The 56463-nt window shown below is 64.7% G+C and carries 55 protein-coding genes (1 of these 55 only partly in view); 25 read left to right on the forward strand and 30 right to left on the reverse strand.

The window, feature by feature from the left end:
• The 5 genes from Q9K01_RS00005 to Q9K01_RS00025 form a co-directional block, all read right to left on the reverse strand.
• A partial coding sequence (locus Q9K01_RS00005; RefSeq protein ID WP_305928168.1) for an IS110 family RNA-guided transposase occupies positions 1-788 on the reverse strand: 788 nt, incomplete at its 3' end.
• Positions 789-983: 195 nt separating this feature from the next.
• Positions 984-1742 carry a glycosyltransferase family 2 protein gene (locus Q9K01_RS00010; RefSeq protein ID WP_305928169.1) on the reverse strand — a complete coding sequence of 253 codons (759 nt, stop codon included), beginning with the start codon at positions 1740-1742 and terminating at the stop codon, positions 984-986.
• Between the two features lie 87 nt (positions 1743-1829).
• Entirely contained in the window at positions 1830-2753 is a 924-nt protein-coding gene (locus Q9K01_RS00015) for an NAD-dependent epimerase/dehydratase family protein (RefSeq protein WP_305928170.1), read from the reverse strand.
• 5 nt (positions 2754-2758) lie between these two features.
• Positions 2759-3739 (reverse strand): ATP-grasp domain-containing protein, encoded by a 981-nt coding sequence (locus Q9K01_RS00020; protein ID WP_305928171.1) that lies wholly within the window; start codon positions 3737-3739, stop codon positions 2759-2761.
• Positions 3732-4445, reverse strand: a complete 714-nt coding sequence (locus tag Q9K01_RS00025) for a metallophosphoesterase family protein (RefSeq protein ID WP_305928172.1) — start codon at positions 4443-4445, stop codon at positions 3732-3734. The genes Q9K01_RS00020 and Q9K01_RS00025 overlap by 8 nt, the downstream gene beginning before the upstream one ends.
• A gap of 167 nt (positions 4446-4612) precedes the next feature.
• Here Q9K01_RS00025 and Q9K01_RS00030 point away from each other — a divergent pair, with 167 nt between their 5' ends.
• From Q9K01_RS00030 to Q9K01_RS00055, 6 genes are all read left to right on the forward strand, one after another.
• Positions 4613-4771 (forward strand): hypothetical protein, encoded by a 159-nt coding sequence (locus Q9K01_RS00030; protein WP_305928173.1) that lies wholly within the window; start codon positions 4613-4615, stop codon positions 4769-4771.
• A 632-nt stretch (positions 4772-5403) separates the two neighbouring features.
• Positions 5404-6405 carry a UDP-glucuronic acid decarboxylase family protein gene (locus Q9K01_RS00035; RefSeq protein WP_305928174.1) on the forward strand — a complete coding sequence of 334 codons (1002 nt, stop codon included), beginning with the start codon at positions 5404-5406 and terminating at the stop codon, positions 6403-6405.
• 112 nt (positions 6406-6517) lie between these two features.
• Positions 6518-7840 carry a UDP-glucose dehydrogenase family protein gene (locus Q9K01_RS00040; RefSeq protein ID WP_305928175.1) on the forward strand — a complete coding sequence of 441 codons (1323 nt, stop codon included), beginning with the start codon at positions 6518-6520 and terminating at the stop codon, positions 7838-7840.
• 187 nt (positions 7841-8027) lie between these two features.
• Entirely contained in the window at positions 8028-9059 is a 1032-nt protein-coding gene (locus Q9K01_RS00045; RefSeq protein ID WP_305928176.1) for a mannose-1-phosphate guanylyltransferase, read from the forward strand.
• The gene (locus Q9K01_RS00050; RefSeq protein ID WP_305928177.1) at positions 9056-9859 is read left to right on the forward strand and encodes a class I mannose-6-phosphate isomerase; all 804 of its coding nucleotides are present in this window, start codon (positions 9056-9058) and stop codon (positions 9857-9859) included. Before Q9K01_RS00045 ends, Q9K01_RS00050 begins: the two co-directional genes overlap by 4 nt.
• A gap of 1093 nt (positions 9860-10952) precedes the next feature.
• Positions 10953-11951, forward strand: a complete 999-nt coding sequence (locus Q9K01_RS00055; RefSeq protein WP_305929133.1) for an NAD-dependent epimerase/dehydratase family protein — start codon at positions 10953-10955, stop codon at positions 11949-11951.
• Between the two features lie 27 nt (positions 11952-11978).
• Here the strand turns inward: Q9K01_RS00055 and wecC are convergent, their stop codons facing one another.
• The 10 genes from wecC to Q9K01_RS00105 all read right to left on the reverse strand — a co-directional run bounded on the left by wecC (position 11979) and on the right by Q9K01_RS00105 (position 20648).
• Positions 11979-13244 carry a UDP-N-acetyl-D-mannosamine dehydrogenase gene (wecC, locus tag Q9K01_RS00060; protein WP_305928178.1) on the reverse strand — a complete coding sequence of 422 codons (1266 nt, stop codon included), beginning with the start codon at positions 13242-13244 and terminating at the stop codon, positions 11979-11981.
• 53 nt (positions 13245-13297) lie between these two features.
• Positions 13298-14449: a non-hydrolyzing UDP-N-acetylglucosamine 2-epimerase gene (wecB, locus tag Q9K01_RS00065; protein ID WP_305928179.1), complete on the reverse strand. Its 1152-nt coding sequence runs from the start codon at positions 14447-14449 to the stop codon at positions 13298-13300.
• Between the two features lie 60 nt (positions 14450-14509).
• Complete coding sequence (locus tag Q9K01_RS00070; RefSeq protein ID WP_305928180.1) at positions 14510-15184, reverse strand: hypothetical protein; 675 nt, start codon at positions 15182-15184, stop codon at positions 14510-14512.
• Between the two features lie 94 nt (positions 15185-15278).
• The gene (locus Q9K01_RS00075) at positions 15279-15800 is read right to left on the reverse strand and encodes a demethoxyubiquinone hydroxylase family protein (RefSeq protein ID WP_305928181.1); all 522 of its coding nucleotides are present in this window, start codon (positions 15798-15800) and stop codon (positions 15279-15281) included.
• Positions 15787-16272 (reverse strand): disulfide bond formation protein B, encoded by a 486-nt coding sequence (locus tag Q9K01_RS00080; protein WP_305928182.1) that lies wholly within the window; start codon positions 16270-16272, stop codon positions 15787-15789. The genes Q9K01_RS00075 and Q9K01_RS00080 overlap by 14 nt, the downstream gene beginning before the upstream one ends.
• Positions 16273-16290: 18 nt before the next feature.
• A complete protein-coding gene (locus tag Q9K01_RS00085) occupies positions 16291-17628 on the reverse strand; it encodes a S41 family peptidase (protein WP_305928183.1) in 1338 nt (445 codons plus the stop codon).
• Between the two features lie 122 nt (positions 17629-17750).
• A complete protein-coding gene (locus Q9K01_RS00090; RefSeq protein ID WP_305928184.1) occupies positions 17751-18992 on the reverse strand; it encodes a murein hydrolase activator EnvC family protein in 1242 nt (413 codons plus the stop codon).
• Positions 18993-19013: 21 nt separating this feature from the next.
• Positions 19014-19433, reverse strand: a complete 420-nt coding sequence (locus Q9K01_RS00095) for a 23S rRNA (pseudouridine(1915)-N(3))-methyltransferase RlmH (protein ID WP_305928185.1) — start codon at positions 19431-19433, stop codon at positions 19014-19016.
• Between the two features lie 27 nt (positions 19434-19460).
• Positions 19461-19886 carry a ribosome silencing factor gene (gene rsfS, locus Q9K01_RS00100; RefSeq protein ID WP_422785264.1) on the reverse strand — a complete coding sequence of 142 codons (426 nt, stop codon included), beginning with the start codon at positions 19884-19886 and terminating at the stop codon, positions 19461-19463.
• A gap of 57 nt (positions 19887-19943) precedes the next feature.
• Positions 19944-20648, reverse strand: coding sequence for a nicotinate-nucleotide adenylyltransferase (locus tag Q9K01_RS00105; RefSeq protein WP_305929135.1), 705 nt, complete (start codon positions 20646-20648; stop codon positions 19944-19946).
• A gap of 349 nt (positions 20649-20997) precedes the next feature.
• On the opposite strand from Q9K01_RS00105, the gene Q9K01_RS00110 reads away from it, so the two are divergent.
• On the forward strand, positions 20998-22146 hold the full coding sequence (locus tag Q9K01_RS00110) for a M23 family metallopeptidase (protein ID WP_340324239.1): 1149 nt from the start codon (positions 20998-21000) through the stop codon (positions 22144-22146).
• A 13-nt stretch (positions 22147-22159) separates the two neighbouring features.
• Positions 22160-22579 carry a bactofilin family protein gene (locus Q9K01_RS00115; protein ID WP_305928186.1) on the forward strand — a complete coding sequence of 140 codons (420 nt, stop codon included), beginning with the start codon at positions 22160-22162 and terminating at the stop codon, positions 22577-22579.
• A gap of 43 nt (positions 22580-22622) precedes the next feature.
• Here Q9K01_RS00115 and Q9K01_RS00120 read toward each other — a convergent pair whose 3' ends face one another.
• The 5 genes from Q9K01_RS00120 to Q9K01_RS00140 form a co-directional block, all read right to left on the reverse strand.
• Positions 22623-24320 carry an AMP-binding protein gene (locus tag Q9K01_RS00120; RefSeq protein WP_305928187.1) on the reverse strand — a complete coding sequence of 566 codons (1698 nt, stop codon included), beginning with the start codon at positions 24318-24320 and terminating at the stop codon, positions 22623-22625.
• 110 nt (positions 24321-24430) lie between these two features.
• On the reverse strand, positions 24431-25150 hold the full coding sequence (locus Q9K01_RS00125; RefSeq protein ID WP_305928188.1) for a DUF1013 domain-containing protein: 720 nt from the start codon (positions 25148-25150) through the stop codon (positions 24431-24433).
• Between the two features lie 98 nt (positions 25151-25248).
• Positions 25249-26232, reverse strand: a complete 984-nt coding sequence (locus Q9K01_RS00130; RefSeq protein WP_305929137.1) for a glycosyltransferase family 4 protein — start codon at positions 26230-26232, stop codon at positions 25249-25251.
• Positions 26233-26366: 134 nt separating this feature from the next.
• Positions 26367-27263 (reverse strand): UDP-2,3-diacylglucosamine diphosphatase, encoded by an 897-nt coding sequence (locus Q9K01_RS00135; RefSeq protein WP_305928189.1) that lies wholly within the window; start codon positions 27261-27263, stop codon positions 26367-26369.
• Between the two features lie 151 nt (positions 27264-27414).
• Positions 27415-28422, reverse strand: a complete 1008-nt coding sequence (locus Q9K01_RS00140) for an NAD(P)H-quinone oxidoreductase (protein WP_305928190.1) — start codon at positions 28420-28422, stop codon at positions 27415-27417.
• 109 nt (positions 28423-28531) lie between these two features.
• Between Q9K01_RS00140 and Q9K01_RS00145 the strand changes: the two genes are divergently transcribed.
• From Q9K01_RS00145 to Q9K01_RS00175, 7 genes are all read left to right on the forward strand, one after another.
• Entirely contained in the window at positions 28532-28732 is a 201-nt protein-coding gene (locus Q9K01_RS00145; protein ID WP_305929138.1) for a DUF1192 family protein, read from the forward strand.
• A gap of 167 nt (positions 28733-28899) precedes the next feature.
• A complete protein-coding gene (clpA, locus tag Q9K01_RS00150) occupies positions 28900-31278 on the forward strand; it encodes an ATP-dependent Clp protease ATP-binding subunit ClpA (RefSeq protein ID WP_305928191.1) in 2379 nt (792 codons plus the stop codon).
• A gap of 118 nt (positions 31279-31396) precedes the next feature.
• A complete protein-coding gene (locus Q9K01_RS00155; RefSeq protein WP_305928192.1) occupies positions 31397-32314 on the forward strand; it encodes an ABC transporter ATP-binding protein in 918 nt (305 codons plus the stop codon).
• Positions 32311-33807: an ABC transporter permease gene (locus Q9K01_RS00160; protein ID WP_305928193.1), complete on the forward strand. Its 1497-nt coding sequence runs from the start codon at positions 32311-32313 to the stop codon at positions 33805-33807. Before Q9K01_RS00155 ends, Q9K01_RS00160 begins: the two co-directional genes overlap by 4 nt.
• A gap of 56 nt (positions 33808-33863) precedes the next feature.
• On the forward strand, positions 33864-34868 hold the full coding sequence (locus Q9K01_RS00165) for a ligase-associated DNA damage response exonuclease (RefSeq protein WP_305928194.1): 1005 nt from the start codon (positions 33864-33866) through the stop codon (positions 34866-34868).
• 15 nt (positions 34869-34883) lie between these two features.
• On the forward strand, positions 34884-36503 hold the full coding sequence (locus Q9K01_RS00170) for a cisplatin damage response ATP-dependent DNA ligase (RefSeq protein WP_305928195.1): 1620 nt from the start codon (positions 34884-34886) through the stop codon (positions 36501-36503).
• Positions 36504-36533: 30 nt separating this feature from the next.
• Positions 36534-37187, forward strand: coding sequence for a YoaK family protein (locus tag Q9K01_RS00175; RefSeq protein WP_305928196.1), 654 nt, complete (start codon positions 36534-36536; stop codon positions 37185-37187).
• A 25-nt stretch (positions 37188-37212) separates the two neighbouring features.
• On the opposite strand, the gene Q9K01_RS00180 is transcribed toward Q9K01_RS00175, so the two are convergent.
• From Q9K01_RS00180 to Q9K01_RS00195, 4 genes are all read right to left on the reverse strand, one after another.
• Positions 37213-37782, reverse strand: a complete 570-nt coding sequence (locus tag Q9K01_RS00180; protein WP_305928197.1) for a gamma carbonic anhydrase family protein — start codon at positions 37780-37782, stop codon at positions 37213-37215.
• A gap of 138 nt (positions 37783-37920) precedes the next feature.
• Entirely contained in the window at positions 37921-38502 is a 582-nt protein-coding gene (locus Q9K01_RS00185) for a GNAT family N-acetyltransferase (RefSeq protein WP_305928198.1), read from the reverse strand.
• Positions 38495-39490 carry a porphobilinogen synthase gene (gene hemB / locus Q9K01_RS00190; RefSeq protein WP_305928199.1) on the reverse strand — a complete coding sequence of 332 codons (996 nt, stop codon included), beginning with the start codon at positions 39488-39490 and terminating at the stop codon, positions 38495-38497. Before hemB ends, Q9K01_RS00185 begins: the two co-directional genes overlap by 8 nt.
• Positions 39491-39589: 99 nt before the next feature.
• Entirely contained in the window at positions 39590-41209 is a 1620-nt protein-coding gene (locus tag Q9K01_RS00195) for a M23 family metallopeptidase (RefSeq protein WP_305928200.1), read from the reverse strand.
• 208 nt (positions 41210-41417) lie between these two features.
• Between Q9K01_RS00195 and Q9K01_RS00200 the strand changes: the two genes are divergently transcribed.
• From Q9K01_RS00200 to Q9K01_RS00230, 7 genes are all read left to right on the forward strand, one after another.
• Positions 41418-43946, forward strand: coding sequence for a helicase-related protein (locus Q9K01_RS00200; protein WP_422785265.1), 2529 nt, complete (start codon positions 41418-41420; stop codon positions 43944-43946).
• Positions 43946-44257 (forward strand): RNA-binding S4 domain-containing protein, encoded by a 312-nt coding sequence (locus tag Q9K01_RS00205; RefSeq protein ID WP_305928201.1) that lies wholly within the window; start codon positions 43946-43948, stop codon positions 44255-44257. The genes Q9K01_RS00200 and Q9K01_RS00205 overlap by 1 nt, the downstream gene beginning before the upstream one ends.
• Positions 44254-44592, forward strand: coding sequence for a ferredoxin FdxA (gene fdxA / locus Q9K01_RS00210; RefSeq protein WP_305928202.1), 339 nt, complete (start codon positions 44254-44256; stop codon positions 44590-44592). Before Q9K01_RS00205 ends, fdxA begins: the two co-directional genes overlap by 4 nt.
• Before the next feature lie 14 nt (positions 44593-44606).
• Positions 44607-45401: a YihY/virulence factor BrkB family protein gene (locus Q9K01_RS00215; RefSeq protein WP_305928203.1), complete on the forward strand. Its 795-nt coding sequence runs from the start codon at positions 44607-44609 to the stop codon at positions 45399-45401.
• 244 nt (positions 45402-45645) lie between these two features.
• Positions 45646-46182, forward strand: a complete 537-nt coding sequence (locus tag Q9K01_RS00220) for a CarD family transcriptional regulator (RefSeq protein WP_305928204.1) — start codon at positions 45646-45648, stop codon at positions 46180-46182.
• A gap of 181 nt (positions 46183-46363) precedes the next feature.
• Positions 46364-47167: a head GIN domain-containing protein gene (locus Q9K01_RS00225; RefSeq protein WP_305928205.1), complete on the forward strand. Its 804-nt coding sequence runs from the start codon at positions 46364-46366 to the stop codon at positions 47165-47167.
• A gap of 62 nt (positions 47168-47229) precedes the next feature.
• Positions 47230-47562 (forward strand): hypothetical protein, encoded by a 333-nt coding sequence (locus Q9K01_RS00230; RefSeq protein ID WP_305928206.1) that lies wholly within the window; start codon positions 47230-47232, stop codon positions 47560-47562.
• A gap of 13 nt (positions 47563-47575) precedes the next feature.
• Here the strand turns inward: Q9K01_RS00230 and Q9K01_RS00235 are convergent, their stop codons facing one another.
• A complete protein-coding gene (locus tag Q9K01_RS00235; protein ID WP_305928207.1) occupies positions 47576-48508 on the reverse strand; it encodes an L-threonylcarbamoyladenylate synthase in 933 nt (310 codons plus the stop codon).
• Between the two features lie 51 nt (positions 48509-48559).
• Between Q9K01_RS00235 and Q9K01_RS00240 the strand changes: the two genes are divergently transcribed.
• The gene (locus tag Q9K01_RS00240) at positions 48560-50299 is read left to right on the forward strand and encodes an acyl-CoA dehydrogenase family protein (protein WP_305928208.1); all 1740 of its coding nucleotides are present in this window, start codon (positions 48560-48562) and stop codon (positions 50297-50299) included.
• A 3-nt stretch (positions 50300-50302) separates the two neighbouring features.
• On the opposite strand, the gene Q9K01_RS00245 is transcribed toward Q9K01_RS00240, so the two are convergent.
• The gene (locus tag Q9K01_RS00245; RefSeq protein WP_305928209.1) at positions 50303-51784 is read right to left on the reverse strand and encodes a PQQ-dependent sugar dehydrogenase; all 1482 of its coding nucleotides are present in this window, start codon (positions 51782-51784) and stop codon (positions 50303-50305) included.
• Positions 51785-51849: 65 nt separating this feature from the next.
• Here Q9K01_RS00245 and Q9K01_RS00250 point away from each other — a divergent pair, with 65 nt between their 5' ends.
• Both Q9K01_RS00250 and Q9K01_RS00255 read left to right on the forward strand, forming a co-directional pair.
• On the forward strand, positions 51850-52335 hold the full coding sequence (locus Q9K01_RS00250) for a GAF domain-containing protein (RefSeq protein ID WP_305928210.1): 486 nt from the start codon (positions 51850-51852) through the stop codon (positions 52333-52335).
• 113 nt (positions 52336-52448) lie between these two features.
• Positions 52449-53345 (forward strand): glycine zipper 2TM domain-containing protein, encoded by an 897-nt coding sequence (locus tag Q9K01_RS00255; RefSeq protein WP_305928211.1) that lies wholly within the window; start codon positions 52449-52451, stop codon positions 53343-53345.
• A gap of 90 nt (positions 53346-53435) precedes the next feature.
• Here the strand turns inward: Q9K01_RS00255 and Q9K01_RS00260 are convergent, their stop codons facing one another.
• The 4 genes in view from Q9K01_RS00260 to mnmG are tightly spaced (each overlapping or abutting the next) and all read right to left on the reverse strand, a layout consistent with a single transcriptional unit that may run on beyond the window.
• Positions 53436-54410: a ParB/RepB/Spo0J family partition protein gene (locus Q9K01_RS00260; RefSeq protein ID WP_305928212.1), complete on the reverse strand. Its 975-nt coding sequence runs from the start codon at positions 54408-54410 to the stop codon at positions 53436-53438.
• Positions 54407-55198: a ParA family protein gene (locus tag Q9K01_RS00265; protein ID WP_305928213.1), complete on the reverse strand. Its 792-nt coding sequence runs from the start codon at positions 55196-55198 to the stop codon at positions 54407-54409. Before Q9K01_RS00265 ends, Q9K01_RS00260 begins: the two co-directional genes overlap by 4 nt.
• Entirely contained in the window at positions 55195-55827 is a 633-nt protein-coding gene (gene rsmG, locus Q9K01_RS00270) for a 16S rRNA (guanine(527)-N(7))-methyltransferase RsmG (protein ID WP_305928214.1), read from the reverse strand. Before rsmG ends, Q9K01_RS00265 begins: the two co-directional genes overlap by 4 nt.
• On the reverse strand, positions 55824-56463 hold the final stretch of the coding sequence (mnmG, locus tag Q9K01_RS00275) for a tRNA uridine-5-carboxymethylaminomethyl(34) synthesis enzyme MnmG (protein ID WP_305928215.1). 1217 nt of this gene lie beyond the right edge of the window; only the last 640 of its 1857 coding nucleotides appear in the window; its start codon lies off the right edge, out of view; the stop codon is at positions 55824-55826. Before mnmG ends, rsmG begins: the two co-directional genes overlap by 4 nt.

Consider the following 56463-nt stretch of genomic DNA (forward strand, 5'->3'; position numbering starts at 1 on the left):
CGCTCCTTACCACCGGAGCTGTGCGGTCGTGGTGTGAGCCCAAGCCACGCTGCAAACTGTCGTCCCGATCGGAACAAAGACGCATCTGGCACAGCAGCTGCAATGGCTGATGCGGTAATCGGGCCAATGCCTGGGATCGTCGCGAGACGGCGGCTCGTCTCGTCATTGCGGTGCCATTCGAGGATCTGTGTCTCCAGCCGATCGATCTCGCTGGAAAGCGCTCTCAGCTGTGCGGCGATGCCGTGAAGCGCTGATCTGGCATGAACCGGCAGTCTGCTTTGCTCGTCGTGGAGCGCCTTCAACGATGCGGTAACCCCTCCGGCGCCCACGGGAGTGACGATCCCGTATTCAGCAAGGTGCCCTCGCAGTGCGTTGATCAACATCGTTCGTTGCCGGACCAGAAGATCTCGGCTTTTATGGAGCATCAACACCGCTTGCTGCTCGACCGTCTTCACAGCAACGAAGCGCATCGTTGGTCGGGTCACCGCCTCGCAGATCGCCTCGGCATCCGCCGCATCGGTCTTCCCGCGCTTCACGTATGGTTTGACGTAAGCTGGTGGCATCAAACGCACCTCATGGCCCAGAGCCATAAGCTCGCGCCCCCAGTGATGCGCCGATGCGCAGGCTTCCATGCCGACCAGGCACGCCGGCAAATCGGTGAAAAAGCCGATCACCTCAGCCCGCCGCAGCTTGCGCCGGACAAGCACTTCACCGCCACTCCCAATTGCATGTATCTGAAATACGTTCTTCGCCAGATCCAATCCGACGGTGACAACCTCTTTCTCCATGGAACGACTCCTAGACGTGGACCTACAACGACTGCACCTTGCCATACTTGGGCTGGTGCGAGAGCCGTCCACGACATCACGTCACAAGCCGACCCATATCGGTCGCGTGTGTATCGCTGGTAGCCTTCCCAAGCGGCCCCGGGATGCGACAGTACGCGACCCGCCAGGAGAGCATGTGCGGCCAAACCAGAGCGGTTAGAAGCGCCGGTACTTGAGCCACGCGCGCACAGCATACTGTGCAAAGTACCAAGCAGATAGCGCAGGATTCAGTCCTTCGACTTGGCGAAAGGCCTTCCAGACCTCACTCGCGCTCTTCTTTTTATCGCGACTGACTGAGGCGCTCATGACCCGATAACGCATCAGATCTTTGTCGAGCCCGACTGCGACGCCGCCATCTTTAAGGAGTTCGAGCCAACACGCGAAATCATCGTAATAGGTCTTCTTCATGCGGAATGACCCGGAGATTTCACTGTCGACGATCACCGTAGACGTGGCGATTGCGGTGTTGCCGAGCAGCTTCCGATAACCCATTTTTGGAGGAACGGAGATATAAGCGCCCGTTTTTGATCCGTCAGCGCTAATTCGGCGGAACCCGGTGAAGCTGATCACCGCTTCTGGATGCGCACCGTGGAACGCCAGCTGACTTTCAAGTTTGTCTGGCAGCCACACGTCGTCACTGTCGAGAAAGGCAAGCCACCGCCCTTTCGCAACGGACAAGGCTTGATTGCGCGCTTCTGCCGGGCCACCGTTATGGGGAGCTCCTATGAGTATTATACGATCGTCTTTGCGAGCAAGCTCGCGTACAACATCACGAGTTTGGTCTGGACCGCAGTCTTCGCAGATGAGCATTTCCCAATTGGAATACGTTTGCGCTTGAACTGACTGAATCGTTTCGGTGATAACTCTTTCGGCGCGATAGGCGGGCGTGATGATCGAGACAAGTCGGTCGCTCATTGGTATCTTCCATCAGGATGGGTCGCACGATGATGCGGGTGCTGACCCTATGCAGCGTTAGCGTTCCTGGGGGCGTTTGTCGCTTGCCTAACGCTGCGTCTCGCCGCGCAAAGAATTGACCAAATCGGCTATTCCTACAGCAACTGGCCGCGGATGAATCCCCAGCGATCGCAGAGATGTCACGTCAAGACCTGGGAAACCGACATCAGGCTTTTCGGGCGCCGGCTCTAAGTCGACATCTCGCTCCCAATCGGCTCCGGTTTCTTCAACCAAAAGTCTAACAGCCTGAAGAATGGTAGTGCGTGTACCGCTGCCGACGTTGATAGCACCCTTCCAATCTTTGTCCCAAACCTGAAATGCAGCCTCGACCACGTCGTCGACATGCACGAAGTCCGCGACGAAGCTGCCTCCGTGCTGAACAGAAATCTTTTTCCCTTCCAACAGGGCGAGAGCCATTCTCGTAAAAGGGCCTTGCCGTTGACCGGGTCCATACACAGAGCTTGGTTTAAGAGTTACGATCCGCATCTTAGAGCTCTTGGCCCAGCTATTAGCGAACACTTCTTGAACAATTTTAGAAGAAAGATAATAGGGTGCCCGTGTGGGCATCATTTGGTGTGACTCGGTGGCGGCCTCTAGTTGCGGCGAATACGCGTTTCCTGCTCCCGACTGGATAAAATTTTTGACCCCGGCGGCTTCGGCTGCCCGCAACAGATACATCGTCCCGAGAGCATTGGCCTGCCAGCAGCTCTGCGCCTCGCTCAAATCCCCCTGATCCTTGGGGATATAGCTTGCGAAATGCGCGACTGCATTACACCCATCCAATAGCTCGGGCCCAAGGGAGGACGGATCAAGAAGGTCGAAAAATCGAGTTTCAAACCCTGAGGTTGAATCATCTGGCACTCGGCTTAGAATTCTTATGTCATAACCGCTCTCGAGGGCGCGCCTCTTAAAGGCGCCTCCAATGAAACCGTCAGCACCCGATATCGCGAGAAGACCTTTTTTGCGAATCATTCAATTTACTCCGAAATTTCGCGAGATGGTACCAAAGTCTCGCTCCAGTGCCGAAGTATCGTTCGTTGCGCTACGGAAGGCTGATGGATATCTTCTTCAAAGAGTAAATGGCGAACACACATTTCAACCTCATTAAATCCTACCATGGCTCGCAGTGGAGTCGCGCCTGAAAAGCGCGCATTGATTTCAAAGACTTTTGGTTTTCCATCGGCGTCTATTCTGAACTGAAAGTTCGCGGGGCCAAAGGGACCTAGTGCTTCACCCCAAGTACGTATAGCCCGGTTCAGGTTAGGATACTCTCCGCTAAAAGCCCGATAGGTATTGCCGTCGCGCAAGTCTCGGCGCATGACTATAGACGCAAGCGCCTTTCCTCCAAAAGCGACTACGCTTGAAGTATATTCATCCTCGCTTGAACCGATCGCCTTCTGCACGACCAAACCCGCCCTCCCCTTCAGAGCTTTATCAAGACTTAAGCGGTCTAATACGGTCGAGACACCAAACGAGCGAGCGCCAACGCGTGGCTTTACGATTAACGGAAATCCAACCGATTGAATAAGTTCTTCAAGGTCATCTGAATTTTCTGGTATTGCCGATTCCGGGGCATCGAATCCTGCGTCCCGGAAAAAGAGGAACGTCTTGTACTTATCGTCTGCGATATGCACCACTTCGGGATCGCTGACGAGGATAGTGGTTCCGCATTCCTGTTCAAGGCGCGCCCTGTTTTCTGCGAGCGGAAGAAGCTCTACGTCGGTGCCCACGAGAACCAAGTCAGGTTTACAGCGATGAAGCACCTCAGAGAACCGGTCGAGGTACTCAGGCGCGTCTGCCTTTGGGACCAGATGATATTCGTCTGTCCAGTACAACCCTGCCGAAAGAGGCGACGGATCAACGCTGATCAAGTAAGGATTCAATCCTGATCTTTGCAGAGCACGAATGATTCCTTGCCCGAGAAGGGCGCCGGCCCCAGTAACTAGAATCTTAGTCATGGAAGAATCCACAAATTCGGGATTTTGTTTCGTCGGAAAGATTCGTTTTCAAGATAGCCTCCACGTACCATGACCAGTCTCGACAAATTTCTCGCTCGTCCAATGATATCTGATCTTCTTGCATTGTCAGGGATGTCCAAGCTCCGCGGCGTGAATTTTCATCCCTTGGTTGACCGATGGCGCCGATAGTAGCGGCACTCCTGCCGTCGAGTTCGTGTCGCCGGCACCGATGGGTGTGCCCAAAAATTCCGTGTCGAAGGCCGCGCTCAGCTAGCACCGATAGGGCTGTGCGAAAATCCGCCGGTTCGCGCAAATATGTCCAGTTTCCTCGGCCGAATGGATTGGCGTGGGAAAATAGGACCTCACCCTCGATCCATTCGTCGCGCCAAGGCAGAGACGATTTCATATCGAGATCCTCAATGCGTGCCAGCGTCCACTCTGCCGATTCCCGTATCCAGTCAGGCAAGCTAACCATTGAAGCAGCCTCGTTTTGCTGCAGATCAATGTAAAGTTGGTCGTGGTTGCCGCATAACAATATAGCCCCATCCTTAGCGCAGGCATCAGCCGCAAGATCGAGCACTTCGCGCGGCTCGGGTCCGTAGGTCAGAAGGTCACCAAGGATAATGATCTGGTCGCATCCCGCCGTTCTCGCTGCTTGCAACGCCTGCCTAAAAGGTTTCGCCGCGGAGTGGATGTCGCCCATCACTGCTATTTTCATTGTCTCACACCGTGAAAGTGTCGCCTGCCTCATAACGGGTGGGCCGCGAGGCGTAGAAGAGAAGCGGTCCGTCTTCTCGGCTCCAGCGAAGCCATACCAACATAGGTGATCGCCAGCTGACACAAGGTCCGGGCCGCACCGCCCTTGCAACGTTCATGCTGCGTCGCAGCCCTCGTACTTTCGACATGTCTCGTCAATGGGAAGCCATCTCCCTTGATGTCGTTTTTGTGCGCGGCGTAGTTGTCGAACATCGCATGAAAGCCTCTTGCGGATGGTTCGACACCGACTTTCGCGGCCAAACCAATGAGGCCTAGTTCAAGCATCAAGGGGGTCGGCCGCACCCGTTGCAAGAAACCCAAAGACAAGCCAATGGCGGAGCGGACTGCCGAGGCGAAAGCCCGCCAATTCCTAGATCCGCACCCGCGTCGATTTTGTCCTCGTGCTGGAGCAAGGACAAGTTCGGGCAGCTCATCCAAACCGCCGACTTGTAGAGCGCCGACACCAAGAGCACGCAATCCAAACTGGCCGCCAATAGGAACCACCTTGTCTTCCCCAAAAGCTAGACGGAGTCAGGATAGGTAAGCCCAAAAAAGCAGGAAACCCGCTGAGAAGCGGTGCAAAAAGGGGCCAGTCAGTTTTCAAACGCCGGCGTGGCAACCGATAACCCTTGATCAGCCAGAACCCCTCAAGCGATTGGGTTGATGGAGGCGCTCAAGTCTCCTTTCTGGTGTCGACACCGTCAGAACCTGCGGATAGAGGGCCCCGATACCAAAGGGTCGTTTGCAAAACCGGTTCCTAGGGCGAGCCACCAAAGAACCGAAACGGGCTAAAAATATCCAAAGATATCGCTTGTGCCGCAAATGTTTTTTCTGAGCAAAAATTAGGCAACCGGCATCCACAGTGAATCTCGCTAGAGCACGACTTTTAATCGCAGGGAGAATTTTGAGTGAGGTCATATAGCACTAGGAAGCGCGTACTGGTCACTGGCGGCGCTGGGTTCCTTGGATCGCACCTCATCGACCGGCTCATCGAACGCGGTGACGAGGTGCTATGCGTCGACAATTTGTTTACTGGCGACAAGAGCAATATTGACCATCTTGCCAGCAATCCGCGGTTTGAATTCATGCGGCATGACATCACTTTCCCGCTCTTTGTTGAGGTGGACGAAATTTACAACCTCGCCTGTCCGGCAAGCCCTATCCATTACCAATTTGACCCCGTTCAAACGACCAAAACCAGCGTGATTGGCGCGATCAATATGCTTGGTCTTGCCAAGCGTTTGAAGGTGAGGATTTTCCAAGCGTCTACCTCAGAAGTTTACGGGGATCCTTCGGTTCATCCGCAGCCAGAGACCTACTGGGGCAATGTCAATCCGATCGGACCGCGCGCTTGTTACGATGAAGGCAAGCGTTGCGCCGAGACGCTGTTTTTCGACTATCACCGGCAGCATGGCCTCGACATCAAAGTGGTGCGGATTTTCAACACTTACGGTCCGCGCATGCATCCAGGCGACGGACGAGTGGTCTCCAATTTCGTCATTCAGGCGCTCAAAGGGGAGCCCATAACGCTATATGGTGACGGATCTCAGACGCGCTCTTTTTGCTACGTCGATGATCTGGTCGAAGGTTTTTTGCGTATGATGGATACGGGCGAAGAGCTTCCCGGCCCTGTCAACTTGGGCAATCCGAACGAATTTACGATGCGCGGGCTGGCCAATGCCATCATCGAACTCACTGGTTCCAAATCGCCTATTGAGGAACGGCCGCTTCCGCAAGACGATCCCAAACAGCGCCAACCCGACATTGCCATAGCGCGCGAGAAGCTGGGGTGGGAACCGCGGGTGCAATTGCGTGAAGGCTTGAAGCACACAATTGCCTATTTCGATGAATTTCTGAGTGAACTTCCTGACCGCAAAGTGGCGTCATTCCCACCCGAAATCCGCAACTGACCTCTCTGCCTGTCCATTCAGTGCTGCCTCAAGAAAGTCCGATAGTATTAGCTTGGCCAGGCAGTGCGGGCACACATAACTCACTCACAAACGAAAGCAGGAGTTCGCGTAAATGAAAATCGCGATGGTAGGATCGGGCTATGTCGGCCTGGTCTCGGGGGCGTGTTTTGCCGATTTTGGCCATGAGGTGATTTGCATCGACAAGGATCAGGCGAAGATCGATAGCCTCAATGAAGGCGTAATGCCGATCTACGAGCCCGGCCTGGCTGCCCTGATGCAGAGCAATGTCGAAGCAGGCCGCCTATCCTTCACCGCCAGTCTTGCCGATGGTATCGCGGGCGCTCACGCCATTTTTATCGCCGTCGGTACACCCAGCCGCCGCGGCGATGGTCATGCCGATCTGTCCTTTGTCTACGCTGTTGCCGAGGAAATTGGAGCTAATCTTGCCAACGACACGGTCGTTGTCACCAAGTCCACGGTTCCGGTTGGCACGGGCGATGCCGTAGAGCGAATTATCTCCGATAGCGGCGCATCAAGCGAACGTGGCCACCGTGTCGCCGTCGTCTCCAACCCAGAATTTTTACGCGAAGGCGCGGCGATTGGCGATTTCAAGCGGCCGGACCGTATCGTTATCGGAACGGAAGACGAGTTCGGGCGCGACGTTATGCACGAAGTTTATCGCCCACTGTTCCTCAACCAATCGCCCATTCTATTCACCAGCCGCCGCAGTGCGGAACTGATCAAATATGCCGCTAACGCGTTTCTGGCGACCAAGATCACCTTCATCAATGAAATGGCCGACCTGTGCGAAAAGGTCGGCGCAGATGTGCAGGATGTGTCGCGCGGCATCGGCAGCGATGGCCGCATTGGCCCCAAATTCCTTCATGCTGGTCCGGGCTATGGCGGCTCGTGCTTTCCTAAGGACACCCTGGCATTGCTGAAAACGGCGGAAGATGCTGGCAGCCCCTCTCGTATCGTCGAGGCAGTGGTGAAGGTGAACGAAACCCGCAAGCGCAGTATGGGTCGCAAGGTTGTTGATGCGCTAGGCGGGACCGAAGCGGCGCGCGGCAAAAAGGTCGCCTTGCTTGGCCTCACCTTCAAACCCAACACCGACGACATGCGCGATTCGCCGGCCATCGCGGTGGCACAGACCTTGAGCGATGCCGGAGTAAGAGTGGTCGCATACGACCCCGAAGGTATGAAATTGGCCCGTCCGTTGATGCTTGAGGTTGAGATGGCTTATGATCCCTATGCCGCGATAGATGGCGCCGATGCCGTTGTCTTGGTCACTGAGTGGGATGCTTTTCGCGCACTGGATCTTAGCCGAATCAAAGGCTTGGCTCGCACGCCGGTGATCGTCGATTTGCGGAATATCTACTCGCCGCAGACCGTGCGTGAAGCTGGCTTTACCTATATCAGCGTCGGACGGGCTTAACCCCCTTGGATTATCGAAGCCGCGGTCTTGCTTGCCGAACAGGGCTAGCTGGTGTTCGCGCGGGAGGATGGGCGAATGACGGCAAGAATGTATGTCGCAAATTTGACTGCATGTGGCTTATCAACTGGAGCCCGGGTTCTATACTGATGGCTCCCATAATTTCGCTAAATCTGCATGAGAGTTGCCTGTGCCCCAGATTGTCCCTGTAATCTTATGTGGCGGAAGCGGAACGCGGCTTTGGCCGCGAAGCCGCGCAAGTAAGCCCAAGCCTTTTCTGCCACTAATCGGCGAGGGCTCTCTTTTCGAAGCGACCCTAGATCGGTGCTCTGGTGGAGATTTCTCCAGCGCAACCATTGTCACAGGCGCCGCGCATTTGGGTCACGTCCGCGCCCAGGGCGAGGGACGAAATCTATCGATTATAGTCGAACCAGCGGCTAGGAACACTGCGCCCGCTATCGCACTCGCGGCTGCCCGTCTGCCACATGATCAGATCATGCTGATTTGCCCCAGCGATCACCACATCGCCGATACAAAAGCCTTTGCCGCTGCTGCTACTACCGCAGCGAAACTCGCACGAGAAGGTTGGCTGGTCGCTTTCGGTATCGAGGCGACCCGAGCCGAAACCGGCTTTGGCTATATTCGTCGAGGTGAACCGCTCGCCGGCGACGCCCGTCGCATCGCGCAATTCGTCGAAAAACCCGACCGTGCCCGGGCTGAGAAATATCTAGCTGATGGTGGCTACTTTTGGAATGGCGGCATCTTCTGCTTTACCGCCGGACGCTATCTCAAAGAGTTGAGCCGCACCCGACCCGCTATGGCACAAGCGGTCCAGATTGCCGTGGCGCATGGCCATGTGGATGAAGAGTGCTTCCATCCCGATGGCAACGCATTCGCCGCGATTGTTGGAGATTCGATTGATTACGCGGTGATGGAAGAGGCGGAGGATGCCGCTGTTGTGCCTGTTTCCATGGGCTGGTCCGACATCGGCAACTGGCCCTCGCTACAAGAAGCGCGTGGCGGAGGGCTTGACGGCAATGTCACGCGTGGTCCCGCCGAGTTGGTGAACTGCCGCGATGTTATGACCGATAGCGATGGACCTCGCGTTTCTGTGGTCGGAATGGAGGATGTGATTGTAGTGGTGGATGGCGACGAAGTGCTCGTCACCTCCCATGCCGGTGCGCAGAAGGTCGGTCAGCTTGCAGGAGCAAAGAACCAGTGATCCTTGAAACAAGAAAGGTTGCCAAACCTTGGGGGGTCGATGCTCTTCCCGTACCTTTTGAAGGGCAAGGCGGTGGCGAGCGGATCGGTGAAATCTGGTTTGAACCGCTGCCAGCCGCTGACCAATTGCTGGTTAAATACATCTTCACGAGCCAAGCGCTTTCGGTGCAGGTCCATCCATCCGATGCACAGACTCTCGCCGATGGCCTTGATCGCCAAGGCAAGGAGGAGTGCTGGTTAATCCTTGAGGCTGAGCCAGGCGCAAAGCTCGGCATTGGATTTACCCAAGAGATTAGTGCGGACGCGATGCGCGATGCGGCAAAAGATGGTTCGATTGAGCACCTCTTGGCTTGGCATTCGGTAGCAGCGGGCGATTTCGTCTATATTCCGGCGAACACCGTGCACGCGATCGGCGCGGGGGTTTCGCTGATCGAGGTGCAGCAAAATTCCGATATTACCTACCGCCTTTATGATTACGGGCGTCCGCGTGAATTGCATTTGGACAAAGCAGTAGCGATTGCCGCCGGGAAACTGCACGACCGACACCTGCGCCGCCGTGTGCCTGAGAATGGACATGAGGTATTGGTCGACGGGCCGCTGTTCCGGCTCGACAGGCTTGATGGTAAGATTGGAGACAATGTTTACGCACGCTACGCTGGCCCGCTCCTTGTCATCCCTCAGGTTGGTTTGGCTCATGTAGCCGGTGAGATGGTGGCAGCAGGGCAATGCGCGTTGGCGGACAGCCTGGGCCTAGTCGCAATAGAGGACGGCTCTAAGGTGCTGATCGCGCAATCGGCCTGAGCGCCCGACTTTCCTGCTACGCGCTCAATTCGCACTCGATCAGCCGGTCCGGAACTTAAAAACCTGACCAGCTACTCGCTTGAAATCGAAAGATTTGACGATGAGCAGCTGCGCAATATCGGCGGGATGGCTGCATGCTGTCGCACTCCGGGTGCGCCGACACGCTCGCCCCCGGGGAAGCAATGGCCGACAGCTTCCTCCAGAGCATTCCGGCCGAGCAGATCAAGGCGCTCAACTGACCGAGCGGTTTGGTATCTCACCGGGCTGATCCATACTTGGCAGCGCAAATTGGACGCCCGCAACAAGCCCTCGCTTTGGCGCCCGGCTGTGATTCCTTGCCTTGAGAGAGGAGTGAACCAGACGCACCCATCGATGCGCCGACGGGAGGCGGCAATGACGCGGCTGTTTCGGGTTGCGCGGCCGCGATGCTCATTTCTTCGCAAGCGATTCGAACCGGGTTTGGATCACTGCGCGCGAAGGTGCCGATACGATCGGCTGCCACCGTCAACTTTGCTCTTTAGACAGCCAGAAGACCGGTTCCGCCCGAGAGTCCGAAGACTGACTGAGCGTTCGGACCTTTTTGCGGCATCGGTACTAACAAGCCGGAAGACTTCGGCGGGCGCAAGGGGCGTCGCGCATTTTTTTCCAGTTCAGCCAATGAGGCCTGGACAGCAGGCGAGACGAGACCCTGCTCTTCACCTGTTAGTGTCCGTTATGCCCCTGTTTCGACCGAGCTTCAAAAGCGGGTGGTGCGCCTCATTTCGTAGGCCGGACTGACCTGCACGTTCTGTCTAAGTAACGGTAAATAGGACTTTTATGGAGCACCTCGCGCGATAACACCATATAACGCGCTCAAGTAGCTAAGCGGTAGCGCAAACAACGACTTGTTTATGGGATGCTTGGCGCATCAGCGCTCGGTTCTCCTCGCTCACGCCTTACCATGGCGGCGGAACCTGGAGGACCAACCGATGGTGCCGGTCGATTGCATCGATGGAAAGCTACCACCAAACCATCACTTGCCGCTCGACCTCAAGCCCGCTTGTCGGCATTTAGACTACCGAGCTCGACCAATCAGCTGAGGCGGAGATTAGCAATACGGGTTCTTGTCACCGGAGCGGCCGGATTTATCGGCAACGCGGTCTCGATGGCGCTGATGGCGCGCGGCGACGCGGTGCTCGGGGTCGATAATTTCAGCGACTATTATTCCCTTGCGCTCAAGCGGGCGCGGCTCGAGCGGGCGCGCACCGCGGGGGAAGGAGCCTTTGCGTTTCGCGCCGTGGATTTCGCCGACCCTGTGGCGCTGGCGCAAGCGCTGGAGGGCGAGGAATTTGCCCGGATCGTCCATCTGGGTGCGCAGCCCGGTGTGCGCTATTCGCTCGAGAATCCCCACGCCTACGCTCATTCCAACATCACCGGGCATCTCGCGCTGCTCGAAGTGGCGCGTCACCGCCAGATCGAGCACATGGTCTATGCCAGCTCTTCCTCGGTCTATGGCGGCAATGCGAAGCTGCCTTTCTCGGTCGAGGATCGCGTGGATCATCCCGTCTCGCTCTACGCCGCGACCAAGCGCGCCGACGAGCTGATGAGCGAGACCTATGCGCATCTCTACCGTATCCCGCTGACCGGACTGCGCTTCTTCACGGTATACGGACCCTGGGGCCGCCCCGACATGGCACCCTGGCTGTTCACCAGCGCGATTCTCGAGGGGCGACCGATCAAGGTCTTCAACCATGGCGCGATGTATCGCGACTTCACCTATATCGACGATATCTTCGCGGGCGTGCTGGCCTGTCTGGATTCGCCGCCTGCGGATGACGGCGCAGCCAAGGCGGGGGGCAGCACCAAGCCGCACGCGCTCTACAATATCGGCAACAATCGCTCGGAGCATCTGCTCAGGGTAATCGCGCTGATCGAGGAGGCGTGCGGGCGCAAGGCGGAGCGCGTGCTGCTGCCGATGCAGCCGGGCGATGTCGAAAAGACCTATGCCGATATCGAAGCGATCCGGAACGATCATGGCTACGAGCCGACCACCTCGATCGAGCAAGGCGTGCCGCAATTCGTGCGCTGGTATCGCGATTATCACGGCGTCTGAACGCCGCGCTGCAATTCAGGACGCAGCTCAGGCGACGTCGGGCCAGATGCCCCTTGTGTCATAGATCAGAGCACCCTGGCGTTCCTCGGGCGGGACGACCTTGAAGATGTCGTGATCGACCAGCACGACGATGATGCCGCAATCCTCGAGAGCGGTGTCGAGATCGACAAGCAGCGCTCCGGTGCCGTCGAATTCGGGCGGCAGGTCGCCGGCATAGGGCTCGACCACATGCACCCGCTCGCCGAACTCGCGCGCCAGCCCGGCGGCAATGAAGCGCGCGGGGCTTTCGCGGAAATCGTCGATATTCGCCTTGAAGGCGAGCCCGAGGCAGGCGACCCGCTGATCGGGATGCGCCGCAATCAGCGCTTTCGCACGGGCGAGCACATGCGCCATCTTGGCGTCGTTGGTCTGGCGGGCCCGGCGGATGAGGTTGGCGTCTTCGGGTGCTCCATGGACGATAAACCAGGGGTCGACCGCGATGCAATGCCCGCCGACGCCCGGTCCCGGGGTGAGGATGTTGACCCGCGGATGGCGATTGGCGAGGCGGATCACCTCCCAAACATCGAGCCCTTGCCGGTCGGCGATCATCGACAACTCGTTGGCGAAGGCGATATTGACGTCGCGGAAGGCATTTTCGACCAGCTTGGTCATCTCCGCGGAACGGACGTCGGTGGTGACGCATGCGCCCTTCACGAAACGCTTGTAGAAGGCCAGCGCCTTGCGCGCGCAGCGCGGGGTGATCCCACCGATCGAGCGGTCGTTGTGAGTCAGTTCCTCGAGAATCCGGCCCGGCAGCACGCGCTCCGGGCAATAGGCGATCGAGACGTCGGGGGTACCCTCGCACAGGCCGGGCAGCGCCAGATCGGAGCGGTCCTTGGCGATCAGATCACGCAGCGCCTCGGTGGTGCCGACCGGACAGGTCGATTCCAGGATCACGGTGTCGCCCTTCTTGAGGACCCCTGCGATGTCGGCTGCGGCAGCCATGACGAAGCTGGTGTCGGGGGTATGATTGCCATCCTGGGCGAACGGTGTCGGTACGGCGATGACGAAGACATCGGCGGGCGCGATCCGCGTCGAGGCTTTGAGCAGACCGCGCTGCACCGCCGCCTGGACGAGCCCGTCGAGATCGACTTCCTCGATATGAATCTCGCCCCGGTTGATCGTGTCGATGACGCTTTCCGAGACGTCCAGGCCATGGACCGGACAGCCCGAGCGGGCGATGATCGCCGCGGTGGGGAGGCCGATATAACCGAGACCGATGACGCAGACGCCGGGCTTGATGTCACCGCGCATGAATTGGATACCCCTGAAGTGTTTCAGCGAGCCCTAGCGCCTGTCGGTAAATTTTACAGTAACGCGCGCTCGACCGGCACGGATTGCTCCGCGAGCAGATCGCAGATACGCAAAGCCGAGTGCCCATCGCCGAAGGGATTGTGCGCGCGGGCCATGGCCGCATAGGCGTGAGGATCGTCGAGCAGACGCTCGGTCTCGGCAACGATGGTATCGGCGTTGGTCCCGACCAGCTTCGCGGTCCCCGCGGCGACGCCCTCGGGCCGTTCGGTGGTTTCGCGCATCACCAGCACCGGCTTGCCCAGCGCAGGCGCCTCTTCCTGCACTCCGCCGCTGTCGGTCAACATCAGCGTGGAGATGTCGAGCAGGCGGGCGAAATGGGGATAGTCGAGCGGTTCGATCAGCGCGACGTTGTCGAGCCCGGTGAGCGCGGTCTCCATCACCGCCCGGACATTGGGGTTGAGATGGACCGGGAAGATCACCGCGACATCCTCGCGCCGCGCGATCCGCCGCACGGCTTCGGCGATCCCGCGCATGCCGTCGCCGAAATTCTCGCGGCGGTGGCTGGTCATGCCGATGATACGCTTGCCCGCGAAGCGCTGCTCGAGCGGGGCGAGGCCGGCGGCCAGTTCGGGCTGCGCAGCGATCCTGGCGGTGACCCATTGCAGCGCATCGATCACCGTGTTGCCGGTGACATGAATCGCATCGGCGGCGACATTCTCGCGCCGCAACGCCGCCGCCGCGGTTTCGGTGGGCGCGCAATGCAGCGCGGCGAAACTGCCGACCACCTTGCGGTTGACCTCCTCGGGCCAGGGGTGGTGGATATCGCCGCTGCGCAGCCCCGCCTCGACATGGCAGACGGGGATCTGGCGATAATAGGCCGCGAGCGCCCCCGCCATCACCGTGGTGGTGTCGCCCTGGACCACGACCCAGTCAGGTCGTTCGCGATCGACCACCTCGCCGATCCCGGTCAAAGCGCGCGCGGTCAGCGTGTCGAGTGTCTGGCCCGGCGTCATCACGTCGAGATCGTGATGCGGCGCGATCCCGGTAATTGCGAGCACCTGGTCGAGCATGCCGCGGTGTTGCGCCGAAACGCAGACCCGCGAGACGAAGCGGGAGTCCGCCTCCAGCGCATGGATCAGCGGGAACAGTTTGATGGCTTCGGGACGCGTCCCGAACACGGTCAGAATCTTGCGCGGCTGGGTCATCCGCCCCGCTCTAGCGCAGTTCGGAGGCGGGTGTCAGTCCCGCATCAGCAGGGGCTTGGATCAGGTCCCCGGATCGCTCGCGGGCACCTGCGCCCCCAGCGGCTGCACGATTTCGCTGTCGTCATCGAACGGCGTGTCCTTGGAGGGCTCGCTCGGCGGGATACGGTCGGCCTGGTCGATGAGCGGCGGGGCCGAGGCATCGACGGCGGTCGCGGGCAGTTCGGCGTCGCGCTGGTATTCGAGCCGTCGGAGATATTCCCGCTCGATCTCCTCGACGCGCTCCTGCTCCTCGGCGGCAAGTTCGTCGATCTGCGCCAGACGTTCGGCGCGCGCGGCCTCGATCAGCTGTCCGAAGCGGACCGAGGAGGCGTTTTCGCGATCGGCATAGGCCGCGGCGATCATTTCCTGGGTGCAGCCGGTGGAGCCGCCGAGACCCACGGGGCTGCAGGAGAGAATGCCGAAATCGCCGACGATATCGAGCCGCTCGACCCGCTCGGTCCAGCTGGTGTTGGCCGGATTGTCGCTGAAGCGCAGCGATTCTGGGATGCGGTAACGATCCGCCTCGGGCAGCCGGGCGACCACCACGATCTCGTCGCCGACGGGCTCGGGCACCGCGTCATCGCCATAGACGATGACCATGTTGACCTTGTCGCCGCCGGTATCCTGCGCAGCGAGCGGGCTCGCGAAACAGGCGGCGGTGGCGAGCATCAGGGCGGCAAGCGGGCGTCTGGTCATCGTAATCCTCTCAAGCGCCCGTCATAAAGGGCGAGACGGGGTGAATAGGGTCTGAAGCGCGCCGGAACGCCCGGCGTTCCTGGCTCGGATGCGTTCAGATCCTCTCCGAAACTCTGATCGCCGTGCGGCACCCCAGCCGGATCAGCCCGGAAAGCAGCGGATAGGCGGGTGCGTTTTCGGCTCCGGCGGCGATCGCGGCGTCGCGATGCTCGCGTTCGTCCTCGCGGAATTGCTCGATCATCTCCGCCAGCTCGGGATCGTCGCCATCCTCGTCGAGCGCGTCGAGCTGCTCCGAATAGTGGCGGTCGATCTCCTCCTCGACCGCGGCGGTGCAGGCCATCGCCGCTTCGGGGCCGAGCAGCGCGGTCGCCGCACCCAACGCATAGCCGGCGACCGACCAGAAGGGCTGGAGCGCGGTCGGACGGACCCCGCGGCGCGCCATCAGGGCATCGAATTTCGCCCGGTGCTGCGCTTCCTGTTCGGCCATGCCGGCGATCTCCGCCGAATGCGGCCCGCGGTCGCCCATCACCGCCAACTGACCGGCGTAAATCCGGGTTGCGCCGAACTCGCCCGCCTGATCGACGCGGATCATGCGGTGAATGTCAGGCTTGGGCATGGGTCGTGCTCCGGGAAAGCAGGATGAGGATGGCGAGGGCCGCGGCGGTCGAGACGAGAAAGTTCCATCCCGCAAGCGAAATGCCCAGCAGGCTCCAGGGTGCCTCGTCGCAGCGGATCATCGGAGCATTCATGATCGAATCCAGAGCGCTCACCCCGTCTTGCGGGACGATGGTGGCGCAACCGGTCAGCCCATCCCACCAGCCGTATTCGACCCCGGCATGAAACCCGCCGATCGCGCCCGAGATCAGGATCGCCACCGCGGCGAGCGCAACCCACAGTTCGCGGCGGGGCAGACGGAACGACAGCAGCGCCAGCGCGATCGCGGCGAAGTGCGGCCAGCGTTGCCACCAGCACATTTCGCAAGGATGCAGGCCAAAGCCGTATTCGGAGATGTAGGCGCCCCCGAGCAGGAGGGCGGGAATCCCCAAGGCCAGTTGCCGCGCGAGGCGGAAGGATGGCGAAACGGTCATCGAGCCTCGATAGCGCTGCTAACGACGCACCGCCACCGATTTGGGCGCGGTGCGGCGCAGCGTTTCCAAAGCGTAGTGGAGCTGGAAGTCCTCGATCCCCTCGTCCTTGAGTTCCTCGGCGGTCTTCTGGAAGCGGGGGTCGGCCTGCCTGTCGGTCTCGAGCGCCGAATCCTCGAGTTTCAATTCATTGATAAGATGCCCGCGCAAATCCGATTCGCGCATGGTGAAACGCGATCGCTTGGCGAGGTCGGGATCGGACAATTGCGGGACCGCGATATCGGGCTTGATACCGCCTTCCTGCACCGAATGACCCGAGGGGGTGTAGTAGCGCGCGGTGGTGAGCTTCAATGCCGCATCGCGGCCCAGCGGCAGCAGCGACTGGACGCTGCCCTTGCCGAAGCTGCGATCGCCCATGATTACCGCCCGACGATGATCCTGCAGCGCACCGGCGACGATCTCGGAGGCCGAAGCGGAGCCGGCGTCGATCAGCACGACGATCGGCACGCCTTGGGCGATATCGCCGCGGAACACGGTCTCGGCATCGTAAACCACGCTTTCGCCGCGCGCACGACCGCGCTGCGAGACGATGCGACCATCATCGAGGAACAGATCGGCCAGCGCCACCGCCTCGTCGAGCGAACCGCCCGGATTGGAACGCATGTCGAGCACCAGTCCGCCGAGCCGCCCGGTGGCTTCCTCCTGGAGCGCGTCCCACGACGCCAGCACATCGCTGCCGACATCGCGCGAGAATTCGTTGACCATGATGTGCCCGATATTGCCCGGCATGAGCTCGTGGGTGACCGGCTCGAGCTCGATCACGCCGCGCGTGACGCTGACGTCGAAGGGCTCGTCGCGGCCGGGACGGAAGATGGTCAGGCGGATCGCGCTGCCGGCGGGACCGCGCATCCGCGCCACCGCCTCGTCGAGATCGCCACCGTAGATCAGCTCGCCGTCGAGATGGGTGATGTAGTCGCCCGCCTTCATCCCGGCCTGTTCGGCGGGGCTACCGCGGAAGGGAGAGATCACCTTGACCGCGCCGTCCTCGAGCACGACCGAGAGACCGAGCCCCGAATAATTGCCGTCGATCAGCGTCTCGAGCCGCTGAAGGTCCGAGCCGTCGAGATAGGCGGAATGCGGGTCGAGCGCGGCCAGCATACCGTCGATCGCGCCGCGGATCAGGACATCGTCCTCGACCGGCTCGACATAGCTAGCCTTGATCCGCTGGTAGGTGGCGAACAGGCTCGCGAATTCGGGTCCGGCGCGCCCGTCCACCTGCGCCAGCCCGGCGGTGGTGGCGGGGATCAGGGCAACGGCGGTAACCAGTGCTGCACCGCGGGCAAGTTCGGCGAATTTCATGGCAGATGTCCAATCATGTCTTGCGCCGTTCTATCGCCTGCGCTCGCTGAACGCTAGCTGAGGATCGACGGCCGGCTTTTCCAGATCTGCAGCCGCGCGGATGCACAACCGCTACAGCCCTCTCAGGCGATGAATTCGAGCGGATTGACCGGTTCGCCCTCGCGACGAAGCTCCAGCGTCACCGCCGGGTCGCGCAACTGTGCCATCCCGAGCGGCGAACCGGCGACGACGTTCTGGCCCACCCGGGCGGCCAGTTCGGACAGGCCGGTGACCAGACTGGTCCAGCCGTTGGCATGCTCGATGATGACGATAGTGCCATAACCGCGATAAGGACCCGCGAACACGATCCGGCCCCCGCCCGGCGCCACGACCTGTGCGCCGCTGCGGGGCAGAAGCTGCAGCCCGTCGCGCCGGATGCTGCTGTCGTCGCGAGATCCGAAAGCGGCCACCAGCCGGCCATCGACAGGAAGCCGGTAACGAGGCGGCGGCGCGGTCGAGGATGGCGATGGCGATGGCGCCGCAGCGACGTCGGCGGGGGTTGCGGCAGGATCGGCCGAAGGATCCGTGGGGCGCGGGACCGGCCCCGGCAGCGCCGCCAGTCGCGCGCGCAGTTCGCCGATCTGCTCCAATCCCTCGATCAGGCCGTCGATGTCCCGCGCGCGTTCGCCCAGCGCAAGCGCGCGCAGGTCTTCGCGGTCCGCCGCCCCGGCGGCGCGGCGCGCATCGATCCGCTCGCGCTGCGCCATGGCGATCAGCTCGGTTCGCCGCTGCGCCAGCTGCGTCTCGCTGGCGCGGCGGGCGGCGACCGCGTCGCGCGCCTGTCTCTGCAGGACGGCGGCGCGGTCGAGCTCGGCGCGCAGATCGGCGGTGGTCTCTCGCACCAGCGGCACGGTGCTGTCGAGCACGGCGCCGAGATAGACCGTGTCCCGCAAGGAACCGGGCGCAAACAGGCTGAGCGAGAGCGGCCTCCGGACCAGCGTCTGCAACGCGCCGGTCAGCTGGACAATGGGCTCGCGGCGCTCGGCCAGCCGGATATCGAGCTGACGGCGCTCGCTCTTCACCAGTACGAGCTGCGCCTCGGCTACGCCGATCGCCGCCTCGACCTGCTGGATCCGCGCCGCCAGCGCGGCAGCCTCGGCCTGCGCCTTCTGCGAGGCCTGCGTGGAGCTCGCGGCCTCGCGGTCGAAGCGCTCGGCACGGGTCCGGGCGCGAAGCGCCTGCTGGCGCGCCAGCGCGAGCGCCGTCCTCGCCTGCGAGGCATCCTCGAAGCGCGCCGCGGATTGCGCGCGGCCTGGCGCACCCGACCCCACCCAGAAGCCAAGCGCAAGAAGGCCCAGCAGGCCGGCGGCAAGCAAGCGCGTCATGACGTCGTCCTAGCCGTCTTGTCAGGCACGATGATAGGGGTGACCGGCGATAATGGTGGTGGCGCGGTAGAGCTGTTCCGCCAGCATCGCGCGCGCCAGCAGATGCGGCCAGGTCGCCTTGCCGAAAGCGAGCAGCAGGTCGGCGGCGCCGCGCTCCGCGGGCGAATGACCATCGGCAGCACCCAGTACGAAGCGTGCCTCCCTGATGCCGTCATCGCGCCAGCGGGCGAGAATATCGGCGAACTCCTGCGAATCGAGATCGCGCCCGCGCTCATCGAGCAGCACGATGCGGCAGGGTGTCTGTGGCTCGGGCGTGCGCCCACCGATCTCGGGCAGTTCGGTGAAGCGGACCGGCCAGGTCAGCCGCTTCTCGTAGCGGGCGACGAGATCAGCCTCCGGGCTGCGACCCAGCTTGCCGCGCGCGATCACATGAAGCAGCAAGGGCGCGGTCCCGACGAAAGCGCGGTCCTACGCCGTACCGGCGGTGCCGGCGGCGACCGGCGGGGCATCGCCGAACGCCCACATCCGCTCCAGATTGTAGAAGCTGCGGACTTCGGGACGGAACAGATGGACGATGATGTCGCCGGCATCGAGCAGCACCCAGTCGCCGGCGGGGAGACCTTCCAGCTTGACCGGGCCGAAGCCGGCCTGCTTGATCTTTTCGGCCAGCTTCTGAGCGATCGCGGCGACTTGGCGAGTTGAACGTCCCGAAGCGATCACCATGTGATCGGCGATCGAGCTTTTGCCTTCCAGATCGATCGTGACGACCTCCTGGGCCTGGTCGTCGTCGAGCTGCTGCAAGACCAGGTCGAGCAGCGGATCGGTGCCATCGCTATTCATCGACGGGACCTTGGTGGCGTCGGCGGCTGCCGACAGGGTTTGCGCCTGAGACATAGGCGTGAATCATACTCCTGTTGCGAAAAAAGAGGGCCATGAAGGACACAACGCACGTCATCGTGCTTGTGTTTCCTCGATCGTTCCGATCGGAATTGTCGTTTCCCGGTGCTGGCCGAGCGGCCGATCAGGGATCGGTCGCCGGGTCACTTGGTCGCGCAACGCGCGCGATCCGAACCGCGCCACCCAGTCGGGATCGGCCCGACGGATAGCCGTGGCCGAGCTTTCGTCCGGATCGAAACGCAAAATCACCAGAACCGGCGCACTCCAATCGTCCCCTCTTGCAAGACTGGCGGCGGGTGCGGAAAAGCGTCGCAGCCAGGCCATCGCGGGGCTCGCGAGGGCAGTGCCATCATAGCCGGGTCGGGCGATGACCGCAATCGGCATGCTGCGGGCGATACCGCGCCAGTCGCGCCAGCGGTGGAATTGCGCCAGATTGTCGGCGCCCATCAGCCAGCAGAAATCGATCTTGGAATAGCGGCGGCGCAGCGCGGCAAGCGTGTCGACGGTGTAGCGGGTCCCGAGCTCGCGCTCGATCGCGGTCACCCGGATCGGCGCGTGGCGCGCCTGCTGGGTCGCCGATTCGAACCGCGCCGCGAGGGGAGCCATCCCGCCCTTGGGCTTGAGCGGATTGCCGGGCGATACCAGCCACCAGACCTCGTCGAGCCCCAGCGCTTCCTTCGCGAACAGCGAAATGCGGCGATGGCCACGATGCGCGGGGTTGAAGCTGCCGCCGAGCAGGCCGACGCGGCGCGGCACCATGGATGGGGCTCTCACGCGAACACCCGCCTTGCAAATCCGGTGCGTGGGCGACTGCGACCGCTGCGCGATGAACTGGTGTGCGTGGAACGGGCCATGTGCGAATCGGGTAGCAGGGCGATTCGCTGCTGTCAGCCTGGCCCGGACACGTCGGATCCTGGAGAATCCGCCCCCGCCGAATCCGCAACCTCGCGTTTTGTTCCCGCGAAATGCGATTAAAATGGGGCGAATAGAACAGTTCACCGCGTCGAGCCTTCGGTTCGACCATTTCAAGGCGCTCAGATTCGCACCCTCTGCCGATCGCTGCTAGCGGATCGGGCGAGGGTCTGAAGTTACAACGACGGGGTCAAGTTTGTCCGATACTACTACCGCCGGCGGCTGGGTTCGCCGCGTGCGCAGCTGGTTTCCCGATCGGGAATTCTTCATGCGCTCCGAAGGTCAGGTCCGTTTCGTGACCGTTTCTTCCCGGGTCCAGATGGCCGCCGCCGCTTTCGTTGTCGCCGCGCTATTCGCTTTCGTTGGAACGCTGGGGGCGATGAGCTGGTCGCAATACCGCGCCTCGAGCGATCGCGTCCTGCTCGCCGAGCGCGAGCACAAGGTCGCCGATTCCGAAGAGCGGCTGGCGAACTACCGCGACGACATCGACGAGGTAGCCGACGATCTGCAGCGGCGACAGAAGTTCATCGAGGACATGGTCGCCTCGCTGCCTGCGGACGTCATCGTACCCGCGGCGGCAGAAGCGGACACCGAGGCCACGGCAACGGTCGAGAAAGTCTCGATGGTGATTCCCGAAGCCGCGGACCTTGCCAAGATCGAAGCGCGCCAGCTCGCCTTTGTCGAGGGCATGACCCGCTTCGCCGACGAGCGCTCCAGCCGCGCGGCCGCCGCCTTGCGCACGCTCGGGCTCAATCCCGACACCGTGCTGCGCCGCGCCGAACGCGAGGCGATGGGTGGTCCGTTGGAGAGACTGACCACCGGCAGCGACGACGATCTGGATCCGCGCTTCGAACGGCTCGGCCTCAGTCTCGCACGTATGAGTGCGCTCGAAACCTCGCTCGACGCGCTGCCTCAGGTCAAGCCCGCCAACACCAGGCTGTCGTCGGGGTTCGGGTTCCGCCGCGATCCCTTCAACGGTCGCGGTGCAATGCATAGCGGACTCGACTTCGCCGGTCCGCAGGGCACGCCGATCGCCGCGGCATCCAAGGGCCGAGTAAGCTTCGTCGGGCGCAGGTCTGGCTACGGCAACACGGTCGAGATCGATCACGGCGGCGGACTGATGACGCGTTATGCGCATCTGTCCTCCTTCAAGGTACGCGCCGGCCAACAGGTCGAGGCCGGGACCGCGATCGCCGCGATGGGCAGCACCGGACGCTCGACCGGTTCGCACCTCCATTTCGAAGTTCGCATCGACGGCCGGGCCGTCAATCCCCGCCCCTTCCTGGAGACGGCTCCCAATGTTCTCAAAGAAATCCGAAGCGCGTCAGCACGCGCCAGCCTCTAGAACCGAGAGACCCATGGCCACCCGCAATTCATCCTCGACCTTCTCGGTCATCGGCACCGATATCTCGATTCGCGGCAATATCGATGCCTCCGCCGATTTGCATATCGATGGCTCGGTCGAAGGCGATATCGCCTGCGCTGCGCTGGTTCAGGGCGAAGGCAGCACGATCACCGGGGCGGTGATGGCCGAAACCGCGCGGCTGGCGGGAACGGTCAACGGCTCGATTACGGCGCGCGAACTGGTGATCCTCAAATCGGCGCGGATCGATGGCGATGTTCATTACGACGCGCTCACGATCGAGCAGGGCGCGCAGGTCGAGGGCCGCTTCGCACCCCGCGCGAACGAGCGCGGCAACGGCAAGGCCGCGGCTGCCAGCGCCGGGGTCAAGGACCCCGCCAACAGCGACGAACCCAAGCTCGCCATCGCGCAATAATCAAGATCGGTAGTCCGGCCCGATAGCCGGAGCCGAAATTGGCCTAATCAGGCAAAACCTCGGCGCGTAGCGCCTTGCGATCGAGCTTGCCGATCATCGTCTTGGGCAGCTCACCCCGGACGATCACGTCTTCTGCCCGCTCGTGCTTGCCGACCCGCGCGTTGAGCCAACTCTTTAGCTCGTCTCCCGTGACCGCAGCTGTGCCATCGCCGGGCTCGTTGAGCGTAACGTAGGCGACCGGGTGTTCGCCGCGGTAGGGATCGGGATGACCGATCACCAGCGCCTCCTTTACCTGCGGATGCTCGAGCAGCACCGACTCGACCTGACTCGGGAAGACCTTGAAGCCGCCGACTGCGATCATGTCCTTGATCCGGTCGACGATCGCGAGAAACCCGTCCTCGTCGATGGTGGCGACATCCCCGGTTCGCAGCCAGCTTTCGCCCTCGTGCTCGGCGAAGGCGCTGGCCTGCGTATCGGGCCGGTTCCAGTAGCCCTGCATGATCTGGGGGCCGCGTATGACCAGTTCCCCCGGGGCGCCATCGGGGGCGAGCCGGGTCGGGTCTTCCTTGTCCAGCAGCATGACCTGCGTTGCCGGGATCGGCTGACCGATCGTCCCGTGCTTGCGCAGCCCTTCGTAAGGATTGGTCGAGACCACTCCCGCGCTCTCGGTGAGGCCGTAGCCCTCGACCAGCCGCACTCCGGTCGCGCTCTCGAACTTCTCGCGCAGGGGCCCGGGCATGGGAGCCCCGCCCGAGATGCAGATTCGCAGCGAAGACCAGTCGGTCCTGCCGAAATCCTTGTGATCGAGCAGCGCCTGGAACATCGTCGGCACACCGGGAAAGGCGACCGGTTTGGTCCGCGAGATCGTCGCGAGCACCTGCCCGGGATCGAAGCGGGGGACCAGCACCATCGCCCCGCCTTTCACCACCGTCCGGTTGAGGACGCAGGTGTTGGCGAAGACGTGGAACAGCGGCAGCCCGCCCATCACGATATCGGGCTGCTCGCGATCGAAGGGATCGATCATGTCGACCTGGATCGCGTTGCTCGACAAATTGCCGTGCGAGAGCATCGCCCCCTTGGGCGTGCCGGTGGTCCCGCCGGTGTATTGCAGCAGCGCGAGATCGCCGGTTTGGATCGCAGGCAGCGCCGTCGGGGTGTCGGACAGCCAGTCCGAAAGCAGCGCGACGTCGGCGCGATCGGGGATGGCGGCGATCTGGCTGCGCCGCAGCGTGCGCAGCGCCAGACTCTTCACCAGCGGGAGCATGTCGGAGAGCTTGGCCACGGCGAGCATTTCGAGCGAGGAGCCGTCGAGCACCTTCACCGCGGTGGGCAGCAGCGCGGGCGCATCGAGCGTGACCAGCAGCCTCGTTCCCGAATCCTCGACCTGCTGGGCAAGTTCCTCGACCGTGTAGAGCGGCGAGAAATTGACCACCACCGCGCCCGCCATCATCGCCCCGTAATACGCCGAGACATAGGCGGGGACATTGGGGAGGAAGAGCCCGACACGATCGCCGCGCGCGATCCCGCGCGCGATCAGCCCATGGGCGAACCGTCGCGCTTCGGCGTGAATCTCGCGGTAGCTGTATTTGCGTCCGAGGAACTCGACCAGCATCGCCTCGGGCCGCGCTTCGGCCTGGCGTTGCAGGATGGCGTGTAGCGGCTCGGGCACCACCTCGCTGTCCCACGGCTGCGCGTGACCATAAGATGCAGGAACGGGCGGAAAAAGCTTATTGACAGTCATGTCAGTTACATGACGCGCTCACCTTCAAAGGCAAGCAAAAAGGCAGGCGGATTGCGGGTCCGCCTGCCTATCTTCGCCGCTAGTGCGGCTGGTGCTTCGCAGTAGGCGGGTCAGCTCTGGCCGTCGCCGGCAGCTTCCTCGGCGCGCTTGTTCTCTAGCCAGGCGGCGGCTTCGGCTTCCTGCGCGGCTTCGGCGGCGGCCTTCTGGTTGGTTTCGCGCTCGGCGCGCAATTCCTCGATCAGCTTTTCGCGATCGCTGGTGCCGGGGACCTTGATCTCGGGCTCCGCAGCCTCTTCGTCGGTGACGATCGACTTGGCCGCCTTGGCGACCACGGCGTCGAGCTCGCGCTGCGAACACAGTCCCAGCGTCACCGGGTCCTTGGGCTGGATGTTCTGGATGTTCCAGTGCGAGCGCTCGCGAATCGCGCCGATGGTGTTGCGCGTGGTCCCGATCAGCTTGGAGATCTGCGCATCGGAGATTTCCGGGTGGTTGCGCAGGATCCAGGCGATGCCGTCGGGCTTGTCCTGGCGCTTGGAGACCGGCGTGTAACGCGGGCCCTTTGTGCGGGTGACCTCGACCGGCGCGCGCTGCATCTTGAGCGCATAGCCCGGATCGGCCTGCCCGCGCTCGATCTCTTCCTGCGTAAGCTCGCCGGCATGGACCGGATCGCGGCCGGTGTATTTCGAGCTCGCCAGATCGTCCGCCATGGCCTGGACCTCAAGGATGTGCAGGCCGCAGAACTGGGCGATCTGTTCGAAGGCCAGGCCGGTGTTGTCGACCAGCCAGGTGGCGGTCGCATGCGGCATGAGCGGTTTGGGTTGGTCGGCCATTGGGCAAACTTTCGCTGGACTGAAAATAGAAGGGCCGCCCCTTTCGGAGCGGCCGCTGGAACCCCTTTCTACGCCACAAGCGGGCGTTGAGCAAGCATTCAGGACGCCTGGGGCTGGACCTCCATCGCGGCTAGCCCGGCAAGGAACTGGCTGGTCGCTGCGGCCCAGCTGAAGCCGGCGCCGAATTGCGCGCAGGCCCGGCGGTCGCGGGTGAGCGCGGCCGCGATCGCCCAGTCGAGATTCTCGGCCATTGCGCCGACCTCGTCGGTGAGGATATCGCGCGGTCCGGCAACGGGGTAGGCCGCCACCGGAGTGCCGCAGGCGAGCGCTTCGATCGTCACCAGCCCGAAGGTGTCGGTGCGGCTGGGGAAGACGAAGACATCCGCCCCCGCATAGCAGCCGGCAAGCGCCGCACCGCTGCGCCGCCCGAGAAACACGGTTTCGGGATAGAGAGCCTTGAGCCGATCGAGCGCGGGACCGTCGCCGACCACCACTTTGGTACCGGGGTGGTTGCTGGCAAGAAACGCCTCGATGTTCTTCTCGACCGCGACTCGCCAGACATAGAGCTGGATCGGACGCGGCAGTCCGGCGAACTCGAGCGCGGGCGGCGCCTGCGGCGAAAAACACGCAAGATCGACGCCGCGGCCCCAGTGATGAAGCTGGGTCAGCCCATGCGCCCGCAATTCCGCGCGGATGCTCTCGGTCGCAACCAGCACGCGCCGCGCGGGACCATGGAACCAGCGGATGTAGCGCCAGAACCAGCCCGCCGGCAGATGCGTTCGCTTGGCGAGATACTCGGGAAACTGCGTGTGATAGGCGGTGGTGAAGCGCACCCCTGCCCGGGCGCAATAGCGGCGTGCCGCCAGCCCGAGCGGCCCCTCGGTGGCGATATGGATCGCATTGGGCGCAAACTCGCGCAGCCGCGACGCCACCGCGCCGGGGCGGGTCAGCGCCAGCCGGATCTCGGGATAGGTCGGGCAGGGAATCGAAGCGAACTGGTCGGGCGAGATCACCATCACCTCGTGCCCCAGCGCCCGCAGATTGTCGCAGGTGGTGGTCAGCGTACGCACCACGCCGTTCATCTGCGGCAACCAGGCATCGGTGACGATCGCGATTCGTTCGGGACCGGGCCGTTCGGGACCGGGCCGCTCGAGACCGGACTGCTCGGGAGCCGGCGAGAGCCGCGGCATCTCGCCGCCGGCGAGATCGCTGCGCTTCACGCCGCTTCCAGCGTCTCGGCCTGGTCGGGTTCCTGCGCCGGCTCGGTGAGCGGTTCGCGTTTGGCGATCTCGTCGGGCCAGTGGAGGATTTCCATCGTCCCGTCGAAATGCTCGACCAGCGCGTTGCAACCCTCGACCCAGTCGCCGTCGTTGTAATAGGCGATACCGTCGAAATCGCGCATTTCGGCGGTGTGGATATGGCCGCAGACCACCCCGTCGACCCCGCGTTCGGAGGCCGCGCGGGCGACCACTTCCTCGTATTTCGAGATGAACTCGACCGCGTTCTTGACCTTGTGCTTGGCCGCCTTGGACAGCGACCAATAGGGTAGGCCGAGGCCGTTGCGGATCGCGTTCACCCAGCCGTTGAGCCCCATCATGACATGGTAGAGCGCGTCGCCGACGAAGGCGAGCCAGCGGTGCGCCAGCATGATGGTGTCGAACTCGTCGCCATGCAGCACCAGCAGCCGGCGCTCGTCGGCGGTGGTGTGGACATCCGCGCGCTTGATCTCGACCCCACCGAAATTCATCCCGCAGAAGGGGCGCACCATCTCGTCGTGATTGCCGGGGATATAGACGATCCGCGTGCCGCGCCGCGCCCGCTTGAGTACCCGCCAGACGATGTCGTTGTGTTCGGGCGGCCAGTAGAACTTCTTCTTCAGTCGCCAGCCGTCGATGATGTCGCCCACCAGATACATCGTCTCGCTGTCGGTGTGATCGAGGAAGTCGATCAGCATCGCCGCGTTGCAGCCCTTGGTGCCCAGATGGATATCGCTGATCCAGATGGTGCGGAATTTGCGTCGTTCGCCCAGCGTGCGTTCGGGCACGACCGGGTGGACGATCGGGAAATTGGTGACATTGGTGAGGCTGGCGATATCGGTAGGCAGCTGCGTCATCGCACACGTCCCTTCCTGCAAGAGCTGCCTACCCTTGCACGGGTATTGTTACAGGCGATTCACAGTTCGATGACGGGCCGGGGTCAATGTTGCGGTTTGGAGGCGATTTGGAGCCGGCGCCGCACTTCCGAACTCCGCACCGAAACGGGGCTCATATCTCCGCTTCGAGGACGATCTTGCCGATATGATCGCCCGCTTCCATCCGCGCGTGCGCCTGGGCAGCCTGCTCGAGCGGGAAGACCTCGTCCATGACTGGGCGGATGGTGCCGTCCTCGAACAGCGGCCAGGCATGGTTGTGGATTTCGTCGGCGAGCAGCGCCTTGAACGCATCGGGCCGAGCGCGCAGCGTCGATCCGGTCAGCGTGTGGCGTTTGCTCATCAGCTTGGCCATGTTGATCTGCGCGCTCATGCCACCGAGCACCGCGATGGTGACGTGGCGCCCGTCATCGGAAAGGCAGTCGAGATTGCGCTGGACGTAATCGCCCGACACCATGTCGAGCACGATGTCCGCGCCCTTGCCATCGGTGAACTGGCGGACGTGTTCGACGAAGTCCCTGGTCTTGTAATTGATCGCCAGATCGGCGCCGACCTCGCGCGATGCAGCGCATTTCTCCTCGCTGCCGCAGGTGGTGACGACCGTCAGCCCGAAGGCCTTGCCGAGCATGGTCGCCATAGTCCCGATCCCGCTGGTGCCGCCATGGACCAGCAAGGTTTCGCCCTCGCTCGCCCAGCCGCGTTCGAAGACGTTGTGCCAGACGGTGAACAGCGTTTCGGGAATGGCGGCGGCCTCGGCCATCGACATGCTCTCGGGGATATGGAGGCAGTGGCTCGCCTGAGCGAGGCAATATTGCGCGTAGCCGCCGCCGGTGACCAGCGCGCAGACCGGCTGGTTGAGCAGCTCGGGCGGCGCATCCGGCCCGATCGCCACGACCGTGCCGGAAATCTCCAGTCCCGGGATCGGCGAGGCACCGGGCGGCGGCGGATAGAAGCCCTGACGCTGGATGACATCGGGGCGGTTGACCCCTGCGTGGCTGACCGCGATCAGTACCTGCCCGCCTTCGGGCCGCGGAACCGGGAGCCGCTCGGGACGAAGCACCTCGGGCTTGCCGGGTGCGTCGTAACCGATGGCCGTCATCTCGTCCGGAATCGTATCGCCCATGTGCCCCCAAGTGCCCCCAGTCTGTCCAGTTCGGGGTGTATCGCGCGCCGCAGCACACCGCAACCGGACCATTGACAGCTATACGCCGCAAAGGCGATGATGCGTGGCAATGGATCCCGAGGAAAGACCAAGGCCCCGCGGCGACGCCGCCGACCGCCTCGCGACCGAGGATCTGGACCCCTATTCGCAGGACGAGCTGACCGAGCGGATCGCATTGCTCGAGGCCGAGCTCGTCCGCGTCAGGCGCCACCGCGAGAGCGCCGCCGCGCACCGCGCCGCAGCCGATGCCCTGTTCGGGAAAAAGGACTGAGCGATGGTCGGACAATTCTCGGACGATCCGCAAGGGGACTCAAAATAGCCGCAAAATTCCCCATATTCGCCATCGAAGGACAACAGCGGTCGGCTCGCTCGGCCCAGGCCTTGCCCACTCGCGGTAGCGGACCCCCGCGCACCTGAGACCTCAGCGAAAGAAACCCAATGCCCAGTTTTGCGCAAAATCTCGAAAAAACCCTCCACCAGGCGCTCGCCGATGCCTCCGAACGTCGCCATGAATATGCGACGCTCGAACATCTGCTGCTGGCGCTGGTCGAGGACGAGGATGCCAAGCAGGTGATGCTGGCCTGCGGGGTCGAGATCACCGAACTCGGCGCAGCGGTGCGGCAATATCTCGACCAGGAGTATCAGTCGCTCAAATCCGACGACGATGCCGATCCGCAGCCGACCGCCGGATTCCAGCGCGTGGTCCAGCGCGCGATCCTGCACGTCCAGTCTTCGGGCAAGGATACCGTGACCGGCGCCAATGTGCTGGTCGCTCTGTTCTCCGAACGCGACAGCTACGCGGTCTATTTCCTCCAGCAGCAGGACATGAGCCGGCTCGATGCGGTGAGCTTCATCAGCCACGGCATCGGCAAGGGCGGCAATCAGATCGAGGCGAGCTCGCCCAAGGGTGCCGACGAAGCGCGCAGCGGCGAGGAAGCGGCCAAGGAAGGCAATAAGAAGGAAACCGCGCTCGACCAGTTCACGGTCAATCTCAACAAGAAGGCGGAGAACGGCAAGGTCGATCCGCTGATCGGCCGCGGACCCGAAGTCGACCGGACGATCCAGATCCTGTGCCGTCGGAGCAAGAACAACCCGCTGTATGTCGGTGATCCCGGCGTCGGCAAGACCGCCATCGCCGAGGGGCTGGCGCGCAAGATCGTCGAGGGCGAAGTGCCCGACGTGCTCACCGATGCGGTGATCTATTCGCTCGACATGGGCGCGCTGCTGGCCGGCACGCGGTATCGCGGCGATTTCGAGGAGCGGCTCAAGCAGGTCGTGTCCGAACTCGAGGAAATGCCCGAGGCGATCCTGTTCATTGATGAAATACATACGGTGATCGGTGCCGGTGCGACCAGCGGCGGGGCGATGGATGCGTCCAACCTGCTCAAACCGGCGCTGTCGGGCGGGACGATCCGCTGCATCGGTTCGACCACCTACAAGGAATTCCGCAACCATTTCGAGAAGGATCGCGCGCTGTTGCGGCGGTTCCAGAAGATCGACGTCAACGAGCCCACGGTCGAGGACACGATCAAGATTCTCAAGGGCTTGCGCAGCGCCTTCGAGGACCACCACAAGGTCAAATACACCCCCGATGCGATCAAGACCGCGGTCGAGCTCTCGGCGCGCTACATCAACGATCGCAAACTGCCCGACAAGGCGATCGACGTGATCGACGAAGTCGGCGCGATGCAGATGCTGGTGCCGCCCAGCCGGCGCAAGAAGAAGATCACCGCGAAGGAGATCGAGGCGGTGATCGCGACCATGGCGCGCATCCCGCCCAAATCGGTCAGTTCGGACGACAAGAAGGCGCTCGAGAACCTCGAACGCGACCTCAAGCGCGTCGTCTTCGGGCAGGACCCGGCGGTCAAGAAGCTCTCGACCGCGATGAAGCTGAGCCGCGCCGGCCTGCGCGATCCCGACAAGCCGATCGGCAGCTTCCTGTTCTCGGGCCCTACCGGTGTCGGCAAGACCGAGGTCGCGCGCCAGCTCGCCAGCATCATGGGGATCGAGCTCAAGCGCTTCGACATGTCGGAATATATGGAACGCCACAGCGTTTCGCGGCTGATCGGCGCGCCTCCCGGCTATGTCGGCTACGATCAGGGCGGATTGCTGACCGATGCGATCGACCAGAACCCGCATTGCGTGCTGCTGCTCGACGAGATCGAGAAGGCGCATCCCGACCTGTTCAACATCCTGCTGCAGGTGATGGATAACGGGAGGCTGACCGATCATCACGGCAAGACCGTGGATTTCCGCAACGTGGTGCTGATCATGACCACCAATGCCGGCGCCGCCGACATGGCGAGCCAGGGCATCGGCTTCGGCAATGTCAGCAAGGAGGATGCGAGCGAGGAAGCGGTGAAGCGGATGTTCACCCCCGAATTCCGCAACCGGCTCGATGCGATCGTGCCCTTCGGCTATCTCGGCAAGGACACCGTCGGCCGGGTGGTCGACAAGTTCATCCTCCAGCTCGAACTGCAGCTGGCCGAGCAGAATGTCGATATCCAGTTCGACAAGGGCGCGCGCCAATGGCTCGGCGACAAGGGCTACGACCGCCTTTACGGCGCGCGGCCGATGGGTCGGCTGATCCAGGACCGGATCAAGCAGCCGCTGGCCGAGGAACTGCTGTTCGGCAAGCTGGCCGACGGCGGCGAGGTGCAGGTCACCGTCAAGGACGACAAGCCGTCGTTCGAGCTCACCCCCGCACCGCCCAAGGCCAAGCGCAAGCCTGCCCCAGGCAAGAAAGCCGCAAAGAAGCCGGGTGACGACAAGCCCGACGCCGCGACGAGCGAGAGCACCGACGACAGCGAAGTCTGAGCCAGACGGGTGCTGAAGGCGGTTTATCCGCCTTCGCACCCACTCGGCAGAGGAAAGCCTTGCCGTCCCCCTCGCTTGCCGGGCATACCGCTGCCCGTTCAAGGGGGGACTCGCCGATATGCCGATACTCGAGGTCGAGAGGCTTACGAAACGGTTCGGCGACGTGCTTGCGGTCGATGATCTGAGCTTTGCGGTCGAGCCGGGGGAAATCTTCGGCTTCCTCGGCGGCAATGGCGCGGGAAAGACCACCACGCTGCGAATGGTGCTCGACATCATTCGCCCCAGCTCGGGGCGGATTTCGGTGTTCGGCAACGCGCCGGACCAGCGCAACACCGCGGCGATCGGCTTCCTGCCCGAGGAACGCGGGCTCTACGGCCATATGAGCGCGATCGACACGATCGTCTATTTCGCCCGGCTCAAGGGCATGGCTGCCGCCGAGGGGCGCAGCCACGGGCTCGAACTGCTCGCCCGCTTCGATCTCGCCGACCGCGCCACCGCCAAGATCTCCGATATGTCCAAGGGCATGGCGCAAAAGGTCCAGCTCGCCACCGCGCTGGTCAACCGCCCGCAGCTGCTGATGCTCGACGAGCCCTTCTCGGGCCTCGACCCGGTCAATCAGGGGCTGCTCGAGGATGAAATCCTGCGCGCCTCCGAACGCGGCGCGGCGGTGATCTTCTCCACCCATGTGATGCAGCACGCCGAGCGCTTGTGCGACCGGCTGCTGCTGCTGCGCAAGGGTCACAAGCGCTTCGAGGGTACGCTCGATCAGGCGCGCGCCACCCTGCCTGCGCGGATCACCGCGATCGCGCCGCGCAGCATCGCCGCGGTCGAGGGCGTCGCGCTTGCCGAGCCCGCGGCAGAACTGGACGGTGGATGGCACGAATGGGCCATCACCCTGGCACCCGACACGCAGGCGGGCGAGGTGCTCGAGCGCTGCACCAGCTCAGGCGTTCCCTTGCGCCGCTTCGAGGAGCGGCGCGCCAGCCTGCACGAGGTCTTCGTCTCGCTCGTCGGTACTGCGGAGGTCCAGCCATGAACCGCTCGAACATCCTGCTCGTGGCAGCACGCGAATTCCGCCAGATCGCCGCGATGAAGAGCTTCTGGCTGACGCTGCTGCTGGTGCCGGTGGCACTGGCGCTGGGGCCGATCCTTGGCCAGGCGCTCGACGACGACGATGCCAGCCGGGTGGTGGTGCTCGACCGTTCGGGTGGCGCCGCACGCGACGCGATTATCGCTCGCTTCGAATTCGAGGAGGACCGGTCGCGCTTGAACGCGCTGTCGCGCTACGTGCGTCGCCACGAGCTCGAGCGCGCCGACCCGCAGGCACCATGGGCGCAGCACGACCGCTGGTACACCGCCGCCGATGTCGCCGAATTCCGCGCGCAGGGCGGGATGGAGGCGGCGATCGCCGCGATCGATGCGGTCAAGCCCGAGGAAATCGCCAGCTTCGAACCACCCGAGCCGCGCTACGAGTTTCCCGCCGCTCCCGAGCCGCTCGTTTCCGCAAGCGAAGAACAGATGGACGCCCGGGTCGAGACCTTGCTCGAGGCTGACGAAGCCGATGCCGAGGCGGTGGCCACGGTGGTGGTGATCGGGCGCGACTACCCCGCCGATCCCACCATCCGGCTGTGGTCCAACGAACAGCCCTCGACCGGTTTCGTCACCGTGCTGCAGGATGTCCTGACCGGCGATCTGCGCCAGCGGCTGCTCACGCAGCGCGGGCTCTCGCCGCAGGAGGCGACGGCGATCCAGTCGGCCGCGCCCGCGATCGCGGTGACCACCCCGCCCCCCGGGGGCGGCGCGCGCGAGGCGCTGCTGATCCGCTCGATCGTGCCGCTGGCGCTGGCCTATATCCTGATGATGAGCCTGATGCTGTCGGGGAGCTGGATGCTGCAGGGGTCGGTGGAGGAGCGGTCGAACAAGCTGCTCGAATCGCTGCTCGCCTGCATTCGCCCCGAAGAGCTGATGTACGGCAAGCTGCTGGGCGCGCTGGCGGTCGGCTTTTCGATGATTCTGGTCTGGGTCGGCTGCGCTGCAGTGGTCGCCTTCGCCACCCACGGCGCGATTGCCGACATGATCCGCCCCGCACTCGCGCCGCTGACCTCGCCCGGGATCATTCTGGCGATGATCTATTTCTTCGTCGCTGGCTATATCGCGATCTCGATCCTGTTCGTCGCGATCGGCGCGCTGGCGGATTCGATGAGCGAGGCGCAGGGCTATCTGATGCCGATCCTGCTGGCGATCCTGCTGCCGATCACCTTCCTGATCCAGGCGATCGTGCTGGGCCAGACCGGATTCATGGTGCAATTTCTCACCTGGGTCCCGCTGTGGACTCCGTTCGCGGTGCTGGCGCGGCTGGGAGCGGGGATCGAGATGTGGGAAATCGTCGGTTCGGGCGTGCTGCTCGCCGGTTTCGTGGCGCTCGAGATCGTGTTCCTCGGGCGCCTGTTCCGCGCCAGCCTGCTGGCGCAGGGACAGAAGCCGGGGCTGAAGCAGCTGCTCCACCGCTTCCGCGCCGCGCCCGAATAGCGGGCTTGTCGGGGGCTGCCCGGGAACGCTCGCCCCTCCCCGGATTTGACTAGGGGATGGCAGCGCCCTTTTCCTGGATCCGGCCCGAACCGCACGGGATCCATGTCGGCCCTGCGGATTGCTGGATCGATCCCTCGCGAGCGGTCGACCGAGCGCTGGTGACGCATGGCCACGCCGATCATGCGCGCGGCGGTCACGGCCAGACCGTCGCCACCCCCGCGACGCTGGCGATCATGGATCTGCGCTACAACACCCGCGAAGGGGCGACCCCGGTCGAATATGGCGAGACCATCCGCCTGCCCGGCGGGGTCGATGCGGCCTATATCCCCGCGGGCCACGTGCTGGGCAGCGCGCAGATCCTGCTCGAGCATGCGGGCGAGCGGGTGGTGGTGACGGGCGACTACAAGCGCCGCGCCGATCCGACCTGCCCGCCCTTCGAAGTGACGAAATGCGACATCTTCATCACCGAGGCGACCTTCGGCCTGCCGGTGTTCTGCCATCCGCCGATCGCCGAGGAGATGCGCAAGCTGCTCGACCGGCTCGCCGCGCACCCGGAGCGCTGCGTGCTGGTCGGCGCCTATGCGCTGGGCAAGGCGCAGCGGGTGATCGCCGAATTGCGCGCCGCGGGGCATCACGAGCCGATCTATCTCCACGGCGCGATGGAGCGGATGTGCCGGCTCTACGAGGAGCACGGTGTGAGCCTGGGCGAATTGCGGCTGGTCGCGGATCACACCAAGGACGAGATGCGCGGGAGCATCGTGATCTGCCCGCCCTCGGCGCTCAACGATCGCTGGAGCCGCCGTCTGCCTGAGCCGATTACCGCCATGGCGTCAGGCTGGATGCGGGTCCGCCAGCGCGCCCGCCAGCGCAATGTCGAACTGCCGCTGGTGATCTCCGACCATGCCGATTGGGGCGAGCTGACCCGCACGATCGAGGAGGTCGATGCGCAGGAGAACTGGATCACCCACGGCCGCGAGGACGCGCTGCTGCGCTGGTGCCAGCTCCACCAGCGCCGCGCCCGCGCGCTGGCGCTGGTGGGGTATGAGGACGAGGATGATTGAGGTGAGGCCGCACTGATGGAAGCCTTCGCCGCCCTCATCGACGCGCTGGTCTACACCCGCAGCCGCAACGAGAAGCTGCGGCTGATCGCCGAATACCTGCGCGCCACCCCCGATCCCGATCGCGGCTGGGCGCTGACGGCGCTGGCCGACGGGCTCGACTTTCCGGCGGTCAAATCGGGCACGATCCGCGCGCTGCTGAAAGAACGCGTCGATCCGGTGCTGTGGACGCTGAGCCGCGATTTCGTCGGCGACACCGCCGAGACCGCCAGCCTGCTGTGGCCCGCACCCGAGGCGGCCCCCTCGCCTCCCGGCGTCAGCGAGGCGGTCGAGCTGCTGAGTGCGATGAACCGCAAGAGCGTGCTCACCGAGCTGCCGCGGCTGCTCGACCGGCTCGACGCCGATGGGCGCTACGCGCTGCTCAAGCTCGCCACCGGAGGGATGCGGATCGGGATTTCCAGCCGGCTGGCGAAAACCGCCTTCGCGCAGGCTTTCGAAGTGCCGATCGACGAGGTCGAGGAATATTGGCACGGGCTCGATGCGCCCTACGCCGAGCTGTTCGCCTGGGCCGCGCAGGGCGAGCCCGCCCCCGATATCGCCAATCTGCCCACCTTCCGCCCCTTCATGCTCGCGCATCCGCTCGAGGACGGCACCGTCGATCTCGCCGATTACGCCGCCGAGTGGAAATGGGACGGCATCCGCGTCCAGCTGGTGCGCGCAGGTCAGGGCGATGCGGCGCAGACGCGGCTGTTCTCGCGCTCGGGCGACGACATTTCCGCCACCTTCCCCGAGCTGCTCGATGCGCTGCCCTTTGCCGCGGTGCTCGATGGCGAACTGCTGGTGCGCGGCTCGGCGCAGGGCGGCGAACAGAACGAGCGCACGCAGGGCGGCGCGGCGAGCTTCAACGCGCTCCAGCAGCGGCTCGGACGCAAGACGGTGAGCAAGACAATGCTTGCCGAGGCGCCCGCCTTCGTGCGGCTCTACGATGCGCTGCTGGTCGAGGGCGAGGACTGGCGCCCGCTGCCCTGGAGCGAACGCCGCGCGCGGCTCGAGGCGCTGATGCCGCGCCTGCCGACCAGCCATTTCGATCTGAGCAAGGTCGTCGAGGCAACCGATTTCGACCATCTGGCGCAGATCCGCGAGGGCAGCCGCGAGGAGGCGATCGAGGGGCTGATGCTCAAGCGCCGCGACAGCCCCTATATCGCCGGGCGCCGCACGGGTCTGTGGTACAAGTGGAAGCGCGACCCGCTGCTGGTCGATTGCGTGCTGATGTATGCCCAGCGCGGCAGCGGCAAGCGCTCGAGCTTCTATTCGGACTACACCTTCGGCTGCTGGGCGGGCGACCCGGATGGCGGCGCCGAACTGCTCCCGGTGGGCAAGGCCTATTCGGGTTTCACCGACGATGAATTGAAGAAGCTCGACCGCCACGTCCGCAGCAACACGGTCAACCGCTTCGGCCCGGTGCGCGAGACCGACAAGAGTCTGGTGTTCGAGGTCGCCTTCGACAGCGTCCATGCCAGCAAGCGCCACAAATCCGGCCTCGCGATGCGCTTCCCGCGGATCCACCGCATCCGCTGGGACAAGCCCGCGCACGAGGCTGACCGGATCGCGGCGCTGGAGGCGCTGATCAGGGATTGAGTTTCCCGGCGCGGGGCGCATGGTCGGCCGATGCACCGCTACGATCCCGCGCGCCAGCGACTGGCCATCGGCCTTGCCGGTCTGGCCGGGCTGGTCGATGCCACCGGTTTCGTGGTGGCGGGGGGCTATTTCACCTCCTTCATGTCGGGCAACACGACCCGGATGGGCGTGGACCTCGCCTCGGCGCCGGCGATGGCGGCAGTGCCGCTGGCGTTGATCGGGTGTTTCCTCGGCGGGGTGATCGCCGGAGCGCTCGTCCTCCGGCGCGCGCGCGGCTGGCACAAGCGGGCCCTGCTGGGGCTGGTCGCGGCGATGCTCGGGCTTGCCGCCGCAAGCCTCTGGGCGGGCGGCGAATGGCCCTTTCTCGTGTTCGCCGCAATCGCAATGGGGCTCGCCAACAATGTGTTCTCGCGCGACGGCGAAGTGACGGTCGGCGTGACCTACATGACCGGCGCGCTGGTCAAGTTCGGCCAGGGGCTGGCGGCGCGCCTGGTCGGCGAGGCACGGCCGGCCACGCGCGGTTACGGGATGCTATGGGCAACCCTGGCTGCGGGCGCGGCGCTGGGCGGATGGCTGTCCTCCCAAGAACCGCGGATTGCCGCAGCGACGGCATTTGCCGCAGCCGTGCTGCTATGCGGTGCGGCCTTCCGGATCGAGCGAGGAAGCCCGCTTATCGAGGGCTGAGCGCGCTCCTGCAAGGCCCGCCTCGTCAGGCCGGCGCGTTCGCCAAAGCCTCGGCATGATGCTTAGCGTTCTCGGCGTAATGCATCACCCCCGCGCGCATCCCCATGATCGCGGCATCGGTCAGCTCCTTCATCGGCTTGGCCGGACGCCCTGCCCAGAGCGAGCGCGGTTCCATCACCTTGCCTTCGGTCAGCATCGCGCCGGCTGCCAGCATGGCGTCGCTGCCGATCACCGATTTGTTCATCGCTATGGCGCCGAGGCCCACGAAGCCGCGATCCTCGATCACGCAGCCATGGCACATCGCCATATGGCCGATCAGCACGTCGCTGCCGATCTCGAGCGGCGAGCCCTCGGGGTCGCCCGGGCGCGGCGGGTCGCAATGCAGCACGCTGCCGTCCTGGACATTGGTCCGCTCGCCGATCCGGATGGTGAAGACATCGGCGCGCAGCACGCAATTGTACCAGACCGAGCTGCCCTCGCCGATCTCGACATCGCCGATGATGGTGCAGCCCGGCGCGATGAAGACGCTCTCGTGGATCTTGGGGGTCTTGCCGTGGATCGGAACGATGCGGACGCCGGGCCGGTGGATGCTCATGTCGTTTTCCCAGGATGTTCTGCCATTGGATTGAGGGCAGAATGGACGCGAAATGGTCGCTCCACAAGTTCTGTGCCGGGGGCGGCAGGTGGTGCCACGACAGATTGCGGCGCCCGATGGCACCCGAAGCGCACGATGTCAGGCGCCCGTGCCGTTCCGCTCCGCCTGCCACGCGTCGCGGGCGATCGAATAGACGATGATCCGGCCGCTGTCGGGATCGAATTCGGCATTGTCGAAATCGAGATCCTCGCGCCGCCTCATGCCGAGGCGCTCCATCAGGCCCCAACTCGCCGTGTTCCCCGCCACCGTGAGCGCAATGACCTCCTGCGCGCCGAAGCGGTCGAAGGCGAGGTCGAGCGAAGCCGCAGCGGCTTCCCTGGCGTAGCCCTGCCCCCAGGCATCCTCGCGCAAGCGCCAGCCGATCTCCATCGCCCCGATCGGCCCGCCTTCCTGATTGCTCCGCTTCAATCCGCAAAAGCCGAGCAATGCACCGTCCTCGATGCGCTCCACCACCCAGAAGGTGTGGCCGTGCTCACTGCGGTAGGATGTGAGGCGGTCCTGCGCGCCCTGCCGCTTTTCGGCATCCGCTACCCCGCCGAGCCAACGCATGACCGCAGGCGTGTTGGTCCCCGTCCAGAACGGCGCCCAGTCGCCATCGCGCCAGTCGCGCAGGATCAGCCGCTCGGTCTCGGCGACGGTTTCGCCAGCCGCGTCAGCCATTGAGGAGGCGTGCCGCCACGGCTGCGTGATAGGTGAGGATGCCGGTGCAGCCCGCGCGCTTGAACGCGATCAGCTTCTCCATCATCAGCGCGTCGCGGTCGCCCACCCCCGCCGCCGCGCCCGCTTCGATCAGCGCGTATTCGCCGCTCACCTGATAGGCGAACACCGGTACGCCGAAGCGTTCCTTCACCCGCCAGATCACATCGAGATAGGCGAGACCCGGCTTGACCATCACGCTGTCGGCCCCTTCGGCGATGTCGAGCGCGACCTCGCGCAGCGCCTCCTCGGCGTTGGCCGGGTCCATCTGATAGCTCTTCTTGTCGCCCTTGAGCAGCCCGCCCGAGCCCACCGCATCGCGAAACGGGCCGTAGAAGGCGGACGCGTATTTGGCGGCATAGGACATGATCTGGACGTTGTGGTGCCCGGCCATCTCCAGCGCCATGCGGATCGCGCGCACGCGCCCGTCCATCATGTCGGACGGGGCGACGATGTCCGCTCCGGCAGCAGCCTGGTTGAGCGCCTGATCGACCAGCACCGCCACCGTGTCGTCATTGGCCACATAGCCCTGCGGATCCAGCAGGCCGTCCTGGCCGTGGCTGGTGTAGGGATCGAGCGCGACATCGGTGAGGATCCCGATATCCGATCCGCAGGCGTCGCGGACCGATTTGATCGCGCGGCACATCAGATTGTCGGGGTTGAACGCTTCCTCGCCATTGTCGCTGCGGCGGTCGCCCGGCGTGTTGGGGAACAGCGCGATGCAGGGAATGCCCAGCGCGACCGCCTCGCGCGCGCGTTCGGCGATCCCCTCGACCGACCAGCGCGACACACCGGGCAGGCTGGCGATGGGTTCTTCCACCCCCTTGCCCCCGGTGACGAACAGTGGCCAGACCAGATCGCTCGGTGCGAGACGGGTCTCGCGGTGCAGCGCGCGGCTCCAGCCGCTCGAACGGGTGCGGCGCAGGCGAAGGTGAGGGTAGCTGGCGTCCATGGCCGACCTTTGCCGCAAAGCACCGGACCTTTCAATCGCCGGGCCCTTCAATCGCCGGGCCCCGAATCGCTCGGTCTTCGATCGTCCGGTCGCGTTGCTCTAGGACAGTGGCTCGGAGCGCTTGAGATCGAGTCGGTCGATCTCGCGCAGCGGTTCGCGCGCTGCACGTTCAGCCTCGGTCTGGTCGAGCTTGGCCAGCGCTTCGCCCGCCTCAACCGTCTTGAGCTTGGCCAGCGCGGCGCGGAACGCGCGCAAATCATCCCCGCTGAGCTGCGCGCGGGTGACGAAAGATACGCCGGCAGGGTCGATCGAGCGCCCGCCGCGGTACATTTCGTAATGCAGATGCGCACCGGTCGAGAGCCCGGTCGAACCGACATAGCCGATCACCTGTCCGCGCCGCACGCTCTGCCCGTTTTGCACCGCGATCCGGCTCATGTGGCAATAGCGGGTGTCGAGGCCGCCACCATGCCTCAATCGGACCGCATTGCCGCAGCCGCCCATGCGCCCTGCGCCGGTCACCCGGCCATCTGTGACTGCGACGATCGGGGTGCCGTGGCGAGCGCGGAAATCGACCCCGGAGTGCATCCGGCGATAGCCCAGGATCGGGTGGCGGCGCATGCCATAGCTGGAACTCATTCGCCCGGGCACCGGCGCGACCAGTCCGCTGCGTTGCTCACCCACGCCCGAGGCCTCGAAGAACTCGCCCTTCTCGCCCCAGCGCATCAATTGCGCGCGCGGCTTGTCGTCGCTTTCGAGCCCCGCGAAGAGCAATTGCCCGGCCTGGCGCTCTCCGGTCGCGGCGCGGCGATGCGCGACGATCAGATCGAACGTGTCGTCCGCAGCAATGGCGCGATCCATGTCCACATGCTCGCCGAGCGCCTTGAGATAGGCCTGCACCGCGCTGGCGGGGGCGCCTGCCGCCCGAGCGGAGCGATAGAGGCTGCTGCCGACGCGGCCCCGGATCCTGAGCGGGGTATCGTCGACCCGGATGAGCTTGCGCTCGAGCGACAGTCCGCCGCCCGGCCCACGGGCAAGCGCCAGCTCGAGATCGAAACGCGCCCGGAACTGCAGTTGGTCGAGCGGGCGCGGCGCGCTCGCGCTGGCGCGGCGACCGAGCGTGATATCGACCTTGGTGCCGGGCTCGATCTCCTCGATCGGCATGGCACTGCCCACCAGCGCCGCCACGCGCGCGGCATCCTCGCGGCCCAAACCGGCGCGCAGCAGCATCCGGTCGAAGCTGTCGCCGCGTGCGAGCGTCGCCACCATCTGGATTTGCGGGCGCTCGGGTGCGGCGGCGAGCGGGCGGACCAGCGCGGTCGGGCCCATCCGTCGGCCGGTGTCGCTGCCCAGTGCCAGCGGCATGATGATCTGGCTGCGATATTCGTCGACATTGGCGGCTTCGATCTGCGTCGGCAACGCCGCCTCGAGCGGAGCGTAGCTGGGCCAGAAAGCCAGCGCCACGGCGGTCAGCCCGACGAAGGTCCCGAGCCCGCCGAACCAGCGGCGACTGCCGATATCGCGGCCCATATCCCTCGCCAGCTCGAAGCGAAGCTTTGGCGCGCTGGACGCTGGAGGAGCCGGTTCCGCAGGCTTGTCGCCGAACACTCGAACGATCTGATCATGCGCCAGGCGCGCCGTGGGCAGCCCCCTGCCGCCGGCACCGTCACCGGTGCCCGAGCCGGCAGCGCTCCGGTCTTGGTCCTCGGGGGATGTGTACACGCGAGTGCCTCCGCTTTGGTCGCCGCATCATGGGAGGCGCGACCCGACCCTTTGCGCGATTCTTCGCAGCGGGCCCTGGCCGAGTTTTCTGGCGGATTAAAGTTAAGGCCGGTTTAAATCGCGGCGACTCGACTCCCTTGAGCGACGAGGCGCGGCGGATGAGCGCTGAACGGTTGTCGTGCAGCGCCTGCGCTGTCATCACACGGGCGTGAACGATCACGCGATCACGGCGGTCCTGGGGCCCACCAATACCGGCAAGACCCACCTGGCGATCGAGCGGATGTGCGGCCATTCGAGCGGCGCGATCGGGTTCCCGCTGCGCTTGCTGGCGCGCGAGGTCTACGACCGGGTCTGCGCGCTCAAGGGCGAGGCCAATGTCGCGCTGATCACCGGCGAGCAGCGGATCGAACCGGCGGGCGCCAAATATCTGTGCTGCACGGTCGAGGCGATGCCGCGCGACGGCGGCAACCGCGCCTTCGTCGCGCTCGACGAGGCGCAGCTTGCCGCCGATCGCGAGCGCGGCCATCTGTTCACCGACCGGCTGCTCAACGCCCGCGGCCGCGAGGAGACGATGCTGCTGGGCGCGGCGACGCTCGCGCCGCTGGTGCGCCAACTGGTTCCCGAGGCGGAAATCACTCAGCGCCCGCGCTTCTCGACGCTCAAGCACATCGGGCCGCGCAAGCTCTCGCGGCTTCCCCCGCGCAGCGCGATCGTCGCCTTCAGTTCCGAGCAGGTCTACGCCGTGGCCGAGATGCTGCGGCGGTTTCGCGGCGGCGCGGCGGTGGTGATGGGGGCGCTCAGCCCCGAGACGCGCAACAAGCAGGTCGCCTTGTTCCAGAACGGCGAGGTCGATTACATCGTCGCCACCGATGCGATCGGCATGGGACTCAATCTCGATGTGACGCATGTCGCCTTCGCCGGACTGACCAAATTCGACGGGGTGCGCACGCGACGGCTGGTCCCCGCCGAGATGGCGCAGATCGCGGGTCGCGCGGGGCGCCACCAGCGCGACGGGACCTTCGGGACGCTGAGTGGCGGCGTCAGCGGCGCGGCTTCGCCCGAGTTCAGCGAGGAGGAGATCTATGCGATCGAGGAGCATCGCTTCGCCCCGCTGACCAAGCTCTTCTGGCGCGAGCCCGAGCCGCGTTTCGATACGATCGCCGCGCTGATCGCCGATCTCGAGACCCCTCCCGCGCACGAGGCGCTGCGGCTCGCCCCCGAGGCGATCGATCTGGCCACGCTCAAGCGGCTGGCCGACGAGCCGCTGGCGGCGCAGATCCGCGGCGCGGGTCAGGTACGGCGGTTCTGGGAGGCCTGCTCGCTCCCGGACTTCCGCCAGCGCGGCCCCGATGTTCACGCGCGTTTCGTGGCGCGGTTGTGGGAAGATTTGCGCGGCGGCTATCTCGGCGCGGACTTCGTGGCGGCGCGAATCTCCGAACTCGACAATATGGCGGGGGACATCGATACGCTGCAGGGCCGCATCGCCGCGATTCGCAGCTGGGCCTATATCTGCCAGCGCCCGGACTGGGTGCTGGCGCGCGACGAAATGGCCGCCCGTGCCCGCGCGGTGGAAGCCCGCTTGTCGGATGCGTTGCACGCCCGCCTCACCGAACGTTTTGTCAACCGAAGGACCGCACTGCTGATGAAATCCCTGGGAGAAGATCCCGCAATGCTCCCGATCGCGATCGACACCGACGGCACCGTACGGGTCGAGGAAGAGCCGATCGGCCGGGTCGAGGGCCTGCGCTTCGTCGTCGATCACGCCGCGGGTCATGCCGATCGCAAGATGTTGCTCGCCGCCGCCGAAAAGGCGCTGCCGCGGCTGCTGGGGGAGCGGGCCGAGGAACTGGCGAAGGCGTTGTCGCAGGAGGCACCGGCCGGTGGTCCGACCGACGTGACTCTGGCGCGCGGGGAGGTGCGCTGGGGCGAGCAGGTGCTCGCCAAGGTGGCGATCCGCGACGGGTCCGTAAGCCCTGCGCTCGAACCCTCGCGCGAGGTCGGGGCGCTGCCGCCTTCCAGCCGCACCGCGTTGTTGACGGCGCTCGAGCGGTGGCTCGAGGCCAGACTGGCGGTGCTCGAGCCGCTGGCGAAACTCCAGCAGGCAGCGCGCGACCCCGAGGCGGGGTCCGAGGCGCGCGCCTTGCTGCTCACTCTCGTCGCCGGCCACGGTTTCGTCAGCCGCGAACAGGCGGGAATCGAGCATCTGCCCAAGGAAATGCGGCCCTTCCTGCGGCGGATCGGGGTGACTTTCGGTGCGCTCGACATCTTTGCACCCGCATTGCTCAAGCCCGCCCCGCGCCAATTGCTCGCGGCGCTCGGGCTCGATCGGCGCCCGCTCGAACCCGCGATGCTCCCGGTGATCGCCGGAGGCCGCAAACTGCCCGCAGGCTATCGCCCCGCAGGCAGCCAGGCGATCCGCGTCGATCTGGCCGAGAAGATCTTCCGCGCCGCGCACGAGACCCGCGCCAAGGCGCAAGGGACCGAGCGCCGCGGCAAATTCGTCCTCGATCTGGCGCTGCCGGTATCGATCGGGCTGGAACAGGCCAATGCCGAGCGGCTGCTGGGACAGGCGGGCTTCCGCGTCGAGCACGCGCGACCGCTCGCCGAAGGCGCCTTTGGCCCGCCGCGCCCGCACCGCTGGAGCTGGCGACCGGCGCGGCGCAAGCCCGAGCGAGCCCCACCCGCGCAGCCGGTCGAAGGCAATGCCTTCGCCGGGCTCGCCAAGCTCATGCGCTGATGCGGATCGACCGGCTGCTCTATTTTCTTCGCTTCGCGCGGTCGCGCAGCCTGGCGGCCGGGATCGTCGGCAGCGGCCAGCTGCGCCGCAATGGCGAACGGATCATGCGCGCAAGCCAGCCGATGGCACCGGGCGACGTGCTCACCATCCCGCTCGGCAGCCAGGTGCGGCTGGTCGAACTGCTCGCGCTGCCGACCCGCCGCGGTCCGCCCGCGGAGGCGCGAGCCTGCTACCGGATGCTTGACCCGAACGGCCAAACCGACCTAGCAGCGGCACAGACACCATCGCCACGAGGACACGCCGACCCATGACCTACGTCGTCACCGACGCCTGCATCAAATGCAAATACACCGATTGCGTCGAGGTCTGCCCGGTGGATTGCTTCTACGAGGGCGAGACGATGCTGGTGATCAATCCCAGCGAATGCATCGATTGCGGCGTCTGCGAGCCCGAGTGCCCGGCCGAGGCGATCCTGCCCGACACCGAGGGCGGGCTCGAACAATGGCTCGAGCTCAACACCAAATTCTCCGCAGACTGGCCCAATATCACCAGCCAGAAGGCACCCCCAGAGGATGCCGACGAGCACAAGGGCGAAGAGGGCAAGTTCGAGAAATACTTCACCCCAGAACCGGGCGAGGGCGACTGATCCGAGCTTTCCCGATGGCCTCCCATTTCGACCATATCAAAGCCGCGTGGGCGGCGGGTAGCGACGACAATATCGGCATCATCGCCGCCGGGATCGCCTATTACGTGCTGCTCGCGCTGGTGCCGCTGCTGGCGGTCACCGTGCTCGGCTACGGCCTGATCGCCGACCCCGAGACCGTTTCGCGCCATATTTCCTTGCTGGCGCAAAACCTGCCGGCTTCAGCCGCCGATATCATCGGCGAGCAGTTGCGCCGGATGAGCGAGGATGGCGAGACAGGCAAGATCCTCAGCCTGCTGGTCGCGCTCGGGATTGCGCTGTTCGGCGCGCGCAACGGCGCGCGCGCGGTCATGACCGGGCTCAACATCGCCTTCCACGCCGAGAACGCGCGCAGTTTCCTGCGCGGCAATCTGGTCGCCGTCGCGATCACCGTGGGAGCGGTGGTCGGTCTGGCGGTCATGGGCGGCGTGGTGGCTGCCCTGAGCGCGATCCCCGGGCCCGCGGGCGCTGTGATCGGGCTCGTCGTGCTGTTCGGCTTCGCGACGCTGGGTGTCGGCCTGCTCTACCGCGTCGGGCCCAACAAGCCCGGCCCGGAATGGCAGGCGATCTGGCCCGCAGCGGCGCTGTTCGCGGTCCTGTGGATCGTCGCCACGGCGGGGTTCGGGATCTACGCCGCGAATTTCGCCAGCTACAACGCGACCTATGGTTCGCTGGGCGGGGTGATCATTCTGATCACCTGGTTCTACCTCAGCGCCTTCTTCCTGCTGCTGGGTGCCGAGTTCGCTGCGGTCCGCAATCGCGAAGCGACCTAGAGACGTCCGCCCGCAAAGCCCTGAAGACACGGCATTTCACGGACTCGCAATATTGCGTATCATGTGCTATATAATGCAACAACCCTGACGGCATGCTCCCGCCAGGTGCGAAACACTGAAAGGGCAGGACACCCCAAAGCGTCGTTTCACGGTTCAGGTCTGCGGCTCGTTCGATCCGCAGCAAAAGCCGTTTTCGCAATGTCGCTTTCCCCGGACCACCTGCCCGGGATGAAAGGATCTGTGCATGGCTAGCAAAGCCGATGATGTCTTCGACGTTGGCGACTACGTTGTCTACCCCAAGCACGGCGTTGGCCGTGTGATCGAGTTGCAAAGCGAGGAAATCGCCGGGATGCAGCTCGAACTCTATGTGCTGCGCTTCGAAAAGGAACGCATGACGCTGCGCGTTCCGGTCAACAAGGTCGAATCGATCGGCATGCGCAAGCTGTCGAGCGACAAGACGCTCAAGGAAGCGATGGAGACGCTCAAGGCCAAGCCCAAGGTCAAGCGCACCATGTGGAGCCGCCGCGCGCAGGAATACGAAGCCAAGATCAATTCGGGCGACCTGGTGTCGATCGCCGAAGTGACGCGCGACCTGTTCCGCCCCGAGGACCAGCCCGAGCAGAGCTATTCCGAACGGCAGATCTTCGAGGCCGCCTCGAGCCGCCTCGCCCGCGAACTCGCCGCGATGGAAAAGACCGACGAGCCCGCGGCGCTCGAGAAGATCCTCGAGGTGCTGCGCGAGCACGCGCCGCAATATTACGGCACCGACGAAGAAGCGTAACCCGCCGCTTCGGTATTGCAAAGCATCGAGGGGGTCGCCTGTCCGGGCGGCCCCCTTTTGCTGTCCGGCACCGGCTCGAGGGAAGCCGCGCGGTTTACGGCTTGAACCCGCCCTCCTGCTGTATTATATCGGCAATACGGACTGAGCTATAGCGGTGCAAAGCGCCGCAGCGGGAGGTTTTATGTTGCACGGATTCTTCAAACGGGTGGCCCCGGTGGTGGCGATGGCGATGGGCGCCGCGGTTGCAAGCTGCAATGGCGCGGAGATCAATTTCGGCGCCGGCGACGGTGTGCCGCTGGCCGAACTCGACACTGGCGGCGAAGCACCCACCGGCGTGGTCCTGGCCAGCCCCGACACTCTGATCGTGTCGGAGGGACCGGCGCTCGATATCGCGGTCACCGGCGATCCCGAAGCCGTCGAGGCCATGCGCTTCACCATCGACGACGGGACGCTCGGCGTGATGCGCGAGAAGGATCTGCGCAATGTCGGCGGGCGCGCGACCGTCCGCGTCACCATGCCCTCGCTCAGCTCGATCGTGCTGGCCGGCTCGGGAACCGTCGAGGCCGCCTCGCTGAGCGGCGACGCTGATGTCACCATTGCGGGCTCGGGCACGGTGCGCACCGCACAGGTGCAGGCGACCAACTTCTCCATGACCGTGGCCGGGTCGGGCGCCTACGAGGCAAGCGGCAGCGCCGATGCGCTCGACCTGTCGATCGTCGGCTCGGGGCGCTCCGACATGGCCGAGTTGACGGTCGGCAGCGCCGATGTGACCATCGCCGGATCGGGCGCGGCCCAGTTCGCCTCCGATGGCAAGGTCGAGGCCAGCATCGTCGGTTCGGGCGAGGTGACCGTGATCGGACGCGCGACCTGCAGCATCAGCGCGGTTGGCTCGGGCAAGCTCCATTGCCGCGAAGCCTCATCCACCACCGCAGCCCGCGGCGAGCAATCGGCGGGCACCGGCGATTGGAGCGAAGGCGAAAACTGACCCAGACGATTCACGACTGCGCAACCGGAACAGGCTAGGCAGCAAGCGAAAGGATTTTCGCCATGCTTCGCCGCCATCTTCTGCTTGCCTGTCTGCTCCCCGCCGCGCTGGGCGGTTGCCTCGCCAAGACCGCGCTGGATATCGCCACCGCCCCGGTACGGGTGGTCAGCAAGGGCGTCGATCTGGCGACCACCAGCCAATCCGAAAGCGACGAGAAACGTGGCCGGGAAATCCGCCGCCAGGAAGAACGGCTGGGCAAGCTCGAGCGCGCTTACGAGAAGCAGCTCGACGCCTGCGAGGATGGCAACCGCCGCGCCTGCGACGATGCGCGCGACACCTATGCCGAAATGCAGCAGATCATCCCGACCATCCCCTACCAGCCCGAGGACGACTGATCCGGACCGGGCCCTACATCGGGGCTGCGGCGCGGTGCAGGCGGTCGTTGATCGCGAGACCGAGGCCCTTTGTCGGAACCGGCGCGACCGCGATTCGCGGCTGAGGCGCCAGTGCGGCCCGGTGAAGGCAGGCGTAGAGCCGCGCCGCCGCCTGGAGCAGATCTCCGGCCTCCGAGAGACTGCAATCGCCCGCGATCTCGCCGAAGCCGATTAAATATTCATCGGCTTCCCGCACGACTGCATCGAGCCGGACCGGCTTGCCGGGAGCGTAGTGGCTGAGCGTCTGGCCGGGAGCCTCGATTCCCTCGGCGGGTCCTACCGCGACCGCGCCAGGGACTTCGATTGGGCCGGGTCGCAGCGTCTCGATCCGTCCGTCGCTACGGACCGCGACTATCGTCGATTCGAGCCCGTTCGCGCATTCGCCGCCGTCGAGCACGAGATCGATCCGCCCATCGAGCGTCGCCAGAACATGCTCGGCGCTCGTCGGGCTGACGAAGCCGCTGCGGTTGGCAGACGGCGCGGCGAGCGGGAATTGGACCGCTCCGAGCAGCGCGGCCATTGCCGGATGCGCCGGCTGGCGCAGCGCCACGGTCGGCAGGCCGGCGGTGACCGCAGGAGCCAGCCCCGCATCGCTGCGCAGCGGACAGACCAGCGTCAGCGGCCCCGGCCAATAGCGTTCGGCCAGCGCGAGCGCGGCCTCATCGAGCCTCGCCAGCCGCTGCGCTGCCGCGATCCCCGCCACATGGACGATCAGCGGATTGAAGCTGGGTCGCCCCTTGGCCTCGTATATCCGCGCGATTGCGGCAGGGTTGTCGGCGCGCGCCGCTAGGCCATAGACGGTCTCGGTCGGAACCGCGACCAGGCCGCCCTCGTGGAGGATTCGCGCCGCCCGCGCGATTCCACCGGCATCCGCCGGCACCCGTTCCGTAGCGTTCTTGCCGCGCATGCCAGAGCGCTATATTCGCTGGCGCCTATTGCCAAGAGGACATTGCTCACCGTGACCTATTCGCCTGCCACCGCCGACCAGCTGCTCGCCATCCGCGTCAATGCCGGAATCGAGGAACTGGCGCGCAGCGAGCGCTTCGCCGCCGCCGAGCCCGACATGGTCGAGGCGATCGTCGAGGGCGTCGGCCAGTTCGCCGCGGGCGAATGGGCGCCGCTCAACCGGATCGGCGACCTTGAGGGCGCCAGGCTCGAGAACGGCCTGGTCCGTTTGCCCGAGGGCTTTGCCGCGGCTTACGAACATTATGTCGAGCAGGGCTGGAATTCGATCGCCAGCCCGGCCGATTTCGGCGGCCAAGGGCTTCCCTTCACGCTCGCCTGCAACGTGCTGGAAAATCTCGGCACTGCCAACATGGCCTTCAACCTCCTGCCGATGCTCAGCGTCGGCGCGATCGAGGCGCTCGAGCATCATGGCAGCGAGGCGCTGCAGGCGAAATACCTGCCGCTTCTGGTGAGCGGCGAATGGTCGGGGACGATGAACCTGACCGAGCCGCAGGCGGGCTCGGACCTCGGCGCGCTGCGCACCAGCGCCACCCCGATCACCGAGGGCGAACATGCGGGCAAATACCGTATCAAGGGCCAGAAGATCTACATCACCTGGGGCGATCACGAACTCGCCAAGAACATCGTCCACCTCGTCCTCGCGCGGCTGCCCGACGCGCCCGAGGGGAGCCGCGGCATCTCGCTGTTCGTGGTGCCCAAATATCATGTGAAGGACGACGGTGCGCCGGGCGCGCGCAACGATCTGCGCTGCGTCAGCCTCGAGCACAAGCTGGGGATCAACGCCTCGCCCACCTGCGTGATGAGCTATGGCGACAACGACGAATGCATCGGCGAGCTGGTCGGCGCGGAGAACCGCGGGCTGATGGCGATGTTCACGATGATGAACAACGCGCGGATCAATGTCGGCACGCAAGGGGTGCAGATCGCCGAACGAGCGACGCAGCAGGCGCAGGATTACGCCGCCGACCGGATCCAGTCGGCGCGGGCGGGTTCGCCCGATCGCACGCCGGTGGCGATCCTCGAGCATCCCGATGTGCGACGCATGCTGCTTCGGATGAAAGCGCTGACCGAGGCGGTGCGCGCACTGCTCTATTACACCGCCGGACAGGTCGATCGCGGGACGCTGGGGAACACCGATGCCGCCGGGCGCGCCGAAGTGCTGGTCCCGCTGCTCAAGGCTTGGGGGACCGATGTCGGGGTCGAGGCGGCGAGTCTCGGAATCCAGATCCACGGCGGAATGGGCTTCATCGAGGAAACCGGCGCCGCGCAGCATTGGCGCGATGCGCGGATCGCGCCGATCTACGAGGGCACCAACGGCATTCAGGCCGCAGATCTCGTCACGCGCAAGCTCGGGCTCGAAGACGGTCAGGCGCTGATCGGTCTGCTCGAGGAGATCGCGCGCGACAGTTCCGCCGAGCCTGCGCTGTTCGCCTTGGCGGGCGAATGCGCCGCGGTGGCACGCTGGATGCGCGAAGAAGCCAGCCTCGACGACCGGCTGGCGGGCAGCGTGCCCTTCTGCACCATGATGGCAGTGGCGGTAGGCGGCTGGCAGCTGAGCAAGCAGCTGGCCGCGGTCAACGAGGGCGCAGCCCCCGCGCTGGCGGCGACCAAACCCGCCACGGTGCGCTTCTTCCTCGACCGGATCGTTCCCGAAGCGAGCGGGCTCAAGGCGAGCGCGATCGCAGGTGCCGAAACGCTCTATGCAGTCAGCACCGAGGCGCTGCTCGGTTGAGGCCTACTGCGCGGGTTGCTCGCGGGCGTAGTCTTCATCGCCGAAGGTCGCCCTCACGCCCCCGACCAGCTCGCGCTGCGGCGGGAGACGGCCCGAGCGCTGTCGGACTATTTCCCCGGTGGGCTCGGCGCCCGGCGCGAAGACCCGCCAGATGATCCCCGCCGTGTCGTCGCTGACCAGCAAGGAGCCGTCCTCGGCCCATTCGACCCAAGTCGGCCGCCCGCGCGTGGTGCCCTCGTCCTGGAGGAATCCTGCGAGCACCGGCACCGGCTTGCCCTGCGGATTGCCGCGCTCGTCGAAAGGCACATAAACCACGTTGTAACCCGACGGCGGCTTGCGGTTCCACGAGCCGTGTTGCGCGATGAAGGCTCCTTGGCTGAATCGTTCGCCCATGCGTGCGCCCTGTTCGGTGAACACGAGTCCCAGCGCCGCCACATGCGGCCCCAGCGAGTATTCGGGCCGGCGTGCATATTCGGTGAGGTAGGCAGGCATCGGTGCATCGACCCGCTGGTCGATATTGTCCCGCCAATAGACCCACGGCCAGCCATATTGCGCGCCCAGCGGCACATTGGTGAGATAGTCGGGCACCAGATCGGAGCCGAGCATGTCGCGCTCGTTGACCGTGGTCCACAGCTCGCCCGACCAGGGATTGAAATCGAGCCCGTTGGGATTGCGCAGACCGGCACCGAAAACCCGCTGCGTATTCGTCTCGAGATTGTATTCCCAGATCAGCGCACGCCCCTCCTCGGCTTCCATCCCCTGATCGCCGATGTTCGAGACCGAACCCACTGCCACATAGAGCAGGTCCTTTTCCGGATGCAGTTCGAGATTGCGCATCCAATGGCCGCCGCCCGGCGACAGATCCATCAGCTTGCGCGGTGCGCCCGACACCTGGCTCGCGCCGAGCTCGTAGGGATAGGCGAGCACCGCATCGTGATTGGCGACGTAAAGCGTGCCATCGCGCCAGGCCATTCCGGAAGGCGAATCGAGCCCATCGAGCAGCGTCTCGCTGACTTCGGCCTGGCCATCGCCATCGGTGTCGCGCAGCAGCGCGATCTCATTGGCCGGATCGCCCCCGGCGCCGGCCTTGCCCATCAGCAGACCGGCGATGAAGTTCTCGATCCTTGTGCCGATGGAAGGGTCGGCGTCGTCGGGCTTGGTACCCGGCTTGCCGGTCAGTGCGACAAGCACATCGCCATTGGGCAGCGTATGGAGGGTGCGCGGATGATCGAGGCCAGCGGCGAAGCGCGTGACCGCCAGACCTTCGGCAGCCTGCGGCACCTCGTCCGGGGCCCAGCCAACCGGTTCTGCGATCTGCACCGTGGGAAAAGCCTCCGCGTCGGGCTCCTGCAGGGTCGGGTCGGTCCCTGCGACCGCCTCCACCGAAAGATCGGCGCGATCGCCCTGCAGCAGGAACGCCGCCGCGAACAACAACAGCAGGATCAGGACGAGGATCGCGATGAGGATTTTCTTGCCGGTGGTCATGCTGCGCAGTTCTATGACAGAGCGCGGCTTGCGGCAATGGGATCGCGGCCTAAATAGCCTTGACCATGTATGATTTCAAACCCGCTGCCGAAACGGCCAAGCCCGACCTCTACCACGATCTGCTGCAGGCCGCCGAGGCGCTGACAACTGGCGAGCGCGACGGCGTTGCGAACATGGCCAATGTCGCGGCGCTTCTGTGGGAGTTCCTGCCGCAGGTGAACTGGACCGGATTCTACCGCATGGTGGAGGGCGAGCTGGTGCTGGGTCCCTTCGTCGGACGCCCGGCCTGCATCCGCATTCCCGTCGGCCAAGGGGTATGCGGCGCCGCAGCGAAGAGCGGCGGCGCGACGCAACTTGTCGAGGATGTCCACGCCTTTCCCGGCCATATCGCCTGCGACGGCGATACGCGTTCGGAGCTGGTCGTGCCGGTCGTGCGCGCCGGCGAAGTGATTGCGGTGATCGATCTCGACAGCCCCGAATTGGCGCGTTTCGATGCCGAAGACCAGGCCGGGATCGAAGCGCTCGCCGCGATGCTGGCCGACCGCATCTGACGGGCAAACCGCCCCGCTGCGGGACAAGCCACGGACCGGACTTTTGCGGGGGAAGCGCAAAAGTGATAAACCTTTCGTCAACCAACCGTCCAGATTCGCGAAAGGTATTCTCCATGGCAACTCGTCTCCTCCTCGGCACGGTAGCCTTGGGTTGCGCGGCCTCTGCCGCCACGCCCGTCGCGGCGCAGCAGATCTATTACGAGGACGGGGAATATCTCTACGCGGTCCCGGCACCGGTGATGGCGCGGGATGCGGTGGTCAGCCAGCCGGTCGAAACGACAGTGCCGATCGATGACGATGAGGTGATCTACGAAACGGCGGAACCTCGTATAGCCGCGCGACGGGTGATCCCATCGCGCGATGCGCCGGTTCAACGCGCCACACCGCAGATCATCCTCCCCGCACCACAGCCTACCTATGCCTATCCCGCCTCCGCCCCGGTCATCTATTCTCAGGCGCCGCAAGGGCAGGCTGGCTATGTCGTCGCCTCCCGTTCGATACCTGCAAATGGCTACGGCTATGCGCCCGCTCCACAGCAATATGGCTACACCGCCGGCACGCCGCAGCAGGGCTATCTACCCGGCGGAGGCCAGTTGGTCAGCTTCGATCGCAACGCTTGGCTCGATGAATGCAGCGCCCGATTGAACACCTACGAAGACAGCGACCGCGGGCAGGTGCTGGGCGGCTTGATCGGCGCGGCGGCCGGCGGGCTGATCGGCAATCGGGTCGCCGGCCGCGGCGACCGCCTTGGTGGGACGCTGATTGGCGCGGGAACAGGTGCGCTGGCCGGACTGGCGGTGGGCGACGCTATCGACGATCGCGCCGACGCGCGCAGCGGCCGCAGCGCGTATGACGACTGCCGCGCCTATCTGGACGATTACATGAACCGCGCCAGCAACCATCCCGCGCCCACGTCGACCGTGGCGGGACAGCAATATATGCTCGTTCCCGTGTCGGTGCCCGTCGCGCAGCAGGCGGTGTATCGCGAATATGTGGTTTCGCAGCCGTAATCGCCTGCGCGATTGCTTCCAAAAACGCCCGGATATCCGGTTGCGCCGCGCGACTTTTCGGCAGGTCTCCCGGGTAATCGCCTGTATTGCTTAGATCTCGCCGCCGGTCAGCCGTTGGCAAAGCAGGTCGAGCTGATCGAGGCTGCGGTAGCGTATCGATACGGCGCCCTTCGACGTGTCGCTTTCCGAGGTGATCCGCACCTGCATTCCGAGGAATTCCTCGAGGTGGTTCTGCACCGCGACGATATCGGCGTCGGTCGACGGGGCGCTGCCGTTGGAACGATTGGCCGCACTCGGCCTGGCATTGGTCTCACCGGCATTGCGCGCCAGCTTCTCCACCTCGCGCACCGACAGCTTGTCCTTCACCGCGCGGCGAGCGAGCGCTACGGCATCGTCGTGGCCGATCAAAGCGCGGGCGTGCCCCATCGACAGGGCACTGTCGGCGAGCAGCGCCAGGATTTCGTCCGGGAGCGCGAGCAGACGCTGCATGTTGGCGACGTGGCTGCGCGATTTGTCGACCATTTCGGCGATCTCCGCCTGGGTCATCTCTTCCTCTTCGGAGAGGCGATGATAGGCGCGCGCCTCCTCGACCGGGTTGAGGTCCTCGCGCTGAAGATTTTCGATCAGGGCCAGCGCCATCACTTCACGATCGTCGAGCGTGCGGACGATTGCCGGGATGTCGTGCAACCGCGCCTTTTGCGCCGCGCGCCAGCGACGCTCGCCCGCGACGAGCTGGAAGCTTCCGTCGCCCTTGGGGCGGACGATGATGGGCTGGATCACCCCCCGAGCCGCGATCGAAGCGGCGAGCTCGCTCAGCGCGGCGTCGTCGAAATGGGTCCGCGGCTGGCCCGCGAGCGGAGAGATGGAGGCGATCGGGAGGCTTCTCAATCCATCAGCGGCAGTCGCTGCGTCCGATTGCGCCGACCCGCCTGCGGTGCCGCCATGCGCATCGCGCCGTACCAGCGGCTCCTCGCGCTGGACTTCGCCCATCAACGCCCCGAGCCCCCGCCCCAGCTTGCGCTTGCGCACCGCACCCTTGTTGGCGGCTTCGGCTCCGTCGCTCATGCGGCTTTCCTCTTTTCCGGCAGACGCCCGATCAATTCGCGCGCCAGGGCGATGTAGGCGCGGCTGCCGACGCATTGGTGATCGTAGACCAATGCGGGCATTCCATGGCTCGGCGCTTCGGATAGGCGGACGTTGCGCGGAATGACAGATTCGAACACCAAGGGGCCCAGGCAGTCGCGGACATCGTCCGCCACCTGATCGGTCAGCCGGTTGCGGCGGTCGAACATGGTCAGCACCACCCCGACGATGCCGAGCTCGGGATTGAACCGCTGCTGGACGCGTTCGACCGTCTGCAGCAGCTGGCTGAGACCCTCGAGCGCGAAGAATTCGCACTGCAGCGGCACCATCATCGTATCCGCGGCACTCATCGCATTGAGCGTCAGCAGTCCCAGGGATGGCGGGCAATCGATGAAGCAGACGTCGTAAGACGAGAAACCGCCCTTGCCCGTTGTAACCAGCGCCTGGCGCAGCCGCGCGGTGCGGTCTTCGACCTGCACCAATTCGATCTCCGCGCCGGAAAGATCCTGCGTCGCAGGGACAATGTCGAGCCCGGGAATATCGGTCTCCTGCGCGCATTGGTCGAGCGTCGCTTCCTCGAGCAGGAGATCGTAGCTGGTGTATTCGCGATGCGCGTTGTCGACACCGAGACCTGTCGAAGCGTTGCCCTGCGGATCGAGATCGATCAGCAGCGTCCTCCACCCGGTCGCGGCCATCGCGGTGGCGATGTTGATGGCGGTGGTGGTCTTGCCCACCCCGCCCTTCTGATTGGCAATCGCAATCGTGATCACTGCTCTAGCTCCACTTTGCCCCTACCCACCACGATCCCGGCATCCGGATCGATCTGCGACTGTTCCACGTGGAACATCGAGCGCAGCCGTCGCGGCAGGGTCTGGACTTCTTGCGCCGCGGAACGCCCCTTGGGCAACAGCCAAATGGTGTCACTTGTGGAGAAGCGCGCCGACAGATCGAGCAGCCGGGTCATCGGGGCGAAGGCTCGCGCACTGATCACGGAAGCTTCGAAATCCCCCACGAGTTCGAGGCGCTTTCCTTCGACACGGCAATTCTCCAGCCGCAATTCGCGCGAAACGGTCTGCAGCCATTCTATTCGGCGTTTGCGCGACTCTACGAGGTGGACGGGCCATTCGGGCCGCATGATCGCGATGACAAGGCCGGGAAAGCCGGCACCCGAGCCAAGATCAAGCCAGGGCCCCGAGGTTTCACGTGAAACATGATCGACCAATTGAGCCGAATCCGCCAAGTGTCTGGTCCATAGGCTCGCTTCGGTAGCTTTGGCGATTAGGTTTTGCCGAGCGTTTTCGTGTGTGAGCAACTCGGCCAGCGCGTCGAGACGCTGCACGGCCTCGGGCGTGCAGCGAGCCACGACGAAGGCTCGCGCGTCCTGTTCGCCGGAGATCACGCCTCTGCTCCGACCAGCTTGCGGGCATGGACCAGCACCGCCGCCAGCGCCGCCGGCGTAATGCCCGGAACGCGCGAAGCCGCCCCGAGCGTCGCTGGCGTGGCCGACGCCAGCCGCTCGACCATCTCGTTGGAAAGCCCAGGGACCTGGTGGTAGGGAAAGGCGGGAGGGAGCGCCATCGCCTCGCTGGCGCGCAGATCGCGCAATTCGCCTTCCTGCCGCGCCAGATAGGGTGCGTATTGCGCGTCTTCGACCATCTCGACGGCCAGATTTTCGTCCCATCGGAGCGCTTCGGAGGTAAGCGAGCGGAGTTCTTCCAAGCCGACGATGCCCCCTTTCACCCAATCGGAAAGAGTCCTGGGGCTTGCGTCGGGCTTCACCCGCAAGCCCTCCTTCACCAGCTGCGTGGGACCGAGCACCTGCGCGAAGGCATCGGTCCAGTCGCGGCGTTGGTCTTCGCGACGCGTGAACCACTCGGCGCGCTGGTTACCGATGCAACCAATTGCCATACCCACCTCCGTCAAGCGCGAGGGCGCATTTCCCGCGCGCAGTCGGAGGCGGTATTCGGCGCGTGAGGTCAGCATGCGGTAGGGTTCGCTGACCCCCTGAAGGACGAGGTCGTCCACCATCACTGCC

The sequence above is a fragment of the Qipengyuania benthica genome, assembly GCF_030717865.1.
GTDB classification, from domain to species: domain Bacteria; phylum Pseudomonadota; class Alphaproteobacteria; order Sphingomonadales; family Sphingomonadaceae; genus Qipengyuania; species Qipengyuania benthica.

Excerpts from the sequence above, each read along its gene's own strand:
- Q9K01_RS00245 (WP_305928209.1), bottom strand. The coding sequence starts at position 51,784 with ATGACCACCGGCAAGAAAATCCTCATCGCGATCCTCGTCCTGATCCTG.
- Q9K01_RS00225 (WP_305928205.1), top strand. The coding sequence starts at position 46,364 with ATGTTGCACGGATTCTTCAAACGGGTGGCCCCGGTGGTGGCGATGGCG.
- wecB (WP_305928179.1), bottom strand. The coding sequence starts at position 14,449 with ATGACCCAGCCGCGCAAGATTCTGACCGTGTTCGGGACGCGTCCCGAA.
- fdxA (WP_305928202.1), top strand. The coding sequence starts at position 44,254 with ATGACCTACGTCGTCACCGACGCCTGCATCAAATGCAAATACACCGAT.
- Q9K01_RS00080 (WP_305928182.1), bottom strand. The coding sequence starts at position 16,272 with ATGACCGTTTCGCCATCCTTCCGCCTCGCGCGGCAACTGGCCTTGGGG.
- Q9K01_RS00230 (WP_305928206.1), top strand. The coding sequence starts at position 47,230 with ATGCTTCGCCGCCATCTTCTGCTTGCCTGTCTGCTCCCCGCCGCGCTG.
- wecC (WP_305928178.1), bottom strand. The coding sequence starts at position 13,244 with ATGCGCGGTGACATCAAGCCCGGCGTCTGCGTCATCGGTCTCGGTTAT.
- Q9K01_RS00115 (WP_305928186.1), top strand. The coding sequence starts at position 22,160 with ATGGCCACCCGCAATTCATCCTCGACCTTCTCGGTCATCGGCACCGAT.
- Q9K01_RS00015 (WP_305928170.1), bottom strand. The coding sequence starts at position 2,753 with ATGATTCGCAAAAAAGGTCTTCTCGCGATATCGGGTGCTGACGGTTTC.
- Q9K01_RS00155 (WP_305928192.1), top strand. The coding sequence starts at position 31,397 with ATGCCGATACTCGAGGTCGAGAGGCTTACGAAACGGTTCGGCGACGTG.
- Q9K01_RS00145 (WP_305929138.1), top strand. The coding sequence starts at position 28,532 with ATGGATCCCGAGGAAAGACCAAGGCCCCGCGGCGACGCCGCCGACCGC.
- Q9K01_RS00135 (WP_305928189.1), bottom strand. The coding sequence starts at position 27,263 with ATGACGCAGCTGCCTACCGATATCGCCAGCCTCACCAATGTCACCAAT.
- Q9K01_RS00205 (WP_305928201.1), top strand. The coding sequence starts at position 43,946 with ATGCGGATCGACCGGCTGCTCTATTTTCTTCGCTTCGCGCGGTCGCGC.
- Q9K01_RS00260 (WP_305928212.1), bottom strand. The coding sequence starts at position 54,410 with ATGAGCGACGGAGCCGAAGCCGCCAACAAGGGTGCGGTGCGCAAGCGC.
- Q9K01_RS00090 (WP_305928184.1), bottom strand. The coding sequence starts at position 18,992 with ATGACGCGCTTGCTTGCCGCCGGCCTGCTGGGCCTTCTTGCGCTTGGC.
- Q9K01_RS00235 (WP_305928207.1), bottom strand. The coding sequence starts at position 48,508 with ATGCGCGGCAAGAACGCTACGGAACGGGTGCCGGCGGATGCCGGTGGA.
- Q9K01_RS00220 (WP_305928204.1), top strand. The coding sequence starts at position 45,646 with ATGGCTAGCAAAGCCGATGATGTCTTCGACGTTGGCGACTACGTTGTC.
- Q9K01_RS00130 (WP_305929137.1), bottom strand. The coding sequence starts at position 26,232 with ATGAACGGCGTGGTGCGTACGCTGACCACCACCTGCGACAATCTGCGG.
- Q9K01_RS00160 (WP_305928193.1), top strand. The coding sequence starts at position 32,311 with ATGAACCGCTCGAACATCCTGCTCGTGGCAGCACGCGAATTCCGCCAG.
- Q9K01_RS00125 (WP_305928188.1), bottom strand. The coding sequence starts at position 25,150 with ATGGCCGACCAACCCAAACCGCTCATGCCGCATGCGACCGCCACCTGG.
- Q9K01_RS00250 (WP_305928210.1), top strand. The coding sequence starts at position 51,850 with ATGTATGATTTCAAACCCGCTGCCGAAACGGCCAAGCCCGACCTCTAC.
- hemB (WP_305928199.1), bottom strand. The coding sequence starts at position 39,490 with ATGGACGCCAGCTACCCTCACCTTCGCCTGCGCCGCACCCGTTCGAGC.
- Q9K01_RS00030 (WP_305928173.1), top strand. The coding sequence starts at position 4,613 with ATGCTGCGTCGCAGCCCTCGTACTTTCGACATGTCTCGTCAATGGGAA.
- Q9K01_RS00140 (WP_305928190.1), bottom strand. The coding sequence starts at position 28,422 with ATGGGCGATACGATTCCGGACGAGATGACGGCCATCGGTTACGACGCA.
- Q9K01_RS00040 (WP_305928175.1), top strand. The coding sequence starts at position 6,518 with ATGAAAATCGCGATGGTAGGATCGGGCTATGTCGGCCTGGTCTCGGGG.
- Q9K01_RS00170 (WP_305928195.1), top strand. The coding sequence starts at position 34,884 with ATGGAAGCCTTCGCCGCCCTCATCGACGCGCTGGTCTACACCCGCAGC.
- Q9K01_RS00185 (WP_305928198.1), bottom strand. The coding sequence starts at position 38,502 with ATGGCTGACGCGGCTGGCGAAACCGTCGCCGAGACCGAGCGGCTGATC.
- Q9K01_RS00255 (WP_305928211.1), top strand. The coding sequence starts at position 52,449 with ATGGCAACTCGTCTCCTCCTCGGCACGGTAGCCTTGGGTTGCGCGGCC.
- Q9K01_RS00215 (WP_305928203.1), top strand. The coding sequence starts at position 44,607 with ATGGCCTCCCATTTCGACCATATCAAAGCCGCGTGGGCGGCGGGTAGC.
- clpA (WP_305928191.1), top strand. The coding sequence starts at position 28,900 with ATGCCCAGTTTTGCGCAAAATCTCGAAAAAACCCTCCACCAGGCGCTC.
- Q9K01_RS00075 (WP_305928181.1), bottom strand. The coding sequence starts at position 15,800 with ATGCCCAAGCCTGACATTCACCGCATGATCCGCGTCGATCAGGCGGGC.
- Q9K01_RS00165 (WP_305928194.1), top strand. The coding sequence starts at position 33,864 with ATGGCAGCGCCCTTTTCCTGGATCCGGCCCGAACCGCACGGGATCCAT.
- Q9K01_RS00070 (WP_305928180.1), bottom strand. The coding sequence starts at position 15,184 with ATGACCAGACGCCCGCTTGCCGCCCTGATGCTCGCCACCGCCGCCTGT.
- Q9K01_RS00010 (WP_305928169.1), bottom strand. The coding sequence starts at position 1,742 with ATGAGCGACCGACTTGTCTCGATCATCACGCCCGCCTATCGCGCCGAA.
- Q9K01_RS00085 (WP_305928183.1), bottom strand. The coding sequence starts at position 17,628 with ATGAAATTCGCCGAACTTGCCCGCGGTGCAGCACTGGTTACCGCCGTT.
- Q9K01_RS00175 (WP_305928196.1), top strand. The coding sequence starts at position 36,534 with ATGCACCGCTACGATCCCGCGCGCCAGCGACTGGCCATCGGCCTTGCC.
- Q9K01_RS00105 (WP_305929135.1), bottom strand. The coding sequence starts at position 20,648 with ATGGTGCCGCGCCGCGTCGGCCTGCTCGGCGGCAGCTTCAACCCCGCG.
- Q9K01_RS00020 (WP_305928171.1), bottom strand. The coding sequence starts at position 3,739 with ATGACTAAGATTCTAGTTACTGGGGCCGGCGCCCTTCTCGGGCAAGGA.
- Q9K01_RS00120 (WP_305928187.1), bottom strand. The coding sequence starts at position 24,320 with ATGACTGTCAATAAGCTTTTTCCGCCCGTTCCTGCATCTTATGGTCAC.
- rsfS (WP_422785264.1), bottom strand. The coding sequence starts at position 19,886 with ATGTCTCAGGCGCAAACCCTGTCGGCAGCCGCCGACGCCACCAAGGTC.
- Q9K01_RS00180 (WP_305928197.1), bottom strand. The coding sequence starts at position 37,782 with ATGAGCATCCACCGGCCCGGCGTCCGCATCGTTCCGATCCACGGCAAG.